The sequence below is a fragment of the Amphibacillus indicireducens genome (genome assembly GCF_039539605.1).
GTDB classification, from domain to species: domain Bacteria; phylum Bacillota; class Bacilli; order Bacillales; family Amphibacillaceae; genus Amphibacillus; species Amphibacillus indicireducens.
Window position 1 is genome coordinate 1 of record NZ_BAABDL010000123.1, and the last position, 49,220, is coordinate 49,220.

Below are 49,220 nucleotides of genomic sequence, written 5' to 3' on the forward strand. Positions count from 1 at the left end.
TAACTGGCATTCACTTTTGGCAATTTAATGGGCAAATCACCTATAAAAAATCAAGTTATGAATAATGCAGGTACAATTATATTGAATGGGTGTTAGCTGATGACGCGACGACGAAGAAAACAATTATTTTGGACTGGCTTATCAATATTGATACTGGCTGGTTTTCTATATTTACTCCTCAGACCAAATCCAATTTACCAAACGACAATCACAGAACCAGATCAAGAACCGATTGATGAAGTAATCAGTCAAGTCGAAAGTATGGATGAAGAAGTTCAAACCGCAACAAACGATCTATCGCAAAGTTTAAAAGATGCAGTCGAGCAAACGATCAACGTTTTCACACAAAATGACTACTACGTAACGGCGATTGGTGATTCCTTAACACAAGGGGTTGGTGATGAAACAAATCGAGATGGCTACTTATCGACTGTGAAACGGCGTCTAACTGCAATGGATTACCGTGTTCGAATTGAAAACTTCGGTCATCGTGGCTTTCAAACCGGGCAAGTTATCGATCGCATTCAAGAAGAGAGCGCTGTGCAACGTTCAATTCGACGTGCCGATATTGTCTTGCTGACAGTTGGTGCAAATGATATTTTGCAAATTGTTCGTGATAATATTTTGAATTTAGATGAGGGTGCCTTTGATGCAGAAATCGATGCTTATGAAATGCGATTAGGAGAACTAATCGATTTAATCTTGTCATATAATGAAGATGTAGAAATTTTTCTGATTGGCTTTTATAATCCGTTTGAAGGTTATTTTGATGAGATTGAGGCATTGGAAGAGATTTTAGTTGATTGGAATAATGTAGGGCAATCAGTATTTGAGAGTTATCAGACAGGACATTTTATTCCGATTCATGATTTATTTCAAATTGATCAGGTGAATTTGCTTGCTAATGATAATTTTCATCCGAATGAAACGGGTTATTCTTTGATTGGAGCACGTGTATTGGAAGCTGTTTCTCCAATTTTTGAGCAGTTAGCTTTAGAAGATGACATGCAAATGATCGATGAGAATACGTCGATTGAATAAGTTAAGTAGTTAGGCAAAGGAGGGATATTTTGAAGCAGCGGAATTGGCAGATGTATTTTTTAATTTTATTTGGGACCAATTTAGTGATCATAACAGTTATCGTGATTTTCATTTTTTCAACGCCACCGCAATCTGATCCTTTACCTAATCCGATTTCGATTGATGAGCCTGGTGCGGAATTTAAAGTTGAGGCAACAAAGGAAGATTTAAATCAATTAATTAATGACTATTTAGGACAAGTTATCCAAGCTGATTCAGCTAATTTTTCAGTTCAGATCGATCAAGATATCCATCTCTATGGAACCTTTTCTGCCTTTGGTGTGCCGATTCCAATTAATATTCGCATGGATCCAGATGTCCAGCCAAACGGAGATTTAGTTTTACTCATTACTGAAATGTCACTTGGTTTGCTCAATTTACCAAAGGATCGAATTCTTCATTATTTTAATCGACAAGTTGATACACCTGCCTGGATCTTTTTGGATTCGGTCAATGAACAAATCTATGTTGCTGTCACTCAAATAAATATTCAAAGCAACATTCGTTTTAGTATGCAGGAGTTGGATTTGACCGATGAAAATATTTCTTTTTCAATTAAAATTTCTCGTGCAGGTGCTGTCGTAAATGAAATCGATGCAAGCGGGTAAAATAGCTAACTTATGCAATGATAAGTTAGCTATTTCAATTTTCCTAGCGTCCCCAGTTTAAGGTGATATTACCGATGTCAGTTGATGCATCAAGTCTCGGTATTGCTCTACTATCGGCAGAGCGGAATTCAATAATTGGATCATCAACACCCTTGACATCCCCTAACTCCGCCTCCAATCGTAGTGAGTAAAACTCTGGTTCCTCTGGGATATGAATCTTGATATTACCAATATCAACATATGCCTCAACATTACCCTGCCATTCAACTAAATCAAGATCGATCTGACCAACATCGGCGGATAAATACCAGTCTCCAACGACATCAATTAAATCAATGTCTCCAACATCGACCTCTACACTACCTTCAGACGTCTCAAAACTACGCCCTTCCAGATCTCCGACATTAATCACACCAGTAAATTTAGCAAATTTCAGATCATTGATACGGATTTTACCAACATCAACTCGTGCTTCAACTGAACCATTAAATGATTCGGGGATCCCAACACTTACAGTCAGATTCTGATGATTCCAAAAAGGAAAAATATTAACTTTAGGAAATCTTGAGTGATGATCAATCGTCATTAATAATCGATCACCAGATTCCTTAACTTCTAACAGCTCATCGATTGACTTGTTACTTTTTCCACGGACATCAATTTGAATTGTCGCTTCATCTGTCGGGAAAAAATAAATCTCCGCAAGATCACTCTTAATATCAATCGCACTAATTTCTTCATTTTCAACCTCAATCGTGCGCCCTACCGTATCGATTCTGCTTCGTCCAATTAACTGATTCCAGTTAAAAATCGTTCCTAACACACCGATGACTAAAATTGCCAATCCTACTAAAGCAAATTTTTTCATCTTCTATCCTCCCCTTACCATTCGATTCATCGCATCAAAGTAGGCACGTGTTAGACGACCAGCCAACCTTGATAAATAATGCATCGCAACAAATAGTAAAATTCCAAGACCTACTGCAGCTAAAATCGGATAAAACTCTGGGAAAAGAATCGCGCCATCAGACCAAAGGGAAATTAATGGTGTAGCCATTAACACAATCGAACTAATCCAAATCCCTATTCCTGCAAAAAAGATACCAATCGCAGGACCTAAAACAAACATCAGATTAACAATAATTAAAATGATCAGTAATAAATAGTTGATTGGTTGATCTTGTCGAGCTGAACTTGTCGGCTGATCTTGATTAACGACAACAACCTCTTCTCGATCAGGCTCAATTTGGTCGGCATAAATCGCCAATTCCTTTTCGGCATTTGCTTTCGGTCTCCCTAATAACAAAATTGTATCCTCTTCCGAGCGTTCTCCATCAAACTGATCACGATAATGATCAATAATCTGCTTTTGTACATCGCTAGGTAATGAACGTAAATAATAAGCCAATTCCTGTAAATAGCGTTTTTGATTCATGATGTCCTCCTCCTAGTCAAAACTTTTCTCTACTAATTTGTGTTCATGCGCGTAAATCGCAGCTTGTGTCCGATCGGCAACCTCTAACTTACTAAGTATATTGCTAACATGGACTTTGACTGTTATTATAGCGATAAAAAGTTGATCAGCAATCTCTTGATTTGTTTTTCCAGATGCAATAAGAAGTAAAATTTCTCGTTCTCGAGCTGTTAAATCTTCATGTAATTCAGGTTCAGCGTCACCACGCATTTTCGCCATCATTTTGCTCGTCACTTCTTGTTCAAAAACAGATCTCCCCGAGCCGTTCTCCGAATCGCATCAGCAATATCACTTGCTTTCGATGTTTTTAAAACGTAGCTTGTCGCTCCCGCTTCAAGTGCGGGATAGACTTTATCATCATCAACAAAACTTGTCACCATCAAAATTTTTGCTTCCGGCCATGCTGCAATAATTCTTTTTGTTGCCTCGATCCCATCCATTTTATCCATCACAATATCCATTAAAATTAAGTCTGGTCTCAATTCCAGTGCTAGCTTCACACCATCCTCACCATTCGAGGCCTCTGCAATGACTTCAATATCTTTTTGTGTTTTTAAAAATGTTGTGACACCGATTCGAACCATTTCATGATCGTCGACAAATAATACTCGAATCATCTTCTCACTCCTCACGATTTAACGGAACGTGGACCGTAATCTTTGTCCCTTGATTTGGTAAACTAACAATTTTGAACTGCCCACCCATTTCTGTCGTTCGTTCTTGCATATTGGCAAGTCCATATGAACCTGATAAAGCCTGGTCTGGATCAAAGCCTATTCCATCATCAATCACGGTTAAAATAGCGATATGATCACGCTTGATAAATAATACATTAATTTGATTTGCTTTCGCATGTCTAAGTGCATTCGATAATGACTCTTGTAAAATGCGAAAGAGGTTATCTTCGACTGCTCGATTGAGCGAGATCTCCTCTGTTTGCCAATTAATTTTGAGGGGAACTTTTTCAACTAATTCCGAGATCAATTGATCGATTCCAGCTTTTAACGATTGATCTTTTAATGCAATTGGACGTAAATGAAGGAGCAGTGCCCGCATTTCTAACTGAGCTTGTTGAATCATTTGTTCAACTTGTTCCAATGGTTGGGCAATTTGATCAACACTTTCAAGCGCTAACTCATTGATCGCAGAAACGAGCATCGATGCGGCGAACAATTCCTGACTGACTGAATCATGCAGTTCACGCGCCAATCGATTCCTTTCTTCTGTCAATCGCGCCTCTATTTTTTCCTCTTGATCTTCAAGTTGCTCACTGATAACTGCTTGCATTCTTTTAGTTATTTGACCAAGTTGTAGTTGAAGCTCACTGATTAATTCTAGCGTTTGATTGATGAGTTGATTTTTTTCAGTATCTAGTAAGTTTGTATCTGTTTTTCCGGTTAAAACTTGGTTTAATTTTTCATTAATAATGCGTACTTGGCTTTTTTGGTTTTGATATGTGACAAATCCAAAAATGGATCCGATCACGATGACTATAAAAATAATTAGAAACAAGATTGGTAAACCAACAAAGCTTTGGAACCAAAGTAAACGCCAGTCTAAAATGTCATACTGCTGAAACAGTAATAATAGCAACGTGATGACCAGTGAGGCTGCGAAGAAAATCCCTCTAGCAATCGCCTTTCTCATCCTCGTACCACCTCGATCTTTCCAGCAATCATCGATGTATAAATTTTCACACGTTGATTCGCTTGGTGATAATTTTTAGTTTGGTAATGAATCACTCGATTCGTGAACTGATCATATCCATAACCAAAAATATCAACTGATCCAAGGAAAACAGAATGATGGATACTCACTTCAACATCGTATGGAACAATGATTTTTATCGTCCCAGCAAGGTGACGAATTAAAATTAATGGCTCGCCCTTCGGTAAAACAGTCTGGGTTAAATCAATCACCGTTTCACCAAAAAGTGTCTGGCTATTATAGTCTTGCCATTGATAAGCCTGCTCACCAAGTTTTTGACCACCAAACCATTTGTTTGAATATAATATTTCAGTTTCTTCGATTGGCTCATCATCAAATTGAACGACACGAGCTGTCTGTTTCGTGTCTGATTGGTTTTGCACATATTGAATGATAAACCAAATGATCAGGACACCAAATAAAATTCTGAAGAAAATTCGATCGAGCAAGATCGATGCAATAATAATCATCACAATCCAGAAAGTCACCCGATAAGGTTCTCGGTAATAGTGCTCCCAAGAATAGTATGCAATTGCACCCAAGAGAATTAACCACAAGATTTGGTTTGAACTGAAGAAGATAAATTCAAATAGAAACACAGCCGAACAGATTATGATTAAAATTTGAATTGGTTTTTTATCAAATAAGTTATGCATAAGCGTTCTCCTTTGTCTTTAGAATGAAACACTTGATTTGATAATTTAATTTTAGCGCTCTTTTCGGGATTATGTAATGATCTCTAGTTATATTTTTAACTAAGACTTGAGGCTTAATAAGGGGGGTGTTGATAACATGAGGTTATTTGAAGAAACTTCCCGTTGTGATTTCTGCACAGGTTCAAGAAAATACAGACGAGTTCAGCGAAATGTAGACAAGTCGGAGAATAATTGATATTTTTAAGACTATCTAATGATTATTAAAAAAGCTTAGCAGGATTTTCTGCTAAGCTGATCGTTTAGAGACGGAAGTACCGCCATGTTTTGATGACGCGTTTTGTTGTGCGCTTGACTTGATAATTCATAAAATAATAATAAATGCTGAAAGTTTGGCGCATTGATCCAGTAACTTCGTCTTCAGGTTGATAATTGAAATAAGGATATTGATTTAACTCACCTTGATAAACCAATTGTAATTGTTCCCAATTACGTAAATCTTGTGGCCGAATCAGGCCGGCTGGTTTTGCATTATGATAGATCCCACACTCTTTAAGTAACGTCGCGACAAATTGAGAACAGAAAAATGCATTGTGGCGATGAAACTCAATATTCATCATGACTCCAAATAAACCTAAAAAATTATAACGATATAAGTGCTCTTGCGCTTCCATAAGTAAAAGTTTTTCCCTTAATTGATCATATTCCTGTTCAGTAACCTTCAATTGATAGATTGCACAGTTCGAATGAAGAAAGAATGGCAAATTAATATTCTCTCTTACAAATCCACCAATGAAAGGGTTCTTTGGTCGCTTTCGTCCAAAACTGTATACGAGATCGAGTGATTCATCAAGTGAGATTGAGACATGATTAAAAGATGCTCTTGTGTATAAATCTATCGTTCTTGCAAGCATTGTACCAGTACTTGAAAATAATAAATAGATATTTTTTGTTTTCATCTTAGCCTCCTCCCTATCTCTATAGACAGATATTTAAACAAAAAAGTTTCATAAATTTATCATCATTATACAGAATCCTTTTACAATTAGATAGCTAAATTTGAATTCCCAGCAAATATACGTCTCTAGCAGTAGAGTTTGTGATAAAATAAGGATCATCTATCAAAAAAATATTTTGCTTATACAATGAAAGGAATGACAGGTTATGTTGAAGGATTTTAAGGAGTTTATCGCCCGTGGAAATGTGTTAGATTTAGCAGTTGGAATTATTATTGGTGCTGCTTTTAGTAGCATTGTTTCTGCTTTAGTAGACAATGTGATTATGCCTTTAATTGGGCTATTTATGGGTGGGATTGATTTTTCTTCTTTAGCGATTACTGTTGATGATGCGGTGATTGAATATGGTTTATTTATTCAGAGTATTGTTGACTTTTTAATTATTGCCTTCTCGATCTTTATTTTTATTCGTTTGATTAATTCGGTTAAGCGGAAAAAAGAAGCGGTTGAAGAAGAGGCCGTGGAAGAAATCGATGAGCAGACTGTACTGCTGACTGAGATTCGTGATTTATTGAAGGAAAAATAAAGATCATTCATTGAAAACAACCCAAACATCAAAAAGGTTTGGGTTGTTTTAATTACTTTTATTATTGCTTAAATTTTTTCAATGCGTCAGCTAAAGCTGTGTTAGTGAATTCTTCTTTATTATTTTGTTTCATGTATTTGTTTACATCGCGTTTTGAGGCACGTTGTTGGTTGTTGTTTGCTCTGCGCTTTTGAAAGGCAGATAATTTCTCACGATGCCCACACTTACAAGAAAACGTTTGAGCCTCTCCCGTTCCGCGTAATTCCATCTTCTTATAACAATTCGGACAACGTGCATTTGTCGTACGAGCAATGTTCTTCTTCTCACCACATTCGCGATCTTGGCAGACCAACATTCGCCCTCGCTTACCATTAACTTCAAGCATCAACTTACCACAACTCGGACATTTCGTCCCGGTAATATTATCATGCTTAAACGTGCTATCCGTGTTTTTAATTTCGCTCACAACTGTCCGTGTATAACGTTTCATTTCTTTAATAAACGCGTCTTTTTTTAACTGTCCTGATGCAATCGCCGCTAACTGATCTTCCCATTCAGCCGTTAAAACAGGTGAACGTAGATCAGCAGGCACAAGCTCTAACAGCTGACGACCTTTTGAGGTTGTGAAAATATGTTTACCCCGACTTTCAATATAGTGGGTATTGAACAACTTATCGATAATGTCCGCCCGCGTTGCCACTGTGCCAAGACCACCCGATTGCTGCAGCGTTTCAGTTTGTTTACTGCTTCCAGTATCAATATATTTTGCCGGATTTTCCATCGCTTGAAGCAATGTTCCCTCAGTGAACCGCTCAGGTGGTGACGTCTCGCCTTCTGTTAATTGAACAGTCAACTCAATCGGATCACCCTCTTTAAGTGCCGGCAAGCGGGTCTGATCACCTGGATCTTGATAGAGCATTTTCCAGCCGGGATCAATGACATTATTTTCATTTAAAGAAAATAACTCACCTGCAATCGTAACTTCTACTTTCGTCTGCTCAAAACGATATGGCGCTGATAACACTGCCAAAAAGCGCTTAATGACAAGATCATAAATTTTCCGTTCCCGATCATCGAGTTTCGCCAGCATCACCGGTTCCTCAGTTGGAATAATCGCATGGTGATCAGTCACCTTTTTATCATCAACATATGATTTATTTGCCTTAATGCCTGACTTTAAAATCGTTCGAGCTGCAACCTGATACTCACCAACCGCACACGCATCGACCCGATCCTTCAACGTCGGCACAATATCACTTGATAAAAACTTCGAATCCGTTCGCGGATAGGTCAACACCTTATGCTGCTCATACAACTTCTGCATAATCGACAACGTCTGCTTCCCAGAATAACCGAACGCCTTATTTGCCTCCTGTTGTAACGACGATAAATCATGCAGAGGTGGCGCAAAGCTTCTTTTTTCCGTCCGCTTGATTGACTGAATTTTTGCCTGCTTGCCTTTAAGTGTAGCAAGCAGTTTATCAGCTTTTGTTTTGTCAAAAATTCTCCCTTGATTGTTTTGATCGTGCCAATTTAATCGCAAACCTGATCGATTCTCAGCTTTTATGCCATAGAACTTCCGCGGTTTAAACTGATTAATCTCTTTTTCACGCTCGGCGATCATGGCTAAGGTAGGTGTTTGCACGCGACCACTAGAGAGCTGCGCATTATGTGTCGTTGTCAGGGCTCGTGTCGCATTTAAGCCGACATACCAATCCGCTTCAGACCTCGCTGCGGCAGCTTGATAAAGTGAATCATAAGCATTACCTGGTTTTAATTTTGCAAACCCGTCACGAATCGCTTTATCAGTTACCGAAGATATCCACAGACGTTTGATCGGCTTATTGATCCGTGCTTTTTCTAGAATCCAGCGGGCGACTAACTCCCCTTCTCTCCCAGCATCCGTTGCGATCACAATCTGGCTAACGTCGTTTCGGTTCAGTAGTTTTTTCACAGTTTGAAATTGTTTGTTCGTTTGGCGAATGACGACGAGCTTGAGTCGATCTGGAAGCATCGGTAAATCTTCTGAGCGCCATTGTTTGTATTTGGGATCGTATGCTTCTGGATCAGCTAGCGTGACGAGGTGCCCGAGTGCCCATGTGACGATATATTTTGCTCCTTCGAAATAACCGTTTCGTTTGGTTTGGCAATTTAATACACGTGCCATGTCACGACCAACGGAAGGTTTTTCTGCGAGGACAACTGTTTTACTCAAAAAATCAATCCTTTCTTTCCCTATTGATTAGGGGAAAACTGCTTAAATATAAAAAATGACGTATAGGTAATAAAAGATAATTAAGACAACTATAATCGACACGTTCATCAGTGTGATATAGGCTCGCTTTGGTTGATCGGTTTTATTCCATTGAAACCAGGCGCGAATCAGTTCCATAATAATAAATAGAACGGGAAAAATGATGTATGGTGACGCGACATCGAACATATTTGCTTGTACGAGATCGGTCATCGTAAATAATAAAAACAAGATCAAAAATAGGATCGATAGGCCTAAATCGATTTTTTGGTGCTGGTTGTTAACAAATCTGCCTGTGCCTGAAGGTAATTTCTTTAGTTCGAATTTTTTGGCCAGAACTCTTTTAATGATAAATTGAAACACAACGAGTAGAACTAAAATTAAGAAAAACGTGATAACTGTCATAGTGCCTCCTTCTAGAACGTCTTTTACTAAATGATAGCAATTTGTGCTTGATTAGTAAATAAAGAGCTTGTATTTTGTGCTCATTCGCAATAATAAAAACGAATCGTATGTAAACAAAAACCTCCTACTTATAGGAGGTCGATTGATATTTTATTTAAAAACTTTTACACGATCTGCGATTGGTTGTTGTTCTTTAGCTGGGCGTTCGCCTTCTGGTTTACCGAATGGCATTTGGCCGCGTAGCAACCAATCTTCAGGAATACCCCATTCTGCTTGAACTGCTTGATCGACTAATGGGTTGTAGTGCTGTAGTGTTGCACCTAAGCCTTCATTTTCAAGTGCTGTCCAAACAACATACTGCAACATACCTGATCCTTGCTCTGACCAAATTGGGAAGTTGTCAGCATATAGTGGCATTTGCTCTTGTAGGCCGCGAACAATTGACTGATCTTCGAAAAATAGGACTGTTCCATATCCTGCTTTGAAGCCGTTGATTCTTGCTTCTGTTGCTGGGAATTCATTTTCTGGAACAATTTTTTTCAATTCTGCTTTTGTTAATTCCCAAAACTTATCACTTTCTTGATTGAATAAAACGACAACGCGTCCACTTTGTGAGTTAAACGCATAAGGTGTGTGTTCGATTGCAAATTGAACAACTTCCTCGATTCTTTCTTCTGATACTATTTTCTTATCGGCAATCTGATACACAGAGTAACGATCTGCAACTGCTTGGTAAAAATCTTTTGCCATAATAAATCCTCCCTAAATTTCTTCTCTATAATAGACGTACTTGACTATCATTCCACTTTTTCTAAAATAAATAAAGAAATATGCTTAGCTTTTTTATCGGATTAATTTTAAGAGTGATAATTGACTTAACGTGCCATTTAGCATAAGCTAGGCACAGGTTATATATTTTGGAGGAATGGACTATGTTACAAGTATCAAATGTTAGTTTACGTTATGGTGATAAAAAATTATTTGAAGATGTCAATATTAAATTTACCGCGGGGAATTGCTATGGTTTAATCGGAGCAAATGGTGCTGGTAAATCAACCTTTTTAAAAGTATTATCTGGTGAAGTTGACCCACAGGCTGGTCATGTTTCATTAGAAAAAAACAAGCGGATGGCCGTTTTGAAGCAAGACCATTTTGCTTTTGAAGAATTATCTGTCATTGAAACAGTCATTCGTGGCCATGATCGCCTTTATCAAGTGATGCAGGAAAAAGATGTGATTTATGCAAAAACAGATTTTACCGAAGAAGATGGGATGAAAGCAGCCGAACTCGAAGGAGAGTTTGCTGAATTAAATGGTTGGGAAGCTGAATCAGATGCTAGTGTTCTATTGAAAGGACTCGGTATCGGGGAAGATTTACAAGAAAAGAAAATGGCTGAGCTCACCGGTTCTGAAAAAGTCAAAGTCTTACTTGCTCAAGCGCTATTCGGATCACCTGATATTTTACTGCTCGATGAGCCAACAAACCACTTAGATATTCAAGCAATTCAATGGTTAGAAGAATTTTTAATTAACTTTGAAAACACAGTTATTGTTGTCTCGCACGACCGCCACTTTTTAAACAAAGTGTGTACGCATATTGCTGATGTTGATTTTGGAAAAATTGAGCTTTATGTTGGGAACTATGATTTCTGGTATGAGTCAAGCCAGCTTGCGTTAAAAATGTCACAGGATCAAAATAAGAAAAAAGAAGAGAAAATTAAGGATTTACAAAACTTTATCGCACGCTTTAGTGCGAATGCATCGAAATCGCGTCAAGCGACATCAAGGAAAAAAATGCTTGAGAATATTACTTTAGATGATATCAAGCCATCTTCTCGTCGTTATCCTTACGTTGCTTTTAAGCCTGAACGTGAAATCGGAAATGATTTGCTCAGAGTTGAAGGCTTAACGAAGACAATTGATGGCGTTAAAGTATTGGACAATGTTAGCTTTACGTTAAATCGTGAAGATAAAGTTGCCTTTGTTGGACCGGACGATATCGCAAAAACGACACTATTTGATATTTTAACCGGCAAAATTGAGGCCGATTCAGGTTCTTACTCGTGGGGAATTACAACGACACAGTCATACTTCCCGAAAGATAATAGTGAGTTTTTCGAAAATAGTGATCTGACATTAGTCGAATGGCTTCGTCAGTATTCACCAGAAGATGAAACAGAAACGTTCTTACGTGGTTTCCTAGGACGAATGTTATTTTCAGGTGAGGAAGCGTTGAAAAAGGCGAGTGTTTTATCCGGTGGTGAGAAAGTTCGTTGTATGCTAGCAAAAATGATGCTCTCAAGTGCGAACGTCCTTCTGCTTGATGAGCCGACAAACCACTTAGATCTAGAATCGATTACAGCAGTGAATAATGGGCTGATTAATTTTAAGGGAGCACTCTTATTCACGTCACATGACCACCAATTTATTGAGACCATTTCAAATCGCTTAATTGAGCTTACACCAAATGGGGTCATTGATAAGCAAATGAGTTACAGCGAGTATGTGAGTGATCGCAAATTACAAGCAGAAATCGCAAAATTATACGCATAAAACAGGGATTAATTTCCCTGTTTTTTCATTTTCGTTCACAAAAATGTCATATTAAGTTGTGACAACTTTGTGAATTCGCTTTTTTCCTTCCCGACAAAATGCGAGCTGATCATGTTCTAAAAAAAAGATTGTGAAAAGTCTAACAATTGCTTGCTAGTTAATATACTTAAACGTATAATAAGTATTAATAAATAATAAATAATAAATCCGTTCATTTTATCCTGTTCTATGTGAATAAATGAACGATTTAGGGGGACTAAAAATGAAGATAGCAGTTATTGGTTGTACGCATGCTGGAACATCGGCGATTAAAAACACATTAACACTTTATCCTGATGCTGAAATCGACGTTTTTGAAAGAAATGATAATGTCTCATTCCTTTCATGTGGTATTGCGCTCTATGTTGGTGGAGTTGTTGAAAAAGCTGAATCCCTTTTCTATGCTTCAGTTGATGGTTTTGAAGATAGAGGGATTAAGATGCACATGGAGCATGATGTTGTTTCTGTCAATATTGCACAAAAGCAACTCGAAGCTAAAGATTTAAAAACGGGTGAAGTGAAGCTTCATTCGTATGACAAGTTAATTATTTCAACAGGTTCATGGCCACTAACGCCACCAATTCCTGGCTTTGATCTTGATAATGTTGTTCTATGTAAAAACTATGATCACGCAAAAGACATCATCCGTCGTTCTGAGCATGTTAAACATGTGACGGTTGTTGGTGGGGGTTATATCGGTGTTGAATTAGTCGAAGCATTTGAAGAAAACGGCAAACAAGTCACACTAGTTGATGCGGAATCGAGAATTTTGAATCGTTACTTAGACGAAGCATTCACTAATCCAGTTGAACAATCATTCCGTGACAAAGGTGTGCAATTATTACTGAATGAATTTGTTTCTGGCTTTGAGGGTGACGGCAAGGTCGAAAAAGTGATTACAAACAAGAGCGAGGTTGAAACTGAGCTTGTTGTTATGTGCATCGGCTTCCGTCCAAATACTGATTTATTTAAAGGTCAAATCGAGATGCTACCAAGTGGTGCGATCGTTGTTGACGAGTTTATGGAAACAAGTGCGAAGGATGTTTTTGCAGCGGGTGATTGCTGTGCAGTTCCTTACAATCCAACTGGTAAAGCGGCTTATATTCCATTAGCGACAAATGCTGTTCGAATGGGAACAATCGCTGCGCAGAACTTGGTTGATCGAAAAGTTAAGCATCCTGGCACTCAAGGTACATCTGGATTGAAGATCTATAATCATTACATTGGTTCAACAGGTTTAACTGTAGATGCAGCAAAAGTGAATGATATTGAGGTTCGTTCAGTCGAAATCAAAGAGACTTATCGCCCTGATTTCATGCCTGAAAATAATATTATTCATTTAAAACTTGTTTATGAAGTTGGTACAGGGCGTGTTGTTGGTGCTCAGGTTATCTCAGATATTGACTTAACGCAGGTGGCTAACACGGTGAGTATCGCCATTGCGAATCAAATGACGATTGAGCAGTTGGCACTGTCTGATTTCTTCTTCCAGCCACATTTCAATAAGCCGGTTAACTACTTGAATGAAGTTGCCTTAAAAGCAGTTCAACAAGAAAATGCATTAGCTAGAGAAGCAACAATTACTGTAAAATAACAACAAAATCAATCCCCATCAGAGTAGAGCATTCTACTTTGGTGGGGATTTTATTTAATAAATATAATAAATCCCTAATTATTCATAGAAGAGGTCGTCATCTGAAGACACTTCGCGTTCCGCGGGGATGGCCTCAGCTAACTTTTGTAGCAAAAATCGCTCCAAAAGTGGATCTTCGGCTCATCCTATTCCCGCTGGAGTCTTCGTGTCTTCAGATGACTATGCATTATTTCCGTTCACTTTTTAAGTGAGTGCGTACATATAAACGAAAGGCAGTTATTTAAGCAGTATCACTTACTTTGCGATAAACTATGAATAATTCAGGTAAATAGTTATTTGAAAAAGTTTATCCCCAGTTTATCTCTTAAAATTAACACTATAATAAACATGACAACAAATCCTATTACAATAGCCCCATCACCAATTAACTCAAAGTAATATCTCAGCAAAAACATAATTATTATAGAGATTATAACAGCGCTAAAAATATATAGTTTTTCACTTGATAATCACCTTCTCCTATATTTTCTAAGGGGATGTTGTTGTTTTGTTTAATTTTACATAAAATGTTTTTAATTCATTATATCCCTAGTTTCCCTAATGATTATATTATACCGTTAATACATTAACCAATAAAAAGAGAGTTTAAATTAGAAAAAGGATCATTTTAATTTCATGATCCTTTTTCAATAAAACATTCAAATTATAGTCTTCCAAATCAACTTTTTGTCGCTAAAATCAATTCCTCAATTGTGTCCCGGTTCCCTTCATGGAGGCTTTTAACAATTTTACTGCCGACAATCACACCATCGCAATAGCTACTAAGCTGTTTGACTTGTTCGGGTGTTGAGACACCGAATCCAGCGACAACTGGTTTTGGGCTGACTTGTTTTAAGTTAGACAAATAATCGCCAATTGAGTCAATGTATTCGTTGCGTTCACCCGTTGTTCCCGTTACAGTGACCGCATATAAGAAACCTCTAGTCTTGGTAGCAATTTTAGTCAGACGCTCTCGTGGGCTAGTTAATGTAGCAAGTCTGATCAAAGCGAGATCGTGATCAGCAATCAACTCAGGGATTTCTCCTTCTTCTTCTATTGGCAAGTCCGGAATAATTAATCCTGACACACCCGCTTCAGCACAATCCGCGAGACATTGCTCCAATCCATAAGCATAAATCGGGTTAAAATAAGTCATTAACACAATTGGGATCGACCGTTCACCTTTTGTTGCTTTTAATACTTCCAAGATCGCTCGTAGGCTGACACCTAGAGATAACGCTCGAATTCCGGCTGCTTGGATGACGGGTCCATCGGCAACAGGATCTGAAAATGGAATGCCAAGCTCAATTGCAGTCGCTCCCGCCTCTGCTAAAAATTGAATTTGTTCAGGTAGCTTATCGAGCCCGCCATCACCAGCCATAATATAGGGAATGAAAATTTTATCGCCGTTTGCTAGTGTTTGTTCTAATGCTGTTTCTAGTTTGTTGACCGTCAATCTAACTCACCTCCTAATGCTGCTTGCACCGCTTCAACATCCTTATCTCCTCGTCCGGATAGACAGACAATAATCGATTGATCCTTGTTCATCTCTGGGGCGAGTTTTTTCAAATAAGCAATCGCATGGGCACTTTCTAATGCTGGAATGATCCCTTCCGTTTGGGAAAGTAATTTCAGCCCGTCTAGCGCCTCTACATCGGTAATTGATTCGTATCTAACCCGATTAATTTCATTTAGGTGGCTATGCTCTGGACCAACACCTGGGTAGTCCAGTCCAGCAGAAATCGATGTTGCTTCTTGGATTTGACCATGCTCATCTTGAAGTAAATGTGTCATCATCCCGTGTAAAACACCCGTTTTACCGTCTGTTAATGTGGCGGAGTGCTTGCCTGTCTCAACCCCTAAACCACCTGCTTCAACGCCATAAATCTTGACTGATTTGTCGCTAATAAATGGATAAAACAAGCCCATCGCATTACTGCCACCTCCGATACAAGCAACAAGTGCATCTGGTAGACCACCAATATCGTCTGAAAATTGCTGTTTCGCTTCATTACCAATCACACTTTGAAAATCACGAACAATTTTCGGAAATGGATGTGGGCCAACAACTGAACCAATAATATAATGGGTGTCCTCTACATTGGCAACCCAGTAACGAAGTGCTTCATTGACGGCATCCTTTAATGTGCCACTGCCTTGATCGACACTAACGACTTTTGCTCCGAGCAACTCCATCCGAAAGACATTTAATTTCTGTCTTTGAATATCTTCTGCTCCCATAAAAATAATACATTCCAAGCCTAGCAGTGCCGATACAGTTGCTGTTGCGACGCCATGTTGTCCCGCACCTGTTTCAGCAACAATTTTTTTCTTACCCATTCGTAATGTTAAGAGTGCCTGACCAAGCGCATTATTGATTTTGTGGGCACCGGTATGGTTTAAATCTTCTCGTTTTAAATAGATTTTTGCCCCACCTAAAGCCTCTGTTAAACGTTCAGCATAATAAAGTGGTGTTTCCCGACCAACATATTGACGCAAATAATCGTCTAATTCCTCGATAAAAATTGGATCTTTAATCGCATGTTCATAAGCTTCTTCAAGTTCTAACACAGCTGGCATTAACGTTTCTGGAACGAACCTGCCACCGAATGACCCGAAATGACCGGCTAAATCTGGTTTTTGATAATTTGTCATCTGTTTCACCTTGCTCCTTTCGCTATTTGAATAAATTGTTTAATTTTTATGAGATCTTTTTTTCCGTTCGTTTCAACACCACTTGAGACGTCAACACCAATTGGGATCGCTTCCTGAATCGCACGATCAACATTATCTGCCGTTAAACCTCCCGCTAAAATCATTTTATCTCGAGCAAGTGGAATCGACTCAATCAGACGCCAATCAAACGTTTGACCGCTTCCTGGCTTTGGACCATCTAATAACAGATAATCAACGACGGGTAAATAATCGAGCACTTGCTCAAGCGAATCTGTCCCTTGCAGTGATAATGCTTTAATCACAGGAACCTCACTTTTTAAACAAGTTAATATGGATTCCTTGCCGTGGAGTTGGACGTAATCTAATTTAACTAAGCGAGCGATCTGATTGACGATATGGATTGGTGTATCAACGAAGACACCAACCTTTTTGACGTGATCAGGTAACTGTCGTTGAATCTGATCGACCTGTTCCACCGTCACTTGCCGTTTACTTTGGGCAAAAACAAACCCGATTAAGTCTGCGCCTGCTTCCGTTGCAGCGATTGCCTCTTGATATGATGTTAAACCACATATTTTCACAAGTACCATTTAAACACCTCACTTTAACATGTCTTGAAAGGTTTTTTCTAGATCAGCTGAACGCATTAATGTCTCACCGACAAGAATTGCCTTTGCGCCTGCCTGCTTAACGCGGGCGACATCATCAGCTGTTTGAAGACCACTTTCACTAATGAGAATTTCTCGGTCGTGATTGATCAACTGTGTCAATCGTTCAGTTACAGCTAAATCAACTTTAAACGTTTTTAAATCTCTATTGTTAACACCGATTAATTTAGCACCGATTGCTTGAGCCGCTTTAAGTTCTGATTCATCGTGAACCTCAACCAACACTTCTAAACCAAGTTTTTTTGCATGATCATAGAGCTGCTTTAACCGTTCTTCTGTTAAACTCGCAACGATTAACAGAATCAGATCAGCACCATATGAGTAAGCATGGTCAATTTGAATCTCATCGATGATAAAATTTTTATTTAAAATCGGTAGCTCGACCGTCTGTTTTACTTGAGCTAAGTCTTGATAGCTTCCTTGGAAAAATTGCCGATCCGTTAAGACAGAAATCATTGAGGCACCGAGCTCTTGATAAATTTGCGCTTGTTCTTTCGGATCTAATTTAGCGTTAATCGTTCCTTTTGACGGTGACGCCCGTTTAAATTCAGCAATCACCTTCAACTGGTCGTTCGCTTGACAACGTTCAATAAACGAGCAAATTGGTGTTAAGCGTGGATGTTCTGCCAAATCGAATGTCTGCTTTAATTCAGTCACTTCTTGTTTTTTTACCGCTAAAATTTGCTCTAAAATAGTCATCTCGTCACCTCCGATTTAGTCATCCCTTTTAAACATTTTAAAGCCGAACCTGAATCAATACTTTCTTTCGCCAGCTCGATCCCTTGCTTAATTGTTGTTGCTTTTCCATTAGCAAAAATGCCAAGACCTGCATTGAGTAATACAACATCTCGATGCGCACCTCTCTTGCCTTTCAATACATTGATCATAATTTCTGCATTTAACTTGGCATCGCCACCTTTGAGTTGATCATTCGCAACGACAGGGAGACCAACTTCTTCTGGATGGATCGTAAACGTGCGCAGTTTACCATTTTCCAACAACACACAATGGTTTTCACCAGCTAATGTCGCCTCATCAAAATGTCCCGCACCATTGATCACAAGTGCGCGTTCTCGGCCTAATTGTTGGAGCACTTCAGCCATTGTCATCAGTAAATCTCGACGAAAAACGCCTAACAATTGGGTCTTGAGCTCGACTGGATTGGTTAGCGGTCCAATCAAGTTGAAAATCGTTGGCACAGCCAAGCTCCTTCTAATTGACATCACTTGTTTCATCGCTGGATGAACATGTGGTGCATAGAGAAAAGCAATTTTATTTTTTACCAGTGCATCGTTCGTTTGTTCAGGTGTGATACTTAATTCAACTCCAAGTGCCTCTAGAACATCGGCACTTCCTGATTTACTCGTAATGCTCCGATTACCGTGCTTTGCAACGGTCAACCCTGCACCAGCTAAGACAAAGGCACTCGTTGTGCTAATATTTAAGCTTTGCGAATGATCCCCACCTGTGCCACAATTATCAATCACATCAGATGTTGGTGTCGGGATTGTGACTGCTTTCTCACGGATCACTTGGGCAAGACCAGTCATTTCACTAGCAGATTCTCCTTTGGCACGTAGCGCTGTTAAAAATCCACCGACTGCTGCTTGTGGCGTTTCTGCGTTAAAAATCAATTTTGCTGCTTGTTTCATCTCAGCTATTGTTAAATTTTCTCCCGACAATACCATTTCAAGATATCGCTTCACATGTAAAACCCCCTCTTAATTCATTTTATTTGCGGCTTCGACCAGAGATTTGGCCTTGTTTAAGGTTTCTTCGTATTCACGTTCGGGTTTGGAGTCTGCAACGATACCAGCGCCTGCTTGAACGTAGGCCATCTGGTCTTTTATGATCATCGTCCGAATTGCAATTGCTAAGTCGAGATCCCCGTTAATATTGATATAACCAACCGCTCCCGCATAAACACCTCGACGCACTTGTTCCAATTCGTTAATAATTTGCATCGCTCTTTGCTTCGGTGCACCAGATACTGTCCCCGCTGGCAACAATGCAACAAGCGCATCAATCGATGATAATTCCGGTCTAAGCTCACCCGTTAATTCTGAAATAATATGCATCACATGCTGATAGCGTTCAATTAACATTTGCTTTGTCAGTGTAATCGTCTCAATCTGACAAACCTTCTCTAAATCTGATCGACTGAGATCGATTAACATTTTGTGCTCCGCTAATTCCTTGGGATCAGCCAACAGCTCTTCAGCTAATCGTTGATCCATTTCTGGCGTGTCACCCCGCGGTCTCGTACCTGCAATCGGGTTCGTAATGATCTGTCTTCCTTTAACTTTAAGCAAGCTTTCTGGCGATGTGCCAATGATTTGATAGTCGGAAAAATCAATGTAATACATATACGGTGATGGATTCATCACGCGTAAGCGCCGGTACAATTGGAATGGATCGTCATGGAATTCTGATTTCATCCGTTGTGACAAAACAACTTGTAATGCTTCACCTTGATCAATATAGCGCTGAGCTTCCTCAACTAAGCTCATAAATGTTGGCTGATCGATTGATGGTTTAAAATCAAGTGTCAATTCCTGATCCGTCAGTTCGACTTGGGATTGGTTAAGTTGCTTTTTAATCCGTTCAATCACATCGACTAGTTCGAGCTCACTTCGCGTTCCTGACAAATCAAGTGCAATGATCGTGAGTGTTTGTTTTTGATGATCAAAAATGAGTAAATCTTGATAGATCATCAAATGTAAATCGGGCATCTCAATTTCGTCATCAAGTAACGACCCAATCGATTGGTAATTCCGAACTAAATCGTAGCCAATATAGCCGATCGCTCCGCCATAAAGCGGGAATGGTAGCCCCAGATCAATTTGAGGTACTTGTTGTTTGACAATCTCTAACGGATTGCCTTCAATTTCTTCGATCTTTGCACCATTTTTTAAAATCACCTGCTGATCAGTTCCGATAATTTCTCTAAATGGATTGGTGCCGATAAAGGAGTAGCGCCCTTTATCTTGGTGATGACTCGAGCTTTCGAGCATGAACTTTTTTTCTCCTTGGAGTCGATTATAAATCGAAATTGGTGTTAGCGTGTCAGCTTGAATCACTTGCTTTTGATAACGAATTGTCATTTGTCCCACTCCTTTTGTTAAAATAAAAAAGCCCCTAAATCATTTGCTTGAATGATTTAGGGGACGATTGTATTTGTTCAATCGCGGTGCCACACCTATTTAGAGAGGTTAGTCTCTACACTTTGATCCGGTGACGGGGATTAGCCGTCCTTTCCTACTCCAGGATGTTTCGGAAAAGCTCTAGTAAGTCCATTCGGTTGTGTTGTTATACTGAGTTTTCAGCAATGCTCAGCTCTCTTTAATAACAGTTAGACAACTTACTTCTCTTACATCATTGATTTTAATATTAAATTAGTTCAACTTCACAATTACGTTTTAGGAAGCACCCGTGATTTCCACTATCGGCGGACGCGTTCCTCGGGCACGGCCTCAACTTTTATTGCTCCACTTCCGTGTCACAATAAGGATTTTCGGACTCGCGCTTTTCCCGATGGAGTCGCCGCCGGCCGTTCCAATCACTTGGTACGACTTCTAAGTACACACTCAATACAACCAAATTTTATATTTTTTGTAATTTTGAGATCAAAAAAGGGCTCTCTCGTTCCGAAAAGGACGAGAGAACCCGTGGTACCACCTTAATTAGCATCTTATGCTCACTAGACGATCAATCGCAGTTAAAGATTAATCGTTGTTTCTAAGGTAACGGTGAAACAACCTCCGTCAAAGCTTACTGGGCCAAGTGGCCGTTTAGTTTGACTGCTCAAAAGCCCATTCACTTAAATTCCTCCACTAGTTTCCACCAACCACTAGCTCTCTTTTAGAAAAAATCTAAGCTACTCCTCTTTGTCAACGCAGAAATATTAGAATTGCTTTCTATCATAGTATGCTTAAAATCAGATGTCAAGACAATTTATCGAATTTTCTAAAAATAAAGTGAAACTTCAATCAGTGCGGTCTTCACTGATTGGGACTGGGACTGCGATTACTCATCCCATCGAAGTGATTTGCGGTTACTCGTCCCACCGAAAACATTTGTTAGTTGAACCAATCGGGCCGCTACTGCCAGTTAGTCACCCACTTTCAAATCTTCGTTTCCTTTGATTTTTTGATCTGGGGGACTTACTGACAGTTGCACTGCGGTAATTATTTTTCAGTAATTTCTTCTTCAATCTTTTGTCCTAGATGACGCCCAGGTTGGTCGGGATAACAAATGAGCTGATCTCCAACCGCTAATTCAAGTACTGACTTTGCTCGGTTCTCTGCATCCAGCAAATGGACACTGTCTGCTTCTTGAACGGTAACAGAGATTTCCTGAGCTGTTTTCTCTGTTTGACAAACAATACGGATAAATGGTCTTTTTTCAATTTTCACCCGTCCAATTGGGACAAGTCGTGACTCGCCAGCTTGCCAAACTGGCACCTTCATTCCTGGCTCCATTTCAGCTAAATAGCCTGTTTTTTCTTCATCTAGCAAAAGATAATGATGATAAGCACCGGCATTGATCCGAAACGGACGTGGTGGATAGGTATCGGTTGAGCGATTTTCAGATAAAGCCATTAAATAGCCATGTCCAGTATTACCAATTAAAACTCCTTCAAGCGGATCGAGTTGATCGATTAAATCGAGACAAACCCGTGTTCCTTCTCCAATTGATTCAATTTTAGTTACTTTTGCTGTTTCAAAATTTGTCATCTTGTCTCCCCTTCTAAACTACCAAATGTTAGTTCTTTTTAATTATGCCATTATCATATACAATAGAATTGTACTTGACAAACAATACAAAGGTGGGTGAGTTTTTTTGAGAAAGGGTTTAATCGTTTTAATTGTTTTATTAGTCGTTGTCTTCGGCGTGATTGGACTACGACAAGATGATCAACAAAGTGATATCCAGATTGAGGCGAATGTTGTGTCTCAAGAGACTGATATATAAAAAGAGAGCAAATGCTAGCATTCGCTCTCTTTTCTATTTCGGTATTATTCTAATATGGTAACGGTCACTTCGCGTACGCCCCAACTATATGCTTCGTCTTTCGTTGGTACGTGAATATCGATTTTGTTTCCTTTAATCGCGCCACCAATATCACCTGCGACTGCTTCACCATATCCTTCAACATGGACACGTGTACCTAATGGAATCACTGATGGATCGACGGCAACCACCTTCATATTGCGGTCTTTATTTAAATCTAAACCTGTGTAAGTGATACCTGAGCAACCATCACATTCTGCTGTATATGCTGTTGCCGTCATCGTTAATGTTTTACTTTCTGATGAGGCTTTTTTAGCTGGTTCTTCTTTAATCACTGCTTGGACTGTCTGTGCTGCTTTTTCTTGGTCAGCTTCGACGGCTTCTGCAGTAGGATAAATAACGAGTTCGTTGCCAGTAATAATCAGGTCTGACGTGAGTTGATTCCAATTCATTAAATCTAAAACTGTGACCTCGTAACGATTTGCTAAAGCATATAGTGTATCACCACGTTCGATTAGGTGAATAATTTCTTCTTCCTCTATCTTCAGGATTTGTCCTGGAAAAATTCGTTCTGAATCAAGGTCGTTTAATTGATAGAGTTCTGTTACGGATGTGTTAAAGTCGCGAGCTACTTTCCATAAGCTATCTCCTGCTTTGACTTGATATTCTTGTGCATGAAGTGGTTTTGGTATGACCACAAATAGTGTGGCTATAGTTAGAACCATCATAACCAATTTCTTCATTATTTTATTGCCTCCTTTATATTTAGCACTACCCATCTTAATACAAAACTGCTTGACATAGGTTACAGGGCGATTAAAGGTTAATGATAATAAGCCAACAACTCGTTACATTTGTCATTCTGGGGCAATAAACTTAAATTTTATACATCGAATCGTTATATTTGATACTTTTTTTCGTTTTTATGGTTGTCACTGTCTGTATTTGAAGGAATTTACATGGTTGTTAGCTTGTATTTTGATTATTATTGTTTATTTTTCAAATAGCATCAACCACGGACAGTTTCTTGGTATTTATAGTGAAATATGTCCGAAGTATCACCACCACGGACAGTTTCTTCGTATTTATAGTGAAATATGTCCGAGGTAGCATCACCACGGACAGTTTCTTGATATTTATAGTGAAATATGTCCGAAGTAGCACCAACTTCGGACAGATTTTAGCTATTTAGATTGAAAAATGTCCGAGGTGGCACCAACATTATGGTTTGTGTTTTATACTAACTTCAACCACAATAAATTTTTCATAAAAATAGAACCCGATGATTTGTTAGTCATCAGGTTCTTATTATCTGTTAATTATTTTTGTCTGTCGATTAGGGCGTTGGCTTTGATTACTTCTTGGTACCAGTAGAAGCTCTTTTTCTTAACCCGACGTAAGTCTTTTGGTCCGGTTTCGTCACGGTTAATGTAAACAAAGCCGTAGCGTTTTTGGTAACCATTTAGCCAGCTTAATAAGTCTGTGAAAGACCATGTGCAATAACCAAGTACATCAACACCATCAGAGATCGCACGTTGAATTGCTGCTGCGTGTGATTCGAGATAATCGATTCGATAGTCATCATTAACGATATCGCCTTCTTCTAATGTATCAAAAGCACCTAAACCATTTTCAGTAATTAAAATTGGGAGTTGGTAGCGATTATTGATGCGACGAAGCGCAACTCGTAATCCTTCTGGGTCAATTGTCCAATCCCAATCGGTTGTTTCCGTATATGGGTTTTGAATATATTTGAATAATCCAGGATTTCCTGATGCTTCAGAAGAACCTTTTTTACCTGTCGTATTCATTGCCGCTTCACCGACACCATCAAGTGCATTTGCCTCAAATGTATGTGTTTGATAATAGTTCAAGCCCATAAAGTCAGGCTTAGCACTTTCTAAGAGTTCAAAATCGCCTGCTTCAATTTCTGGAGCAAGTCCTTCATCCTTAAGGTAATTCCATATAACTTGCGGGTAACGTCCCCATGCGTAAATATCCATCCACCAATGTGAATTCATTTCTTCAGCATTTTCAGCCGCTAAAATATTTTCTGGCTTACTGTCTAATGGATAAGCTGGATTGTAAGCAAAGCTCGGTCCAATTTTACCGTCTTTAACGATTTTTCGGAATGTGTTAATTGCTTTAGCGTTGGCCAAGTTAGCAATATGATTCGCTTGGTACATCCGTTTTAAATCTTTAACCCCTGGCGGGTGAACCCCTGAACGGTAGCCGAGGCCGATAAAAATATTTTGTTCGTTTAAAGTAACCCAGTATTTAACTCGATCACCATAACGTTTAAACAATGTTTCACAATAGTTATTAAAGTCTTCAATAATCTCTCGTGATTCCCAAGCACCGTAGGCATCCATTAATGCTTGCGGAACATCCCAGTGATAGACGGTGATTAGTGGTTCAATGTTATGCTTAATTAATTCATCAATTAAGTTGTCATAAAATTGTAACCCTGCTTCATTGACCTCTCCTTTGCCTTCTGGGAAAATTCGGCTCCAGGCAATTGAAAAACGATATGCTTTCAATCCTTGCTCAGCCATTAAGGCAACATCTTCTTTGTAGCGATTGTAATGATCAACGGCAATATCGCCATTTGTTTCTTTAAAAGTCGTTCCTGGGATCTTAGTATAGACATCCCATACCGATGGGCCTTTTCCATCTTTATCGTAGGCACCTTCTACTTGGTATGCTGCAGAAGCAGATCCCCAGAGAAAATCTTTTGGAAATGGTTTCAATTGTTTATGTTCCATCATCAAGCTCCTTTACACAATTACTTAATTCTTAGGTTCATTATAACTTAATTAACTTAATTGACAAACTAAAATAATCTTTTTAATTAAATGTTGTCATTTCTGATTAAATACTCTTAATTTTGATCTTCTTTTTTGTTAGATTACTTTTTGCAATTTTACCTCAAAGTCATTGACGTTGGACATAGGTTTTGTTTATAATATGAATATAACAGTTAGTAAATTAATTTAATTAAGTCCATTGATGGAGGTTATCAATTATGAATCAAGAAAATTTAATCAAAAAATTTAATCAGCTCTTCCACCCTACCGAACCCGTTCGAACATTTTTTGCACCGGGGAGGATTAATTTAATTGGTGAACATACGGATTATAATGGTGGTTATGTTTTTCCTGCTGCGATTTCATTCGGGACGTATGCTTTAGCAACGAAGCGAAATGATCGGACGATCCAATTTTATTCAATCAATTTTGAGGAAAAAGGGATCATTACGGTTGAGTTAGATGATCTAAGTTATCGGCAAGATGATGACTGGGCGAACTACCCGAAAGGGATGATCGATCAGCTGATCAAAAATGGCGCTAAGATTGAACAAGGCTTCAATATTTTATATTATGGAAATATCCCAAATGGTGCGGGATTATCATCCTCTGCTTCAATTGAGTTAGTCACTGGTGTTTTGCTTGAGAAAGTTTTTCAAATCGAGATCGATCGAATTGAGCTGGTTAAGCTTGGTCAGCGCGTTGAAAATGACTATATTGGTGTCAATAGTGGAATTATGGATCAGTTTGCCGTTGGAATGGGTAAACGAGATCATGCCATGTTGCTTGATTGCAATACGCTTGATTTTCAATATGCCCCTGTTGAGCTAAATGAGTATACAATTATGATTATCAATACGAATAAACGTCGCGAACTGGCCGATTCGAAGTATAATGAACGTAGAAGCGAATGCGAGAGTGCTTTAAAAGATCTGCAGACTGAGTTGGCGATTAATAGCCTCGGTGAATTATCAACCGATCAGTTCGACAATTTTTCCAAGATCATTGAAAATGAAACTGAGCGTAAACGAGCGAAGCATGCTGTTTATGAAAACCAGCGGACGAAAGATGCGCTCGTTAAGTTAGAAGCTGGGGATTTACAAGGGTTTGGTCAACTTTTAAATGAATCACATTTGTCACTCCAGCATGATTATGAAGTGACTGGGATTGAGCTTGACACACTTGTTCAAGCAGCCTGGGATCAAGATGGTGTTTTAGGTGCGCGAATGACAGGTGCGGGTTTTGGTGGTTGTGCGATTGCGCTTGTTGATCAGAGTAAAGTTGATAACTTTAAAACAAATGTGGCGAAAATTTATCAGAAAAAAATTGGTTATCAACCGACTTTCTATCAAGCAACAATTGGTGACGGAGCGAAGGAATTAAAAGCTTAAGGAGGAAATGTTATTATGAAAATTTTAGTTTTAGGTGGTGCGGGTTATATCGGTTCACATGCTGTCTATCAATTAATTGAACAAAACCATCAGGTCGTTGTGATCGATAATTTATCGACAGGACACAAGGATGCGCTACATCCTGATGCAACATTCTATTTAGGTGATATTCGTGACCTCGACTTTTTACGCACTGTTTTTAAGAGTGAGCAAATCGATGCGGTGATTCATTTTGCAGCCAACTCCTTAGTCGGTGAATCAATGGAGAAACCACTTATGTACTTCGATAATAACGTTTACGGGACACAAGTTGTTCTTCAGGCAATGGTTGAATTCAATGTGAAATCAATTGTCTTTTCATCAACAGCAGCAACATACGGTGAACCGGAGAGTGTACCTATTACTGAGAATATGCCAACACAACCAACAAGCACCTATGGTGAAACAAAATTAACGATGGAAAAAATGATGCGTTGGTGTCAAGAAGCACATGGTATTCAGTACGTTTCCTTAAGATATTTTAACGTTGCAGGTGCAAGAGAAGATGCTCAAATTGGTGAAGACCATGATCCTGAGACACATTTAATTCCGATCGTCTTACAAGTTGCGCTTGGAAAGCGTGAATTTATTACGATATTTGGGGATGATTATCCTACAGAAGACGGCACGTGTATTCGTGATTATATCCATGTCGAAGATTTAATTGATGCCCACATTCGTGCGGTTCAATATTTACGAGACGGTGGGAAAAGTCAGATCTTTAATTTAGGCAGTTCAACTGGCTTTTCTGTCAAAGAAATCATTGATGTTGCTCGCCGAGTGACAGGCCATCCGATTCCAGAAAAAATGGGTCAGCGACGTGCGGGTGATCCGAGCACATTGATTGCTTCGTCTGAAAAAGCGGCTCGAATCTTGAATTGGGAGCCGGAACGGACAGAAATTAACCGGATCATTACTGATGCATGGCGCTGGCATCAACATCATCCAGATGGCTATCAGGAGGGAAGTTGAATGATCGATTTAGTTATTGAACAACTGATTAGCAAAGTGATTGATTCAGGATTGATTCAAGAGCGTGACCGTATTTATTGTCGCAATCAAATCCTCGGTTTATTAAAGTTGGACACTTTTTCAGAAGTGATCGAAACGGAAACGAACTTAACGATTCCACAATTGTTGGGACAATTAATTGATGATGCAGTCGAACGACAGGTGATCACAGGTGCACTTGATGAACGTGAACAACTTGATGCGCACATCATGAATGTATTTTTGCCAAGTCCTTCACAACTAAATGATCAGTTTGACCAGCTTTATTTAGAAGACCCAATTAAAGCGACTGATTTTTTCTATTCATTAAGTCAAACGAGCAATTACATCCAAACAGAACGGATTGCGAAGAACATTCATTTTCAAACAGATACGGACTATGGTAAAATTGACATTACGATCAATTTATCGAAGCCAGAAAAAGATCCTTTACAAATTAAGCGTGAACGTGAAATGAAGCAAACGAGTGGTTATCCAAATTGTGTGCTTTGTAAAGAAAATGAAGGTTACGTTGGCCGTGTTGGTCATCCAGCCCGATCAAACCACCGAATGATTGATTTAGATCTGCTTGGTGAAGGCTGGCTATTCCAATACTCACCATATCTTTATTATAATGAACATAGCATCGTGCTCAGTAAAAAACATGAGCCAATGGAAATTAATCGCGATACCTTTAAACGCTTGTTTGCTTTTGTTGAACAATTGCCACATTATTTTATTGGTTCGAATGCAGATTTACCGATTGTTGGTGGAAGTATTTTAAGTCATGATCATTATCAAGCCGGACGCTACACATTTGGGATGACTGATGCAAAAGATGCCTACACTTTTGATCTCGTTGATTTTCCAGAGATTGAAGCAAGTGTACTTAATTGGCCGATGTCAGTGATTCGTTTACGTGCTAAAACATATGATCAATTGGTTGAAGCAGGCGATCTGATTTTAACGAAATGGCGTCAATATAGCGATCCAGATGTTGAACTCATTGCTTATACAGACGAAACACCACATAACACAATTACACCTATTGCTCAATATCGTGACAATGCTTATCAATTAGATTTAGTCTTACGAAATAATCGAACCAATCAAGAGCATCCGGATGGTATTTTCCATCCACACCAAGATGTCCATCATATTAAAAAAGAAAATATTGGCTTAATTGAAGTGATGGGATTAGCTGTTTTACCGCCACGTTTGAAGACCGAATTAGCCGAGTTAAAAGACTATCTACTCGGTGATTCAGATCAGATAGAATCATATCATCAAGATTGGGCTGAACAGATTAAACTTGAAATTCAGTCGATAACAGAGGATAATGTTGATCAAGTCATTCAAGCACAGCTAGCAAGCAAATTTGTTAGAGTTTTAAAGAATTCTGGAATCTTTAAATCGAATGATAAAGGATGGGAAGCATTTAAGCGCTTTACTTCCTCACTAAACAACTAACGTAATGGGAGGTTTTTTTATGCACTCAAAAACAACGCCTTTGTCTATCGAAGGTCAGTCATGGAACGAGTATACACTAAAAAATGACAATGGGATGTCTGTCTCATTTCTAGATTTTGGTGGCATTATCACATCGATCGTCACACCTGACAAGGATGGTAACTTTGAAAACGTCGTACTTGGTTTTGATGATTATAAAGATTACTTGAATAATAGCAATTATTTTGGTGCCTTAATTGGTCGAGTGTCTGGTCGAATTGCCAACTCAACATTTTCATTAAACGGAAAAGAATATCAGCTACCTGAAAATGAAGGAAAGCATCATTTACATGGCGGACCTGACGGGCTACATTCAATTACCTGGCAAGTCGAGTTAGTTGAAACAGCAACAAGTACTGGGGCTGTATTATATCATACGAGCTTAGATGGCGATGCAGGTTATCCAGGAACGATCAAGTATAAAATATCCTATACATTGACAAATGATAATGCGTTTACCATTGATTATGAAGCATTCTCTGATCAGGACACGATTTTATCATTAACGAACCACTCATACTTCAACTTAACAGGTAACTTAAAAGAAACTGTTTTAAATCACGAAGTAAAATTAGATGCAAGCCAATTTATCGAGCTTGATCAAGAACTCATTCCAACCGGACGCTTGTTACCTGTAACAGATACCGTTTTTGATTTCACCAATGGACGTAAGCTTGCTGATGGTGTCGATTCGGGTGATCCACAAAATAAAGTGGCTAGTGATGGTTATGATCATTTCTTTGTTTTTGACCATAAAGCAGAGGAAAATGTTGTCGTTACTGAACCAACGAGTGGCCGTAAGCTAACTGTAAAGACGAATCAACCGGCGATGGTGCTTTATACAGGGAATAGTGTCGATGATTCTTGTACGTTAAAAGAACGTCAATCTGAAAAGTATCTTGGTGTTTGTTTAGAAACACAAAGTACACCTGCATCATTAAATTATCCAGGCTTCCCAAGCATTGAACTTGCGAAAAATGAAGTCTATCGTCACACAACAACATTTACATTTTCAACATTATCATAACTAAAAGGAGCTTTAATTGAGCTCCTTTTTTCATGTAAAAATGTTGCTCATTCGTTTGTTAGTTTGCCATTTGTCGCAAATAATTCACCAATGATCAGTGCGACTGCCCCGAGTGCTGTTGAGTGATCACCGAGATCAGACACCGACACCGTTGTTTGCTTTGCTCTCATCGTTAGCCCACGTTCATTGATTGTTGCGCGAACATTTGGCATCAGGTAATCTTTTGCTTTTGTGACACCACCTGTTAAAACGATTTGACTTGGATTCAGTGTATGAATCAAGTTGATCAACCCTACCCCAATATACGTGCCTGTTTGGTGTAAAATGTCCTGCGCGACCTGATCTCCCGCTTCGGCAGCTTGATAAACAGCTAAAGCTGTCAGTTGTTCAACTTCTCTTAAGCTCGTCTGTTCACCTTGCTCAATTCGTTTATGTGCACGTTTTGCAATCGCTGGTCCTGAAATAAACGTTTGTAAGCACCCTCGATTCCCGCACGTACATTGCTCCCCGTTCAGATCAATCGTCATATGACCAATTTCACCAGCAATATGGCTCTCACCGCGGTATAATTCACCATCAATTGTCACACCTGAACCAACACCATTACCGATATTAACAACGACAAGTCGCTCACTGTTCTTGCCTTGGCCAAACCATTTTTCACCTAAAGCAAGTGCCCGAACATCATTCTCCACCTTAACATAATAAGGGAAATGAGTTGATAGTACATCGGCAACCGGCATTTGTCTTAAATTTAAGTTAGGTGCAAAAAGTGACTCGCCTTTTTCCGCATCAACGACACCATGCATCCCCACGCCAATCCCAATAATATCTTTTTCATATTCAGCACTTTGCTGTAAAATCGCTTCAATCGTTTCAATTAATTTTGATAAAAATTCTTCTTCAGTAATTGGTAACGTTAAATTGGTTTTAATATGAGTGAAAATTTTCCCAGAAAGGTCGGTCAAAACCGCATCGATGTTGCTTGGCCCCGCATCAATCCCAATCATATAGTGTCCATTTTGATTGATCACGAGCATCGTCGGTTTACGTCCCCCTTGTGATTGGCCTTGACTACTTTCAACAACCATTTTTTGCTCAATCAATTCTTTCACGATCGTCCCTACTGTCGGGGGTGTTAATTTAGTTTCCTTAGCAATTTGAGCTCTTGAAATTGGCCCATCATTTAAAATTTTTGTTAAAATAATTGATTTGTTTACAGCTTTCATCTGTTGAAAACTACCACGCTTCATATTTTTTCCTCCATCGTCAAAATCCGTGTCTTTTGTTTCATATTATCATGTTATTTAAATTAATTAAAGAACAACTCTAAAGAGTGCGCTTTTAATTATGATTGGTTATCAAGGATCACGGGGAATTTGATCTACGAGGAGTTGGTGGTGTTATGCACGAGTTCAGGAGTTTATGCACAAGTTGGAGCTGTTGTGCACAAGTTCAGGAGTTTATGCACGAGTTGGAGCTGTTATGCACAAGTTCAATAAAATGCAGACGAGTTCGATGGTGTTTCAATGATTACGTCAAAAAAGCAGGCGTAGAATATTTTCTACACCTGCTCCCACCGCAGTCTTATTCAAAATTAACATTAAGCTCTGCGTTATTTTTAATAAATAATGGAATCTGTTCTAATGGCGCATCAACCAGAATCGATTGGCCACCTTGATGAACTTCAGAAGTATAAGCGTTTTTCCACTCTGCACCTTGAGGAAGATAAACTGTTCGACTTCGGTCACCTTCATTCAAGACTGGAGCTACTAAAATAGCGTGACCGAATAAGTATTGGTCATCGACATCCCAAGCTTGGTTATCCTCTGGGAAATCATAAAATAGCGGTCGCATTGGTGGCGTGCCCTTCTCGTGCGCTTCCTTCATGATTTCTTTAATATACGGCTTCAACTGCTCACGAATATTCATAAATTTCTCGAAAATTGGATACGCTTCTTCACCATAACTCCAAACTTCATTATCTGCACCACTATGACATTGGCCTCCGCCAGTCGTACCGATTGGTTCTTGCATCGGTGAACGATCACCGTGGACACGGAAAACTGGAGAAAATGCACCGTATTGGAACCAGCGAACCATACACTCTCTAAATGATGGATCGGTCGGATCACCACCATGAAAACCACCGATATCCGTTGTCCACCAAGGAATCCCAGCTATCGCCATATTTAATCCTGCTCGGACTTGTTTATTTAGTGATTCAAAGCTCGAAGGAATATCGCCAGACCAGACAAGCGCGCCATAACGCTGACTCCCTGCCCAAGCAGCACGAACAAGGTTGATGATATTTTCCTGACCTTCTTCCGCCATGCCATCATAAAATGTTCGACTATAATTTAGCGGATATAGATTCCCATATTGTAAGCTTGGACCAATATGATAGCGATAAATATCGTGGTCATAAACGGACATTTCTGGCTCAGCTTCATCTAGCCAAAAGATCTTGATGCCATAATCATAATAGTTTCGCTTGATTTTCTTCCATAAATACGATCGCGCTTCTGGATTCGTCGGATCAAATAATTTGTTTGAACCGAGGAAGTTAAACTGTGTGCCAATCCCACGGTCGGTTTTCAGAAGATAACCTTTTTCCGTCATCTCTTGATAATTTTCACTCTCAGTTTGCACAGTCGGCCAAACTGAAACCATCAGTTCAATCCCTAGCTCATTCAATTCCTCGACCATCGCCTTTGGATCCGGCCAATACTTAGAATCAAACTTCCAATCCCCTTGATTTGTCCAGTGGAAGAAGTCGATGACAATCACTGACAATGGAAGTCCACGTTTTTTGTACTCTCGTGCGATACTTAATAATTCATCTTGTGTTTGATATCTTAACTTACTTTGCCAAAAACCCATCGCATACTCTGGCATCATCGGTACTTTACCAGTCGCGTTTGCATATGCTTCTTCAATTTCAGCTGGCGTATCACCCGCTGTAATCCAGTAGTCTAGCTGTTTTGTTGACTGGGCTGACCACTCAGTAATATTTAAGTTAAAATTTGCTCTTCCTATCGCTGGATTGTTCCACAAAAATCCGTAACCTAAGTTTGACAGCACAAATGGGACACTAATTTGGCTATTTCGATGCGTTAACTCAAGCTGACATCCTTTTAAGTTCATCAATGTTTGTTGATATTGCCCCATGCCAAACAATTTTTCATTCGGATCAGACTCTAAACGGAGCGTTAATTGATAATCACTACTACCAACCTTAGGTGTTAACTCCCTTCCCCCATACTTAAGTTGATAAGTATGTTCAGATTCTTGTAATAAAACTTCACCCTTTTGATTATAAATGGTCATTTGACCGGTCTGTTGCAAGATTGCTTTAATTTTACCATTCACAATTTCTGCTGTTTTCTCTTTAATTGTAATCGATGTTTCTGTTTGCTTAGGTGCTAATAATGCCCAATCTGATTTTTCAAACTCACCGTATGATGCTCGGACTCTGAAGGAATTTTCTCCCCAAGGCTGAATGACTAACGTTTCTCCATCATACTTTCTTACTAACGCATGATTGATCTTTTCAAACATCATTTTTCCTCCTCTAATGATTGTCGTTCAATCGATAGTTGTTATTTAAAGTACTAATCTATTATAATCATATTATATTACTATTAAGTCACGAGAAACAATCCCTAATCTTCCGATTTAATCATACTAAATTACGATATTGGAGTTGAAATAAGTGATGAAGAAAGTTCAATTTTCAAAAGAGGAACATACAAAGATACCTGACCCTGCTTTTCCAATCAATATTTTTTTTATTCGTCATCCTGACCAAAGCACCATCCCACTTCATTGGCATAATCATTTCGAGTGGATCTATATCACAAAAGGTTCATTTCGCGTTCAAGTTGGCGCTGAGTTTAAAGACCTAACTGAGGGAGATATCGTCTTTATCAATCGGGAGGAGTTACACTCTGCCTTTCCAAACTCAAATAAGAGCCAATTGTATGCGATTGTTTATAATCATACTTTTCTAATCGATGGGGAATTAGACCGTGTTCAAAGAAACTATTTAGTTCCACTATTAAATAATGAACTTAAAATACCATTTTTCTTTGAAACAAGTCACTATCAATCTAAAGAACTCCAGAATTGTTTAGAAAAAATGATCGATGCTTTTTCAGAAAAAACAGGTGGTTATGAAATCCTTGTCAAAGCGTACTTACTAGAAGCGATTGCCCATGCCATTCGAATCGCACAGGTGTCTCCAGCGACTGACAAACAAATAAATAAACATGCTGTGATTGAGCCAATCCTTTATCATATAAGTAACCATTTTGATCAGTCTATTAGCGTTAAGGAAGCGGCAGAGCACTGTAATTTGAGTCCAAACTACTTCTGTCATGTGTTTAAAAAGGCGACGGGGTATACTTTAAAGGAGTATATTAATCTTGTCAGAATATCGGAAGCAGAGCGGTTATTGTATAGCAATCAATATAATATCCAACAGATTGCCTATTTAGTCGGCTTTTCCAACTCCACTTATTTTGGCCGAACATTTAAAAAGTTTAAACAAAAAACACCTAGCGAGGTGTTGCGAATCTATCATGAAAATAAACAGGATGATCGTTGACTGATCATCCTGTTTTATCTTATTCTATGACTGGAATAAACTTGAATTTAGTAACATCAACAAGTCCACGGTTAGAGATGCGGATATCTGGAATAACTGGAAGTGCAATTAATGAGAAAGTCATAAATGGTGCATGAATTTGACATCCGATATCTTGCCATGCTTGATCAAGCTGATTCACTTGCTTGACAACAGTTTCTGCTCGTTGATCTGACATTAATCCCGCAACTGGTAAAGGAACCTCGGCTAGTACTTTACCATTTTCAACAACGACCATTCCGCCACCTAGCTCAACTAAATAATTGGCTGCAAACGCCATGTCGTCATCGTTAGTTCCCATCACAAGCAAGTTATGACTGTCATGCGCGACTGTTGAAGCAACAGCTCCTTTTTTCAATTTAAAGCCATGGGCAAAAGCAACAGAAATATCACCAGATTTGTGATGACGATCGAGACAAGCTAATTTAATCACGTCTTGGTCCAGGTCTGAAACGATTGTTTGATCCGCTTCAACGACTAACTCAAATTGAGTCCGTTTTGTTCGTGCACTATTTTCGATCACTTCTTTCACATTTGCGGTCACACGATCCGTGCTTGATTTAGCTTTGACAATAAAATCGCTCGGCTTGATTGCCCGTTTAACGTGCACAGAATCTTTAACGTGATCGGGATACTCATATGTTGGCAAATCAACAATTAATTTGCCATCTTGTGCGACAATTTTTCCATCAGCAATCACCATTGTAGGTTCCACTAATTCGAGTTGATCTAAAATGATTATGTCAGCCACTTTTCGTGGTGAGATACTGCCGTAATCGTCGGCTAATTTGAAATAGCGTGCTGTGTTGATTGATGCGAGTTTAATTGCTGTGACTGGGTCAATCCCTTCTTCAATCGCACGACGAACGACATGATTGACTTGGCCTTTTTCAACAAGAGTTTGCGGGTAAATATCGTCCGTGACGAGCATAATTTGGTCTGTATTCACTTTGTCGATCGTAATCACTTTTGCCAGTTCTTTAACGTCGTGCCAAGCGGAGCCTTCACGAATCATTAGGTGCATGCCTAAGCGTAATTTTTCTAGTGCTTTTTCGCGTGTAATTGTCTCGTGACAAGAGTTAGCACCTGAAGTTAGGTAGGCTTGGAGCATCTGGTCAGTTCCGTCTGGGAAATGTCCGGTAACTGTTTTCCCTGCATGAAGTGTTGCATTAATCACGCCGAGCATTAACGGATCACGATTGACTACACCAGGAAAATTCATCATTTCGCCTAAGCCGACAACACCACCCCATGTCAGTCCTTCTTCAACATCTTCTACAGTAATCTTTGCACCTGCATCTTCAAAGTCAGCTGTTGCAGGGACACAGGAAGGAAAAGTAGTAAATACATGTAATGGTAGCTTGCGTCCTTCTTCGTGCATGTGGCGAACCCCTTCTTTGCCAAAAACATTCGCCATTTCGTGTGGATCCATAAAAATACTCGTCGTTCCTTTTGTCAGTGCCATGCGGGCAAATTCCGTAACTGTTAGCATCGTACTTTCAACGTGCATATGGCCATCCATTAGGCCTGGTGCTAGGTATTTACCTTCGAGATCAATCACTTCGGTTTCTGGTCCAATCGTGTGGTCTGCATGTCCAACATAAGCAATTCGGTTACCTGAAATCGCAACGTCAATGTTTTTGTTTAATTCTCCAGTAATGACGTTGACGAGTGTGCCTTGCTTTAAAACGAGGTCTGCTGGTTTTTCTCCGAGTGCGACTTGAATCAATGTTTGATTAACTTGCGGTAATTGACTTTTCATTCTTAACGCTTCCCTTCTTGTTTTGAATGGACTTAATCAATTTGGCTTTTCGTCTGCATAACCTGAAGTAATCGGATTGTGGTGATTATTAAAATTGATATTAAAAAAGTCTAGTATGTACTAGACAAAAATGTGTAACTGAAAAAGGGTATAGTTACCCCTTTATCGTTCACATGTAGTCCAATGATTACGGTCATTTGGTAGAAACGCTTACGCCAATTCATAAGCCTATACATGTCTCTCTAATATGTTTTTTCAATTATAGCATGAAACCTGATTAATTATCGAGTAAAATTTTTTTTAGATAATGATACAATCCTTCTTCATCGTTCGTAAAAGCTGTAACCTCATCAGTCATTGCTTGAACCTGAGCAGGTGCATTTTTCATCGCAACAGTGTGTCCAGCGAGTTTAAACATACTTTCATCATTGTAACTATCACCAATCGCTAAAATTTCATCTGCTGAAATGTTCAATTCATCAATCAAATTTTGAATCCCCGTTCCTTTATTCTTACCTTTAACCATCACTTCAACATTATTTAAACTAGAAGATGTCATCGAAAATGGTAGGCTTCGTTTTTGCTCTCTTAATACTGAAATCCAACGTTTCATTCTTTCAGGACTACGACTAAAGAAATAAAATTTAGAGTAATCCCCCGTCGGCACCTTGTCGACCCAGTTAATTAATCCCGCTAACGCCTCTTCACGCTCACGCCACTCATTAATCCCGACTGTATCAGGCATTGGCTGTTCCATTTCAGCTAATAATGTCGGCTCATCCTGACGTTCAACAATTTGTGAGCCCTCAGTCGGAAATAACTCATAATAGATCTGATTATCTTGCGCTAATTTAACAATCGCTTCAACGACATGGAATGGCAATGTATATTCAAATAATTTTTTATCCCCTAAGTAGCCAGTCATTCCGTTTGAGCTAATCACACCATCGACCTCAAACCCTTCAGGCGTTGTCGTGAAAATTTCATTCTTGCCCCGTCCAGTGACGATAAAAACATAAATTCCTAATTTGCGGATTTCGTCGATCACATTTTTCGTGTTTTCAGTAACGCGATTAAAGTTATTCAACATCGTTCCATCCATATCTAAGAAAATCGCTTTTGGCTTCTGCATTGATTATCTCCTCGTCCAAATATATATTTACCACTAGTATAGCACCAATCATGTTTTAGGCAAAAAAGCAGGCTACGACAATATGCGCACCTGCTTTATGTTGATTATTTTTTACTATTTAAAGGTTTTAATATTGCTTCGATTTCTTCACGTTTATGCTCAATAAATGGTGGTAATGCAAGTCTTTCACCTAACGTTTCTTCTGGTTCGTCTGTTAAAAATCCTGGTTCATCAGTCGATAGTTCATAAAGAATCCCGTTTGGCTCACGGAAATAAAAAGCTTCAAAATAGTAGCGATCCACAATGCCTGAGTTCGGAAGACGCTCTTTCTTAATCTTCTCAGCCCATGCCTCTAATTCAGCCCGATCCTTCACTCGAAAAGCGACGTGGTGAACACTACCTCGACCTGGTCTTTCGCGCGGGAGATCTGTTCTTACTTCAACATGGATTTCAGCACCTGTCCCTCCCTCACCTGTTTGATAAACCTCAACATTTGGTTGTCCGTCCTGATAAGCTGGATCGTTTCCAACATGACGGAAGTTCATTAAATTTACCAACTTGTCCTCAGTTGGTATAAGGTCAGGCACAGTTAACCGAACCGGACCTAAACCTGCGATGCCAAATTCAACAGGAACTGAACTCTTATCCCAAGGGATTCCCGCTTCAACGCCTGTATTATTTTGATCTGAAACAAGCATTAACCGTTGCCCTTCTGGGTCTTCGAAGAAAATCACCTTACGACCTAGCTGCTCACTCACACCTTGATGATTAACAGCAAACTCGTCAAAACGCTTAACCCAATAATTAATCGCCTCGTCATTTGTGACTCGTAAGCCGGTTAAAGAAATACTGTTGTTGCCTCGATATGTGCGTCCGATTCCGAGCATTTCAAAAAAGGTTAAATCCGTTCCCGGTCGACCAATTTCATCTGCGTAAAATAAGTGATACATATGATGTGAATCTTGATTGACTGTTTTTTTAACTAAACGCATCCCCAAAATTTCTGTGTAAAATTGATAGTTCCGTTCTGCACTTGCCGTCATCGCCGATACGTGATGTAGTCCTGAAAATTGCATGCCGATAACCTCCTATTGTTCTGTTAATTTAATTATAACTGATAATTATCTCGAATTCAAGATAGTTGGCTTATATATTATTAATTGCTTGACAACGACCTTAACAGTGATGAATCGATTTTTGATTACAATTGAATGAATTTCATAATGACTTAATTGGCTATAAAACACGAACAATTGAGTTGCAGGTAACGCGGTGATTTCCACTCTAGGCGGACGCTTTCCGCGGGATCGGCCTCAGCTAATTGATAAAAGCTTTCCAAGCTTTTATCACTGGATCTTCGGACACGATCTGTTCCCGCTGGAGTCGCCGCCTGCCGTTTCAATCACTTGATTAGGCTTCTTTATTTACGTATGATATTGTGTTTTTATTCGTCATTGTTCGTGTTCTTAATTAGATTTTTGTATTATAAAATTGACTCAATTGTTTAATTTTTTTAGTTCGGACAAATGTTTGAGATTGCCAAATGAATATTCCGTTGTAGGACCAACTTCGGACATACTTTGTCCACTTAACTTGAAATCTGTCCGATGTGGAACAAAAATTTGGCGTTCATCTGATTTTAAAAATTCTTTGTAAAGTATTTGACATTCTCTATGAAGAATTGTATGATAAATTTATCAATTAAATTATATCTCAGCGTTTCACATATAAATGAACGCGAGATCATTTTGAATCTGAGCAAGCTGCAAAATGTGTTTTTAGTTTATGCAGCCCGGTCACAAAGTTGTGACAGCAGAGTGCGTCTATCCAAGGGCACATCTGTGAGACAGTAACTACTGTCCCATAGGTGTGCCCTTTTTTATTATTTAAAGGGAGTGATTTAATTTTTAATTAGCGAAAAGAACGAATGAAATCCAAACTAAGTGATTACTATTTCATCAGGAGAGGATGTTGTTAAATGTTAAAGTTTTTAATCAGAAATAGGAATGGGCAGTTTTTGCTTATCGGTACCTTCATGGCTGTTTTAGGTTTTAGTTTAATCTTGATTAATAGTCCCTATAGTCGTTTTGCTTTCTACATTGCCATTTTCTTTTTAGGATTTTTTGCTGCTAAAAATGCTCTGGTTGATACAATTCAATCCAAATCCCCTAACGTCGACTTATTAATGATCTTATCCGCAATTGGCGCAATGTTGATTAACTATGAATCTGAAGGTGCAATGCTGTTATTAATCTTTGCGGGAGCTGAGGTTTTAGAAGATTACGCTTCAAACAAATCAACAAGCGCAATCTCTGAGTTAATGGCACAAGTTCCAACCGTTGCACAAGTATTGAAGCCAAATGGTGATGTTGTTGAAGTACCAACTGACGACTTAGCAATTGGTGATCTTGTGATCGTTTCAAAAGGGGCACAAATTCCGATTGATGGTAAAACCGATCGCGACTCAATGATTAGTGAGGCTGCTTTAACTGGAGAATCTATACCTGTAGAAAAGAAAGCAGATGATCATGTTTTTGCCGGAACAATCAACGAAGGCAATGTGTTTCATTTATTGGTGACAAAATTAAGTCATGAAACTGTTTTTTCAAATATTATTCGTATGGTTGAAGAAGCGCAAAATCGCCCATCGAAAGTTGCCAAATTTATCGATCGGATCGAATCAAAATATGTGATGACCGTCTTAATTGTCGTACCAATTTTTATTGCGATCCTATATTATTTTATCGACCTCGATTTTCAAGAAGCGTTTTATCGCGGAATGGTCTTATTAACCGTTGCCAGCCCTTGTGCCTTAGTCGCGTCGGCCACACCTGCGACACTGAGTGCGATTAGTAACGGTGCCAAAAATGGTGTTCTCTTTAAGGGTGGCGCGGCGATGGAGGCGCTTAGCTCGATGGACATTTTATATAGTGATAAAACTGGAACATTAACGTTTGGTGAATTTCAAGTGATTGAACATGAAATGGATCGAGAGATTTTAAAAGAAGTTGTTTATATTGAGCAGCAATCGACTCACCCAATTGCTGATGCGATCGTAGCTGCTTTTAAAGATATTGATCTTGATTCGGTCGATCAGCGAGAGCCTGTCGAAGAAATTGCTGGTTCTGGGATTAAAAAAGGCGAGATAATTGTTGGTAAGCCTTCGATCTTTGACACGTACAATGATCCAGACAACTATCGTGGTAAAATCACAGCTGGCTACACGACCGTTTTTGTTGGCATCGACGATCAAATTGTCGGCTACTTTACCCTCGCCGATCAGATTCGCGATGAATCTGCTGAAGCTGTAGCTGGATTCCAAGCTGAAAAGATTAAAGTCTCATTGATTACTGGTGACAATGAAATGGTTGCCAAGAAAGTCGCCAACGAAGTGAATGTTGATGACTATTTTGCCAATTGCTCACCTGAAGACAAAATAAAATTTGTCCAAGAAAATCAGGCAATGGGGCAGGTTGTTGGCATGATCGGTGATGGGATTAATGATGCACCAGCACTAGCTAATGCTGATATTGGGATCGCAATGGGCAGTGGCTCATCTGTAGCGATGGAGTCAGCAGACGTAGTGATTGTGAAAAATAATTTAGCGAAATTGCTTTATAGTTTTAAGCTAAGTCAAAAGTTAAATAAAATTATTATTCAAAACGTGATTTTTTCAATTGTAGTGATTGTCTCATTGATTGGTTTAAATATTTTTGGTTGGCTAGGTTTGCCGTTGGGTGTTGTTTTTCATGAAGGATCAACGATTTTAGTGATCTTAAATGGTTTGCGATTATTGAAGCAAAGTAAAGCTTAGTCTGATGCGAGTTCTATCACAGAGAGCTGTTTGCTTTGAAGGGAATAATGACTCCCTTAAAATAACCTTTGCCTTTTTTTGAATCATCACTCATATTAATTGTATGAGTTATAACCTTTAAGGAGCTGATCTTTTGGTGAAAAACAGCAAATACTCGATACTTATAGCATTTGTCTGTATGATCATTTTTGTCATCATCCGATTTACAGATTTATCTGTCATTCCTTTATTGGGAGCAACAGTTATTTTATCCATTATTGGGATCATACTTGGGTTTCGATCAAAAAATCCTTTAATAACAACGATTCATTTTTTAATCTTATCGTTCTCTTTATTGGTCCTGTTCTTTTTGTTAATGCTTCATGGTAGAGCAATTAATGGTTAGTTACAACCTGAGTGTATCAACTTGTAATTTTATGTTAGACGTGTTATCGTTGAGTTAATTCAATAGCTTTGACTACTAGGGGTGCCGATCGGATCGGCTGAGAGGAAAGAATTCAATCTTTCTAACCCTTTTGAACCTGATCTAGTTCATACTAGCGGAGGGAAGTAGCACTTCTTTAGCCTATCAGGTTCTTCTTTCGCTGCAATTGACAGCTTTTAGTCAACGCAACAATAAAAGGAGGACTATTTTTTATGAAAAAAACAAATCAATTGACACTGATTGCGGCCTTTATTGCCATTGGTGTCGTCGGGGCGAGCTTTCTCTGGTTTCCAACTGGGATTGCGCAAGCCTACCCTGTTCAGCACGCGATTAATGTGATTAGTGCCGTTATTCTTGGTCCAATTCCGACAGTCATTATCGCGTTTGGAATTGGGCTTGTTCGCAATGCATTAGGTCTTGGTACATTACTCGCTTTTCCAGGTGGAATGGCAGGCGCATTACTGGCCGGAATCTTTTATCGTTACCGTAAGAAAACAAGCTCTGCAGTAATTGGAGAGATTGTCGGAACCGGAATTGTTGGGTCACTGCTTTCAATACCTGTTGCACGACTGATTATGGGTCAAAGTGTCGGTGTACTCGCTTTTGTACCTGGATTTTTGATCAGTAGTGTGATCGGTGCAGTCATTGCCTCCCTAATTGTGCCGAAATTAAAAACTTATTATCAACGTCATGATTAATCACCACATTTGTGGTGATTTTTTCATCTTAAAATGTCATAATAATAAAGGAAGACTACACTAAGTTGGTGAAAAATGATGCTAATAATAAACGCAAAAATTTATACCGAGCAGGAAATGATGATTGGTCATCTTTTAATCAAAAACGGAAAAATTGAGCAGATTTATCATGATCTTCCGAATGATTTTAACGAACCAATTAAAATGATCGATGCGAACAACTTAAACTTAATCCCTGGTTTTATCGATACTCATATCCACGGAGCAAATGGTGCTGATGTGATGGATGCAACACCAGAAGCAATCGAGACGATGGCAAATTACCTCGTCTCTGAAGGAACAACGAGTTTTCTTGCGACAACGATCACGCAGTCGACAGATAAGATTGAACGTGCACTAACAAATCTTGGCCAGTATCAAAATATTGACACAGGTGCTGAGATGATCGGTATTCATCTCGAAGGACCATTTATTGAAAAATCAAAAGCCGGAGCACAGCCGTTAGAGTATATTATTAAGCCTGATTTAGACTTATTTAATCGGTGGCAACAGCTTGCTAAGCATAAAATTAAAACTGTCACAATTGCTCCAGAGCATGATCGAGACTACCAGTTTACTTCCGCCCTACGTCGAGCAAGCGTTAATGTTTCCGCCGGTCACACGGATGTGAATTTTTCAGGAATAAAAGAAGCCGTTAACCATGGGGTGAATCAAGTGACGCACCTTTGTAATGCGATGAGTGGAATTGGTCATCGTGATATTGGTGTTGTAGGTGGTGCGTTTTTGCTTGAAAAAATTAAGGCAGAAATTATCGCAGATGGTATTCATGTCGACACGAACATGTTAAAATTAATTTATCAAAATATTGGTTCTGAGCGATTGATTTTGATTACTGATGCGATGCGAGCAAAAGGGCTTGAACCCGGTGATTATGAATTAGGCGGTCAGCCTGTTGTTGTGACTGAGGACCGTACTCTTTTGTCTGATGGAACGTTAGCTGGGAGTATCTTGAGGATGATTGATGGGGCAAAACAATTTTTTGCTATGCCTAGTGTTTCGATTCATGATATTATTTTAATGGCGTCAATTAATCCAGCAAAACAGGTCGGTGTTTTTAATCAAAAAGGGTCGATTGAAGTTGGTAAGGATGCAGATTTATTGCTTGTGGACGATGATTTTGATTTGAAACTAACCCTTAAAAAAGGGGAAATCGTATTTCGAGGAGTGAGCCAATGAAAATTGTAAAAGTAAGTGACTATCAAGAAATGAGTGAATGGGCTGGTAAGCAAGTCATTGAGAAAGTTAAGTCAGTCAGGCAGCCTATTCTAGGTTTAGCAACAGGCTCTACACCTGAAGGGCTTTATCGTTATTTAATCGAGGCGAATAAAAACCATGATGTATCTTTTGAAAATGTAACGACGTTTAATTTAGATGAATATATTGGGCTTGATAGAGATGATCCAAATAGTTATCACTATTTTATGAAAGAAAAATTATTTGATCAGATCGATATTGATCCGAATCGAACGCATTTACCAAATGGGGTTGCGGCTGATATTGAGCAGGAATGTTTGGATTACGAGGCTTTGATTAAGAAAACTGGTGTGATTGATTTACAGATTCTTGGTCTAGGTGTGAATGGACATATTGCCTTTAATGAGCCGGGTACGTCATTTACGAGTCGGACACAACGGACGGATTTAGTTGAAGAGACGATTGAGGCAAATGCGCGGTTCTTTGAAAATAAAGCAGATGTTCCGACTCAAGCAATTACAATGGGGATCGAAACAATTATGGAAAGTAAAGAAATTATTTTACTTGCTTCAGGTGAGAATAAGGCTGAGGCGGTTAAGCGATTAGTTGAAGGTGAAGTAACTGAAGACTTCCCCGCTTCGATTTTACAAAAACACCCGCACGTAACAATTGTGATTGATGAAGCAGCTGCTTCATTACTAAAATAGTCAACAACAAAACGCTTAGACCAAAATCTAAGCGTTTTTTATTTGATTATTGACCTATTCTTCTTCTATTTTGATTTTTAATAAGTACACTAAATCATCTTGTTTAATTATTTGTTCAACTGATGCTGCATCCTTTAAATTAACCGTCCTGATTGAATGATTGGTTGTTTCCCTGTACACGGCTAAAATTGTAGGTTCGCCAGTTTTTATTTCAATCGACTCCTGCTCATTTATAATTTCAAAAGAACTGATTACTCCCTCTTGGGGGTTGCGCTCAATAACTCCACGACCGCTTACTCCTGGAGCGTATAGGATCGCTAGTAGATCAGCTGAATCTAAAGTAACTAGCGCAAATCCCAAATGTCCTTCATCCGCTTCATTTAAACTATTTCCATAATTTAAGCTAATTAACGGATCAGCTTGTTTAACTCCATCTACATAGCTGTCCACCCAAAGATTGACCCACTTATTTTCCGCTTCTGGTAAGGTAAATTCAAAATCAAATATGTTTCCTAAGCTCAGATCTTCAAATGTTTCAACATAATTAGAATCTTGGTTGACTCTAAGTGTAGCGACATTATTATTCTTGCTCGTACAACCAGCACTTAAGATTATAATTAAGAATAAAATAAGAACAAAAACAAACTGTTGCTTTTTCAATTTAGCACTCCTTCAGTCTTTTTGAATTTTCTACCTGTATCATAGCATAGCCAGACCAATCTTTCGATTAGATTATTAATTTTTCATTAAATCAATTGAAAACAGTTGCTTTTTTTGTATGAGCGTTTTAAAATGGACGTAGGTTAAAAAGTTGGTCTAGGGAAACTTTTTAGGTGTACCGAACATTAATAGTTAATATGTTACTAAAAAGCTGACCTTAGGGAGCACTTAATTCAACAATGATTTTTCAGAAAAGAAGGGATTTTTATGATGGATGGAAATATACTGCTTGCTTTTGGCTTAACTTTATTTGCAGGTTTAGCAACAGGGATCGGGAGTTTGCTTGCATTCTTCACCAAAACAACGAATACCAAATTTCTCTCATTTGCACTTGGTTTTTCAGCAGGTGTCATGATTTACGTATCAATGGTTGAGATCTTTTTTAAAGCAAAAGATACTTTAGTCGGTGAACTGGGCGAAGTACAAGGCTCATGGATTACTGTAATTAGTTTCTTTGGCGGAATGTTTTTAATCGGTTTAATTGACCAGTTAATTCCACAGGAAGGTAATCCGCATGAAGTTAAAAAGGTTGAAGATATGGCGAAAAAACCTTCAACACTTAAAGATAAGAAACTATTAAAAATAGGAACATTCACAGCACTAGCAATTGCGATTCATAATTTTCCCGAGGGAATTGCAACATTTACAGCGACGCTTCAAGACCCTGCTTTAGGAATTCCAATTGCAATCGCTGTTGCGATTCATAATATTCCAGAGGGGATTGCTGTTTCAGTTCCGATTTATTATGCAACTGGCAGTAAACGAAAAGCATTCAAACTGTCGTTTTTATCAGGCTTAGCTGAGCCTGCTGGAGCAATTATTGCCTATTTATTATTAATGCCGTTCTTAACAGAGACACTTTTTGGCGTTATTTTTGCCAGTGTAGCAGGAATTATGGTGTTTATTTCACTTGATGAATTAATTCCTGCCGCTAAGCGTTATGATGAAACGCACACATCGATTTATGGTGTAATTTCTGGTATGGCGGTAATGGCTTTAAGTTTATTATTAATGCTATAAGAATGAATTTCATAATTACTTATTTGAGTATAAAACACGAACAATTGAGTTAGAGCTAGCACTCGTGATTTCCACTCTAGGCGGACGCTTTCCGCGGGATCGGCCTCAGCTAATTGATAAAAGCTTTCCAAGCTTTTATCACTGGATCTTCGGACGCGATCTGTTCCCGCTGGAGTCGCCGCCTGCCGTTCCAATCACTTGATTGGGCTTCTTTATTTACGTATGATATTGAATTTTAATTTGTAATCATTCGTGTTTTTAATTAGATTTTTGTATTATGAAATCAACTCATAAGTAAAAAAATAGCCTTTGTCCTTGTTAATAAGTGACAAAGGCTATTTTTTTATTCCGGGCTAATTTCATGAACACGATAAAACTCATACAACGACGTCGGCACTTCTTTAATAAAACGTGACATCCCGCCAATCGCAATTAAGGTCAAATCATGCATTGCTCGTGTACAAGCAGTGTATAAAATGTAACGCTCCAATTCATTTAGATATTGATGTGCTGATGCATCATAAACGATCACGCCATCAAACTCAATCCCTTTTGCTAAATAAACAGGAATGACATGGATTCCTTCTTTAAATGTATGCGTTTCTTGATCAATTAACTGAACTTGTTCATATGATTTTGACAACAATTCCGCTAACTCTCGTGCTTCATCCATTGTTTTTGTAATCACCGCAATATGCGGGTATTTACGATTCAAGTAGTTATCAATACAATCATATAGCTTATACTCAGCGATCGTATCATTATCTAGCTCATAGACAATTGGTCTATTTCCATCACGATTAAATGGTTCAATTTGGTTCCCATCTTCAATAAAAGCACGGGTGAACTCAACAATTGGCTGTGTCGATCGATAACTTCTCATTAATTTAATTTGCTCAGTTTTTTCAATCGCGCCCTCAGTTAAAATATTATCGGTTAAACTATGGTAATAAATCGCTTGATTAACATCTCCTAACAATGTCATCCGACTATTTGGATAAATATACGTTAAATAGCGGAGTTGGAACGTTGAGTAGTCTTGTGCTTCATCTAGGATGATATGTTTAATTGCACGATTTTCTTCAAATCCGACAATCATTTTTTCAAAATAAAGAAATGGCGTTGCGTCTTCCCACGTTAGATTATTAGCCTTAAAACTCTCCTTCGTAAACCTAGCCAACTTCAACCAGTCTTGCTCCGTTAACCCTTGACCAGGGTCCGTTTGATCAAATAATTGCATATATGTCCGCTTCGTATTGACAAAAGCAAACTGTTTAATTTTATCCCGCAACGGCTTCACTCTTCGTTTAACCACTTTTCGTTTTAAATAAGATAACTCAAGATCCGCTTGCTGATAATCTTCGAGTTGTTCACGGACTTGATTTTCCATTTTAGCAAATACATCTTGAAGTTCTTCCTTATCTAATAATTCAACTTCATCCTCAACCCAGTCTTCTTTAACCCATTTACGCTCTAGCTGAGTGAGTTTTTCCAAAATCATTTCTGCAACTTTTTCTAAACGCAGCTGAATTGACACATGTTCAGGGAACTGATAAAAAGACTTCGCAAGCTCATCTTTCGTGAAAATAATTTGATCACGGAAACGAATATTTCTAAACTGAAATCCATCATTCAACAATTCTTTCAAATACGTATCTACTCGATTAAGGAAATGTTCGCTCGATTTATAGCGTATCCCTGATAATCGGGACCATGTATCTGTTTCCGTTTCAGAAAAAACAACTTCAATCTGTTCAAATGGTGATTCAACAGTAAACCGAGAACGCAATTGTTGCTCAACATAATGATAAAAGGTCATTTGTTTAATATTCTGCTCACCTAAGTCAGGTAAGACTCGAGAAACATAGCTATTAAACAACGGGTTCGGTGAAAATAAAATCATTTGATCTGCCGTTAGCGTCTCACGATAGCGATAGAGCAAATAGGCAACACGTTGTAAGGCAGCCGATGTCTTTCCACTACCTGCAACGCCCTGAACAACTAGAAACTTACTTGTTTCATTACGAATAATTTTGTTCTGTTCTTGTTGAATGGTTGCAACAATACTGCCCATTTTGGAGCTCGCAAATTGGCCAAGCACATTTTGGAGCATCTGATCACCAATTGTTAAACCCGTATCAAACATTCCTGTTAATTCGCCTTGTTTGATCACATACTGGCGCTTCAGCTCCATCTCCCCTTCTATATCACCATCAATTGTTTGGTAAGAGGCAGGTCCTGGTGAATAATCATAATACATACTCGAAATTGGTGCGCGCCAATCATAAATCAGAAAATCATCCTCATTTTGATCCATCAATGAGGATGTTCCAATATAGATCTGTTCCCTTTCACTACTTCCTTTTTCGGTAAAATCAATCCGCCCGAAATATGGTTTTTCCTTTAAGTCTAAAAGCTTATTCAACTCATTAGCTAATTGACCGTGACTCCGCTCTCTTTCCGATAAAAACTCAGCTTGTTGCTTCAAGCTTGCTTGCGTTTCGATCGCATCATCCAACTCGGTCAAGTTAACGGTCACATCATCCCAAAAATCTTTTCGAATGCCAATCACTCGTTCTTTAATTAACGCCATATATTTTTTTAAGCGCTTGATCTTATCTTCAATATAAAATCCGATTTCTTCTACTCGGTTATATTCTTCTTGCCAATCTTGATCTTGTTTTGGCATTATCTTCACTCCTATCTGACAAACAACATACTTTAACTTAATCTGAATTTACCCTATATGATATGTCATTATCCATGAAAAAACGATAAATGTCTATCATCCAGCTGTAAAGAGAAATAATTTTTTAAAATAAAGAATCACGATTCAAAGGAGTTGAACTTCTTCGAATCGTGATAAACTAACTAAATCAGGTCTAAATTTTTTCACCAACTTTACGTTAGTTTTGCAGCTACTTTCTGAAAGGTAAGTTTGAGAAGCTTTGATACAGTAAATTGTATCACTATT

The 49,220-nt window shown here is 38.7% G+C and carries 40 protein-coding genes, 1 pseudogene, 3 riboswitches and 2 other annotated features; of the genes and pseudogenes, 16 read left to right on the forward strand and 25 right to left on the reverse strand.

Annotated elements, in window-relative coordinates:
- The first annotated feature begins 99 nt into the window (after positions 1-99).
- Together ABD814_RS11340 and ABD814_RS11345 are read left to right on the forward strand one after the other, a co-directional pair.
- Entirely contained in the window at positions 100-1,041 is a 942-nt protein-coding gene (locus ABD814_RS11340) for a GDSL-type esterase/lipase family protein (protein WP_344913231.1), read from the forward strand.
- Between the two features lie 29 nt (positions 1,042-1,070).
- Positions 1,071-1,688: a YpmS family protein gene (locus ABD814_RS11345; protein WP_344913233.1), complete on the forward strand. Its 618-nt coding sequence runs from the start codon at positions 1,071-1,073 to the stop codon at positions 1,686-1,688.
- Positions 1,689-1,731: 43 nt separating this feature from the next.
- Here ABD814_RS11345 and ABD814_RS11350 read toward each other — a convergent pair whose 3' ends face one another.
- From ABD814_RS11350 to ABD814_RS11375, 6 genes and pseudogenes are all read right to left on the reverse strand, one after another.
- Positions 1,732-2,556: a DUF4097 family beta strand repeat-containing protein gene (locus ABD814_RS11350; protein WP_344913235.1), complete on the reverse strand. Its 825-nt coding sequence runs from the start codon at positions 2,554-2,556 to the stop codon at positions 1,732-1,734.
- Between the two features lie 3 nt (positions 2,557-2,559).
- Positions 2,560-3,123 (reverse strand): DUF1700 domain-containing protein, encoded by a 564-nt coding sequence (locus ABD814_RS11355; protein ID WP_344913237.1) that lies wholly within the window; start codon positions 3,121-3,123, stop codon positions 2,560-2,562.
- A gap of 12 nt (positions 3,124-3,135) precedes the next feature.
- Positions 3,136-3,779 (reverse strand): annotated as a pseudogene (locus tag ABD814_RS11360) (response regulator).
- 4 nt (positions 3,780-3,783) lie between these two features.
- Complete coding sequence (locus tag ABD814_RS11365; protein ID WP_344913239.1) at positions 3,784-4,809, reverse strand: sensor histidine kinase; 1,026 nt, start codon at positions 4,807-4,809, stop codon at positions 3,784-3,786.
- Positions 4,806-5,525, reverse strand: a complete 720-nt coding sequence (gene liaF / locus ABD814_RS11370) for a cell wall-active antibiotics response protein LiaF (protein ID WP_344913241.1) — start codon at positions 5,523-5,525, stop codon at positions 4,806-4,808. Before liaF ends, ABD814_RS11365 begins: the two co-directional genes overlap by 4 nt.
- A 299-nt stretch (positions 5,526-5,824) precedes the next feature.
- Entirely contained in the window at positions 5,825-6,481 is a 657-nt protein-coding gene (locus ABD814_RS11375) for a hypothetical protein (RefSeq protein ID WP_344913243.1), read from the reverse strand.
- 205 nt (positions 6,482-6,686) lie between these two features.
- Between ABD814_RS11375 and mscL the strand changes: the two genes are divergently transcribed.
- A complete protein-coding gene (gene mscL, locus ABD814_RS11380) occupies positions 6,687-7,064 on the forward strand; it encodes a large conductance mechanosensitive channel protein MscL (protein WP_344913245.1) in 378 nt (125 codons plus the stop codon).
- Positions 7,065-7,125: 61 nt separating this feature from the next.
- On the opposite strand, the gene ABD814_RS11385 is transcribed toward mscL, so the two are convergent.
- From ABD814_RS11385 to ABD814_RS11395, 3 genes are all read right to left on the reverse strand, one after another.
- Positions 7,126-9,279 carry a DNA topoisomerase III gene (locus ABD814_RS11385; protein WP_344913247.1) on the reverse strand — a complete coding sequence of 718 codons (2,154 nt, stop codon included), beginning with the start codon at positions 9,277-9,279 and terminating at the stop codon, positions 7,126-7,128.
- Positions 9,280-9,321: 42 nt separating this feature from the next.
- Entirely contained in the window at positions 9,322-9,723 is a 402-nt protein-coding gene (locus tag ABD814_RS11390; RefSeq protein WP_344913249.1) for a DUF4181 domain-containing protein, read from the reverse strand.
- 150 nt (positions 9,724-9,873) lie between these two features.
- A complete protein-coding gene (locus tag ABD814_RS11395; protein WP_344913250.1) occupies positions 9,874-10,473 on the reverse strand; it encodes a nitroreductase family protein in 600 nt (199 codons plus the stop codon).
- A gap of 182 nt (positions 10,474-10,655) precedes the next feature.
- Between ABD814_RS11395 and ABD814_RS11400 the strand changes: the two genes are divergently transcribed.
- Positions 10,656-12,275, forward strand: coding sequence for an ABC-F family ATP-binding cassette domain-containing protein (locus ABD814_RS11400; RefSeq protein WP_344913252.1), 1,620 nt, complete (start codon positions 10,656-10,658; stop codon positions 12,273-12,275).
- A 262-nt stretch (positions 12,276-12,537) separates the two neighbouring features.
- Positions 12,538-13,908 carry an FAD-dependent oxidoreductase gene (locus ABD814_RS11405; protein ID WP_344913254.1) on the forward strand — a complete coding sequence of 457 codons (1,371 nt, stop codon included), beginning with the start codon at positions 12,538-12,540 and terminating at the stop codon, positions 13,906-13,908.
- 718 nt (positions 13,909-14,626) lie between these two features.
- On the opposite strand, the gene trpA is transcribed toward ABD814_RS11405, so the two are convergent.
- The 7 genes from trpA to ABD814_RS11440 form a co-directional block, all read right to left on the reverse strand.
- The gene (gene trpA / locus ABD814_RS11410; RefSeq protein WP_344913255.1) at positions 14,627-15,403 is read right to left on the reverse strand and encodes a tryptophan synthase subunit alpha; all 777 of its coding nucleotides are present in this window, start codon (positions 15,401-15,403) and stop codon (positions 14,627-14,629) included.
- Complete coding sequence (trpB, locus tag ABD814_RS11415; RefSeq protein ID WP_344913256.1) at positions 15,400-16,602, reverse strand: tryptophan synthase subunit beta; 1,203 nt, start codon at positions 16,600-16,602, stop codon at positions 15,400-15,402. Before trpB ends, trpA begins: the two co-directional genes overlap by 4 nt.
- 5 nt (positions 16,603-16,607) lie before the next feature.
- Positions 16,608-17,213, reverse strand: a complete 606-nt coding sequence (locus ABD814_RS11420; protein WP_344913258.1) for a phosphoribosylanthranilate isomerase — start codon at positions 17,211-17,213, stop codon at positions 16,608-16,610.
- 9 nt (positions 17,214-17,222) lie between these two features.
- Positions 17,223-17,990, reverse strand: coding sequence for an indole-3-glycerol phosphate synthase TrpC (trpC, locus tag ABD814_RS11425; RefSeq protein ID WP_344913260.1), 768 nt, complete (start codon positions 17,988-17,990; stop codon positions 17,223-17,225).
- Entirely contained in the window at positions 17,987-18,997 is a 1,011-nt protein-coding gene (gene trpD, locus ABD814_RS11430) for an anthranilate phosphoribosyltransferase (protein ID WP_344913262.1), read from the reverse strand. Before trpD ends, trpC begins: the two co-directional genes overlap by 4 nt.
- Positions 18,998-19,012: 15 nt before the next feature.
- Positions 19,013-20,395, reverse strand: coding sequence for an anthranilate synthase component I (trpE, locus tag ABD814_RS11435; RefSeq protein ID WP_344913264.1), 1,383 nt, complete (start codon positions 20,393-20,395; stop codon positions 19,013-19,015).
- Positions 20,396-20,451: 56 nt separating this feature from the next.
- Positions 20,452-20,679, reverse strand: a binding site (T-box leader).
- A gap of 261 nt (positions 20,680-20,940) precedes the next feature.
- Positions 20,941-21,194 (reverse strand) — a binding site (T-box leader).
- A 284-nt stretch (positions 21,195-21,478) separates the two neighbouring features.
- Positions 21,479-22,027: a 3-dehydroquinate synthase II domain-containing protein gene (locus ABD814_RS11440; RefSeq protein WP_344913266.1), complete on the reverse strand. Its 549-nt coding sequence runs from the start codon at positions 22,025-22,027 to the stop codon at positions 21,479-21,481.
- A 106-nt stretch (positions 22,028-22,133) separates the two neighbouring features.
- Here ABD814_RS11440 and ABD814_RS11445 point away from each other — a divergent pair, with 106 nt between their 5' ends.
- Complete coding sequence (locus tag ABD814_RS11445) at positions 22,134-22,265, forward strand: hypothetical protein (protein WP_344913268.1); 132 nt, start codon at positions 22,134-22,136, stop codon at positions 22,263-22,265.
- Between the two features lie 44 nt (positions 22,266-22,309).
- Here the strand turns inward: ABD814_RS11445 and ABD814_RS11450 are convergent, their stop codons facing one another.
- Together ABD814_RS11450 and ABD814_RS11455 are read right to left on the reverse strand one after the other, a co-directional pair.
- A complete protein-coding gene (locus ABD814_RS11450) occupies positions 22,310-23,047 on the reverse strand; it encodes a 3D domain-containing protein (RefSeq protein WP_344913270.1) in 738 nt (245 codons plus the stop codon).
- A 576-nt stretch (positions 23,048-23,623) separates the two neighbouring features.
- Positions 23,624-25,069 carry a glycoside hydrolase family 1 protein gene (locus tag ABD814_RS11455; protein ID WP_344913272.1) on the reverse strand — a complete coding sequence of 482 codons (1,446 nt, stop codon included), beginning with the start codon at positions 25,067-25,069 and terminating at the stop codon, positions 23,624-23,626.
- 260 nt (positions 25,070-25,329) lie between these two features.
- Here ABD814_RS11455 and ABD814_RS11460 point away from each other — a divergent pair, with 260 nt between their 5' ends.
- The 4 genes from ABD814_RS11460 to ABD814_RS11475 are packed head-to-tail and all read left to right on the forward strand — an operon-like array spanning position 25,330 to position 30,067.
- Positions 25,330-26,502: a galactokinase gene (locus tag ABD814_RS11460; RefSeq protein WP_344913274.1), complete on the forward strand. Its 1,173-nt coding sequence runs from the start codon at positions 25,330-25,332 to the stop codon at positions 26,500-26,502.
- Between the two features lie 15 nt (positions 26,503-26,517).
- Positions 26,518-27,513: a UDP-glucose 4-epimerase GalE gene (galE, locus tag ABD814_RS11465; protein WP_344913276.1), complete on the forward strand. Its 996-nt coding sequence runs from the start codon at positions 26,518-26,520 to the stop codon at positions 27,511-27,513.
- Entirely contained in the window at positions 27,514-29,001 is a 1,488-nt protein-coding gene (gene galT / locus ABD814_RS11470) for a UDP-glucose--hexose-1-phosphate uridylyltransferase (protein WP_344913278.1), read from the forward strand.
- 19 nt (positions 29,002-29,020) lie between these two features.
- Complete coding sequence (locus ABD814_RS11475) at positions 29,021-30,067, forward strand: aldose epimerase family protein (protein WP_344913280.1); 1,047 nt, start codon at positions 29,021-29,023, stop codon at positions 30,065-30,067.
- A 47-nt stretch (positions 30,068-30,114) separates the two neighbouring features.
- On the opposite strand, the gene ABD814_RS11480 is transcribed toward ABD814_RS11475, so the two are convergent.
- Together ABD814_RS11480 and ABD814_RS11485 are read right to left on the reverse strand one after the other, a co-directional pair.
- A complete protein-coding gene (locus ABD814_RS11480; RefSeq protein WP_344913282.1) occupies positions 30,115-31,320 on the reverse strand; it encodes an ROK family transcriptional regulator in 1,206 nt (401 codons plus the stop codon).
- 334 nt (positions 31,321-31,654) lie between these two features.
- Positions 31,655-33,628 (reverse strand): glycoside hydrolase family 31 protein, encoded by a 1,974-nt coding sequence (locus tag ABD814_RS11485; protein WP_344913283.1) that lies wholly within the window; start codon positions 33,626-33,628, stop codon positions 31,655-31,657.
- A 157-nt stretch (positions 33,629-33,785) separates the two neighbouring features.
- On the opposite strand from ABD814_RS11485, the gene ABD814_RS11490 reads away from it, so the two are divergent.
- Complete coding sequence (locus tag ABD814_RS11490; RefSeq protein ID WP_344913303.1) at positions 33,786-34,676, forward strand: helix-turn-helix domain-containing protein; 891 nt, start codon at positions 33,786-33,788, stop codon at positions 34,674-34,676.
- 19 nt (positions 34,677-34,695) lie between these two features.
- On the opposite strand, the gene ade is transcribed toward ABD814_RS11490, so the two are convergent.
- The 3 genes from ade to ABD814_RS11505 form a co-directional block, all read right to left on the reverse strand.
- Positions 34,696-36,477 carry an adenine deaminase gene (gene ade, locus ABD814_RS11495; RefSeq protein ID WP_344913285.1) on the reverse strand — a complete coding sequence of 594 codons (1,782 nt, stop codon included), beginning with the start codon at positions 36,475-36,477 and terminating at the stop codon, positions 34,696-34,698.
- 156 nt (positions 36,478-36,633) lie between these two features.
- Positions 36,634-36,733: riboswitch (purine riboswitch) on the reverse strand.
- Positions 36,734-36,754: 21 nt separating this feature from the next.
- Positions 36,755-37,609, reverse strand: a complete 855-nt coding sequence (locus ABD814_RS11500) for a Cof-type HAD-IIB family hydrolase (protein ID WP_344913287.1) — start codon at positions 37,607-37,609, stop codon at positions 36,755-36,757.
- Positions 37,610-37,713: 104 nt separating this feature from the next.
- Complete coding sequence (locus ABD814_RS11505; RefSeq protein ID WP_344913289.1) at positions 37,714-38,685, reverse strand: ring-cleaving dioxygenase; 972 nt, start codon at positions 38,683-38,685, stop codon at positions 37,714-37,716.
- Positions 38,686-39,352: 667 nt separating this feature from the next.
- A riboswitch (NiCo riboswitch) is annotated at positions 39,353-39,461 on the forward strand.
- A gap of 126 nt (positions 39,462-39,587) precedes the next feature.
- On the opposite strand from ABD814_RS11505, the gene ABD814_RS11510 reads away from it, so the two are divergent.
- The 4 genes from ABD814_RS11510 (at position 39,588) to nagB (ending at position 44,506) form a co-directional block, all read left to right on the forward strand.
- On the forward strand, positions 39,588-41,423 hold the full coding sequence (locus ABD814_RS11510; RefSeq protein ID WP_344913291.1) for a heavy metal translocating P-type ATPase: 1,836 nt from the start codon (positions 39,588-39,590) through the stop codon (positions 41,421-41,423).
- A 452-nt stretch (positions 41,424-41,875) separates the two neighbouring features.
- Positions 41,876-41,988, forward strand: a riboswitch (TPP riboswitch).
- Positions 41,989-42,059: 71 nt separating this feature from the next.
- Positions 42,060-42,545, forward strand: coding sequence for an energy coupling factor transporter S component ThiW (gene thiW, locus ABD814_RS11515; protein ID WP_344913293.1), 486 nt, complete (start codon positions 42,060-42,062; stop codon positions 42,543-42,545).
- 78 nt (positions 42,546-42,623) lie between these two features.
- The gene (gene nagA, locus ABD814_RS11520; protein ID WP_344913295.1) at positions 42,624-43,781 is read left to right on the forward strand and encodes an N-acetylglucosamine-6-phosphate deacetylase; all 1,158 of its coding nucleotides are present in this window, start codon (positions 42,624-42,626) and stop codon (positions 43,779-43,781) included.
- The gene (gene nagB / locus ABD814_RS11525) at positions 43,778-44,506 is read left to right on the forward strand and encodes a glucosamine-6-phosphate deaminase (RefSeq protein WP_344913297.1); all 729 of its coding nucleotides are present in this window, start codon (positions 43,778-43,780) and stop codon (positions 44,504-44,506) included. Before nagA ends, nagB begins: the two co-directional genes overlap by 4 nt.
- A gap of 54 nt (positions 44,507-44,560) precedes the next feature.
- On the opposite strand, the gene ABD814_RS11530 is transcribed toward nagB, so the two are convergent.
- A complete protein-coding gene (locus ABD814_RS11530) occupies positions 44,561-45,166 on the reverse strand; it encodes a hypothetical protein (RefSeq protein ID WP_344913299.1) in 606 nt (201 codons plus the stop codon).
- Between the two features lie 270 nt (positions 45,167-45,436).
- Here ABD814_RS11530 and zupT point away from each other — a divergent pair, with 270 nt between their 5' ends.
- Positions 45,437-46,246, forward strand: coding sequence for a zinc transporter ZupT (gene zupT, locus ABD814_RS11535; RefSeq protein ID WP_344913305.1), 810 nt, complete (start codon positions 45,437-45,439; stop codon positions 46,244-46,246).
- A 343-nt stretch (positions 46,247-46,589) separates the two neighbouring features.
- Here zupT and helD read toward each other — a convergent pair whose 3' ends face one another.
- Positions 46,590-48,935 carry an RNA polymerase recycling motor HelD gene (gene helD, locus ABD814_RS11540; RefSeq protein WP_344913301.1) on the reverse strand — a complete coding sequence of 782 codons (2,346 nt, stop codon included), beginning with the start codon at positions 48,933-48,935 and terminating at the stop codon, positions 46,590-46,592.
- Positions 48,936-49,220 lie beyond the last annotated feature (285 nt).

Bases quoted from the DNA above. Each gene is read 5' to 3' on its own strand.
- ABD814_RS11340 (WP_344913231.1), top strand. From the start codon at position 100: ATGACGCGACGACGAAGAAAACAATTATTTTGGACTGGCTTATCAATA.
- ABD814_RS11350 (WP_344913235.1), bottom strand. From the start codon at position 2,556: ATGAAAAAATTTGCTTTAGTAGGATTGGCAATTTTAGTCATCGGTGTG.
- ABD814_RS11355 (WP_344913237.1), bottom strand. From the start codon at position 3,123: ATGAATCAAAAACGCTATTTACAGGAATTGGCTTATTATTTACGTTCA.
- ABD814_RS11365 (WP_344913239.1), bottom strand. From the start codon at position 4,809: ATGAGAAAGGCGATTGCTAGAGGGATTTTCTTCGCAGCCTCACTGGTC.
- liaF (WP_344913241.1), bottom strand. From the start codon at position 5,525: ATGCATAACTTATTTGATAAAAAACCAATTCAAATTTTAATCATAATC.
- ABD814_RS11375 (WP_344913243.1), bottom strand. From the start codon at position 6,481: ATGAAAACAAAAAATATCTATTTATTATTTTCAAGTACTGGTACAATG.
- mscL (WP_344913245.1), top strand. From the start codon at position 6,687: ATGTTGAAGGATTTTAAGGAGTTTATCGCCCGTGGAAATGTGTTAGAT.
- ABD814_RS11390 (WP_344913249.1), bottom strand. From the start codon at position 9,723: ATGACAGTTATCACGTTTTTCTTAATTTTAGTTCTACTCGTTGTGTTT.
- ABD814_RS11395 (WP_344913250.1), bottom strand. From the start codon at position 10,473: ATGGCAAAAGATTTTTACCAAGCAGTTGCAGATCGTTACTCTGTGTAT.
- ABD814_RS11400 (WP_344913252.1), top strand. From the start codon at position 10,656: ATGTTACAAGTATCAAATGTTAGTTTACGTTATGGTGATAAAAAATTA.
- ABD814_RS11405 (WP_344913254.1), top strand. From the start codon at position 12,538: ATGAAGATAGCAGTTATTGGTTGTACGCATGCTGGAACATCGGCGATT.
- trpB (WP_344913256.1), bottom strand. From the start codon at position 16,602: ATGACAAATTATCAAAAACCAGATTTAGCCGGTCATTTCGGGTCATTC.
- ABD814_RS11420 (WP_344913258.1), bottom strand. From the start codon at position 17,213: ATGGTACTTGTGAAAATATGTGGTTTAACATCATATCAAGAGGCAATC.
- trpC (WP_344913260.1), bottom strand. From the start codon at position 17,990: ATGACTATTTTAGAGCAAATTTTAGCGGTAAAAAAACAAGAAGTGACT.
- trpE (WP_344913264.1), bottom strand. From the start codon at position 20,395: ATGACAATTCGTTATCAAAAGCAAGTGATTCAAGCTGACACGCTAACA.
- ABD814_RS11440 (WP_344913266.1), bottom strand. From the start codon at position 22,027: ATGACAAATTTTGAAACAGCAAAAGTAACTAAAATTGAATCAATTGGA.
- ABD814_RS11450 (WP_344913270.1), bottom strand. From the start codon at position 23,047: ATGAAGAAATTGGTTATGATGGTTCTAACTATAGCCACACTATTTGTG.
- ABD814_RS11455 (WP_344913272.1), bottom strand. From the start codon at position 25,069: ATGGAACATAAACAATTGAAACCATTTCCAAAAGATTTTCTCTGGGGA.
- ABD814_RS11460 (WP_344913274.1), top strand. From the start codon at position 25,330: ATGAATCAAGAAAATTTAATCAAAAAATTTAATCAGCTCTTCCACCCT.
- galE (WP_344913276.1), top strand. From the start codon at position 26,518: ATGAAAATTTTAGTTTTAGGTGGTGCGGGTTATATCGGTTCACATGCT.
- galT (WP_344913278.1), top strand. From the start codon at position 27,514: ATGATCGATTTAGTTATTGAACAACTGATTAGCAAAGTGATTGATTCA.
- ABD814_RS11475 (WP_344913280.1), top strand. From the start codon at position 29,021: ATGCACTCAAAAACAACGCCTTTGTCTATCGAAGGTCAGTCATGGAAC.
- ABD814_RS11480 (WP_344913282.1), bottom strand. From the start codon at position 31,320: ATGAAGCGTGGTAGTTTTCAACAGATGAAAGCTGTAAACAAATCAATT.
- ABD814_RS11485 (WP_344913283.1), bottom strand. From the start codon at position 33,628: ATGTTTGAAAAGATCAATCATGCGTTAGTAAGAAAGTATGATGGAGAA.
- ABD814_RS11490 (WP_344913303.1), top strand. From the start codon at position 33,786: ATGAAGAAAGTTCAATTTTCAAAAGAGGAACATACAAAGATACCTGAC.
- ade (WP_344913285.1), bottom strand. From the start codon at position 36,477: ATGAAAAGTCAATTACCGCAAGTTAATCAAACATTGATTCAAGTCGCA.
- ABD814_RS11500 (WP_344913287.1), bottom strand. From the start codon at position 37,609: ATGCAGAAGCCAAAAGCGATTTTCTTAGATATGGATGGAACGATGTTG.
- ABD814_RS11505 (WP_344913289.1), bottom strand. From the start codon at position 38,685: ATGCAATTTTCAGGACTACATCACGTATCGGCGATGACGGCAAGTGCA.
- ABD814_RS11510 (WP_344913291.1), top strand. From the start codon at position 39,588: ATGTTAAAGTTTTTAATCAGAAATAGGAATGGGCAGTTTTTGCTTATC.
- thiW (WP_344913293.1), top strand. From the start codon at position 42,060: ATGAAAAAAACAAATCAATTGACACTGATTGCGGCCTTTATTGCCATT.
- nagA (WP_344913295.1), top strand. From the start codon at position 42,624: ATGCTAATAATAAACGCAAAAATTTATACCGAGCAGGAAATGATGATT.
- nagB (WP_344913297.1), top strand. From the start codon at position 43,778: ATGAAAATTGTAAAAGTAAGTGACTATCAAGAAATGAGTGAATGGGCT.
- zupT (WP_344913305.1), top strand. From the start codon at position 45,437: ATGGATGGAAATATACTGCTTGCTTTTGGCTTAACTTTATTTGCAGGT.
- helD (WP_344913301.1), bottom strand. From the start codon at position 48,935: ATGCCAAAACAAGATCAAGATTGGCAAGAAGAATATAACCGAGTAGAA.